The sequence below is a fragment of the Microbacterium sp. 2FI genome (assembly GCF_005502885.1).
Taxonomy (GTDB): Bacteria; Actinomycetota; Actinomycetes; order Actinomycetales; family Microbacteriaceae; genus Microbacterium.
In genome coordinates, this window is sequence record NZ_SCMR01000015.1 from 1 (window position 1) to 57671 (window position 57671).

Consider the following 57671-nt stretch of genomic DNA (forward strand, 5'->3'; position numbering starts at 1 on the left):
CCTCCGCAGCCAACCTCCGGATCAGCGCCCAGTCCTCCAAAGTGATCACTCTCCAATCGTCGAGTGTTCACTTTTCACCGCCGAAACTGACCAGTTTTCGAGCGTCGTCGACATGCGGGAGGGCGCCGCTGGTTCAGAGGTCTCCCTCTCGACCGTTACGCAGTTCGGCGAGGAGATGGGCCAGACGGCGATCGACCTGCTCATGGAGCGGATTCGATCAGGACGCACAGCGGCCCGTCACCGCCAGCTGCAGCCCGAGTTGCGCGTCCGCTCGTCGTCGCGACGAGCGAGGCCGGAAAGGTCGTAGCGGGGCCGCGGGGCTGAGAGGGACCATGAGCCGGACCTCGGCGAGCAAGCGCCGCGTGCCATGCGCGTCGTCAGGACGCCGATTCGCTCGGGCCTCGATTCGGATATGGTGCTCGACCCGTTTCGGGCTCGTCACCTTTGCCAGCTAGATAGCGCCAAGAGGGTCACCACCAGTGGAAGGGTGTGGTCCCCCAGCCGCCGTCGCCGATCAATACCGCGGAATCACACGGGTGGCGACGCGCCAACAGTCGAGCGTCGTGAGGGTGATGCACCACAACGGTCCCCCAGCGGTCCCCGCGGGGGACCCTTCGGCGGCGAAATCGCGCTCGATATGGGCGCAGGCGGCTGGGGGTCAAGGGGAGAAAAACCCGGCTTAACCAGGGCTTTATTTGCGGAGACGGAGGGATTTGAACCCGGGCTGGGCGAGGACACTCAGGTGGGTCGGAGCGCGTTCATGTGGATTTGACGCGGTTCGCGGTCGCTTTCGTGGAGGTTCGCTTGCGCGTGCGGTGATTCAGTTGTTCGCAAATTCTTCGCATGTGAACGGGGGCGGCTCAGCGCTCCAGTCGACCAGGCGGTTCAGCCCTCCGCGTGCGAGCGAAGCTCCGGTTCGAGTGTACTTAGGTTGATCTCTCGACAGCGTCTTCGGCCACATCGACGAGGTCGGGCTCCTCGCTGCGGAACGACTTGAGGCAACTGTCGATCCTCCCATTGCCGCGGCGCATCCACCCCTTACGCCGGAGGCCGCCGCCCGCTATCATTCGACCCAACATCTCCTTTCTTGGAACGGGGTGTGACGTGTCCGAGTTCGCGAACGGCCGAATTCCGGAGTCCAGACTGGTCGCGCTGGGTAGTGGTCGTGACGCAGACGGCACTTGGAAGCACCTAGCGCCGCCCGGCACTGCCGCGCGCTGGAACTGGCTCAGGGCAACCGGACGCGCCAAGTATGGCGTCACGCTCAGGGTCACACCTGGCTGGAATCTCTTCCGCCCGCTCGACATCCAATTCCTCTACCGTCGACGGCTAGGGATCATGGCTGCGCAGCCGGGATTCTCATCCCACGGCGGGGTCTTCCGCGGCCGAGACTGCATGGCGATCGATGTGCAGAACTGGGGCGACCTCGCCCCCGGAAACTCATTCACCGCGTGGGCGCGGTTCGTCGCCTTGTGTCGTCTCGCTGGGTTTCAAGTCGACTTCGTCAAGCCGCGAGAGACCTGGCACATTGGCGATTTCGACCCATGGAAAGTGCCGGCCGCGGCCAAGGACTTTCGCATCAACTCCATCAGAGTTCGAGGTCAGGAGGAAAGTGATATGCCGATCATCATCGTTCAACGAGCAGACGCGAAGCTTGCAAAAGGGCTCTTCGACACCACAACCGGGAAGCTCCGCCGCGAGATCTCGAAGTCTGAGAACAACCTCTATCGAGCCGCACAGAAGACCGACCCGGCCGCAGTAATCTACGCGACCGTCAGTGACAAGGACTACGCGGTCCTACGCGGATGAATCGCCGCGAAAGTTGAGAGCATTCTCGACCCTCCTCGGCTGAGTCACCCAGCCGAGCATCCCGTTCGAGCACCACCGGCTACACCCAACTGAGTGTGGCGACGACCGCTCGAGGCGGAGGTTCCCCGCCGTGGCGGAACATTCGGCGCGGTTGTCGGCAATCAGAGACGAGGGGCGTTATCCCTTCGCACACGAACTCGCGCGATCGGTCAGATTCGCCTTCTGACCTGGGGCTTGCACCGGTGCCCAGAGCGAGAAGTGCATGGCGCGTCACATCTTTTGCGAACAGATTCCGTTCTCAAAGTGTTCGCAGATCGCGCACTTCGCCAAAACAATTACGTCTTGATCAGGGCTATTTTTTGCGGAGACGGAGGGATTTGAACCCTCGGTCCCCGTGAGGGGACTCCACCTTAGCAGGGTGAGATCGATCACTTACGCGACGGCCAACTCAATCGGCCACCTGCCGCGGATCGCCGCGGTTTATGCACTTCATCTGGGTGTTTCTGGACTATAGGCGTTCGCACTCCTCGCACTCCTGGCACTTCACACTCGTCGAATCTCCGCGTCCTCGGGGTTCTCGGGGACCCCTGGGGGACTATTAGCTCGGATCGATACCCGCGCGCTTCCGCGCCGGAACATGTGTCACCGCGATCAACCTGCCGCAATTCTGGCGGTAACACAAGATCAGGACTTCGGGCCTCTTCGCGCTGCCACAGAATCGATCTGTTCTAGGCCGGTGCAGACGCACCGGCCAGGCCAGCGACGCCTGCACCGGGCACTCGTCTCAGCGACGCGCGAGCACCTCGACGAGTGCACGTGCAGTTGCGACGCTGGACTGCGGATTCTGACCGCTCACGAGTGAGCCATCGGTGACGACGGTTACCGACCAGGGCTCGCCAGGCTCGACGAGAACACCGAGCTCCCTCAGCCGGGACTCGACCAGGTAGGGCGAGGCATCGCCGAGTCCGCCCTGGCGCTCCTCATCATCGGTGAACACCGCCAGCCGGCGACCCGCGAACGCGAATGTACCGTCTTCGCGCACCGCGCTGAGAAGCCCAGCCGGCCCGTGGCACAGCACACCAACGACGGCGTCGCGATCAATGGCGTCGACGAGGAGGCGCCCGAGATCGGCGTCGACCGCGAGATCGACCATCGGGCCATGTCCGCCCGGCAGCGCGATCGCGTCGTACTCGCCCGAGCGGACGTCGGCAAGCGCACGCGGGTGCGCGAGAAGTTCGTCGATCGAGGAGAGGTAGGCGCGCAAGTCATCGGCGGGTTCGCCGGCGAGACTGCCAGGATCGACCGGAGGACGCACGCCGCCCGGCGTCGCAATGTCCACGTCGTGACCAGCAGCGACGAGGCCGCGGTGCAGTTCGACGAGCTCCTCTGCCCAGAATCCCGTCTGGTGCGCCGTGGAGTCCGCGAGCGCGATGGCGTCCGCTCCGGTGACTGCCAAAAGTACGTGTGCCATGTCTTCTCCTGTTCGGCGACTTGCTCAAGCCGCTGAAGTTCGAGAACGATGCACCCATCACTCGAATTTCCTATGCTGTTCCTGAGTCATCACTTTTCTGATGGGAGCGGCTTGTGCAGAACCTCGATCTGCTTCACACGTTCGTCGAGGTGCACCGGGCAGGATCTGTCACTGCTGCCGCGACACGACTCGGCATCAGCCAGCCAGCCGTGAGTGACCGGATCACGCGACTGGAGGAAGACCTCGGCACGGCGCTCTTCACACGGACCCCTCGCGGCTCGGTGGCGACCTCGGCCGGCGACGCACTTCTGCTGCGGGTGGCGGGTTCAGTCGACCGCCTGCGCGATGTCTGGTCGGCACCGCCGTCAGGACCAGGCGCAACGGTGCGCGTGGGCGGGGCGAGCGACGTTGTCGCTGCCCGAGTGATCCCCGCGCTCGCGCCGCTCACGGCCGAGAGCATACAGCTCGAGTTCACCCTGGGCTTGGCGCCGGACCTGCTCACCCAACTCACTGACGGTGCTCTCGATGTCGTGGTGTCGTCAGTGCGGAAACCGCTGAAAGGCATCCGGTATCGCGGACTCGTCGACGAGGAGTTCGTTCTGGTCGGCGCTCCGTCTCTCGCCCGCACGATCGATCGCGGCCGCCTGGCGACCGATCCGGCGACCGCCCTGCAGCACCTTCCCCTGGTCGCGTACGACGCCGATCTGTCGATCGTGCGCCGATACTGGCGCAGTCAGTTCGGCGATCGACCCGCAAATCCCGTGGCACTGACGGTCCCCGATCTGCGCGGCGTTCTCGCCGCAGTCGCGGCGGGTGCGGGCATCTCCGCGTTGCCGCGCTACCTGGCCGACGCCGCGATCGGCGCCGGCACCGTGGAAGTTCTACACCGACCAGGGGAGGCACCGATCAACACCCTCCACCTCGCGATCTCGGCCGACACACGAATGACGGCCTCGACGAAGAGGGTGATCGACACTCTGGCTGAGCGCGCACGTGACTGGGACGTCTTCTGATCGCCCGCCCTCATGACGTGGCCCAGTTCAGTCCGGGCTCGTCTGGATCCGTCCTGCAGTCTGGCGGTCGTCATCGCTTGGCGCGTCTGGTCCGAGGTCGTCCGCCGCTCAGCTCGTAGCGCGCACGATCGCGAGCTCGAGCGCAGCCGTGACGATGTCGAGCGACGCGAGGGAGACCCACTCGGATGCCGCATGGGCGCCCCCTCCATCGACCCCGAAGAGCACCGTGTCGATCCCGGCCGCACTCAACAGCGCGCAATCGGTCCAGAACGCCTCACCCCGTTGCAGGGGCGACTCGCCGGTGAAATCTTCGATCGATGAGGCGAGGACGCCCGCGATCACCGAGTCGTTCGCCGCGGCGAACGGGGGCCGGTGCGCTGTCACTTGTACGTCGAACCGGAACTCAGAGTCGGTTGACGAGATCTGCTCGAGCAACCCGCGAAGCTCACGTTCCGTCGTGAGATCATCCTCACCAGGGATGGTGCGGCGTTCGATGACCATGCTGCACTCGGCAGGGTAGGTGGATGCTTCTGTGCCGCCGCTGATGGTGGATACGTGGATGCTGCCGGTGCCGAGCATCGGGTGTGGCGCGCTGGTCGCGAGTTGGCGTCCGTGGTGGTCGATGGCGGTGAGGAATCGGCCCGCCTTCGCGATCGCGTCGACCCCCAGGTCGGGTCGCGAGCCGTGGGCGGACGTGCCGTGGATGGTGACATTCGCCCAAACGAATCCGCGGTGGGCTATGACGAGGTCGAGGCCGCTCGGCTCGACGACGATCGCGCAGTCTGTGACGATGTGTCGCAAGACCTCCGCCGTGCCCCCGCTCGCCCACTCCTCATCGGCGACGAGCGCGACGACGATGTCGCCGGCGTGCGGACGGGATGCCGCGGCCGCAGCTGCGATCATGATCGCGGCGACGCCCGACTTCATGTCGTACGCGCCGCGGCCATACAGCTTGCCGTCGCGCTCGACAGGTTCCAGCCCCTTCCCCTCGTAGCTGGAGAGCGCCACGGTGTCTAGGTGTCCGTTGAGCATGATGCTCGTCCCCTGACCAGTTCCGTCCGCGATGGCGAGGATCGAGGGGCGTCCCGGGGTCTGCTCCAGAAGCCGGCAGGCGAATCCGCGCACGCTGAGCCACTCGGCCGCGAACTGCGCGATCGCGGCCTCCCCGGCACCGCCGGGCACCAGCTCCGGGTTCACGGAATCGATCTCGATCAGCTGCTTCGCGAGCGCGATCGTCGCGTCCTGGTCGACCATCACATGCCCTTCGGCAAGGGATTGGCCGTGCGGCTCTCGGTGCTCAGAAGCAGCACGTGCGCGTTGGCCGGAAGGGGCTCGGTTGCGATGAGAGCGCGGAGACCGGCGAGGGATGCCGCGCCGCACGAGCCCGCGTCGATGCCGAGTGACTCGAGATCGTGCACGGCGCGCGCGGCCGCAGTATCCGTCACAACAACCGCTGCGTCGATACCTGCTTTCAGGGTCGGCCACCCGAGGTCGGTGACGGTGCCGCAGTTGAGTCCAGCCATGATCGTCTTGCGCGTCGGCACGACGAGGGGTCGACCGGCGTGGAGCGACGCGATGAGGGCGGGAGCAGCCTCCGGTTCGACACTGAGCACAGTGGGCGCAGAGTCGGTGGATCGGTAGTGACGCACGACGGCTTGCGCGAGCGACCCCACCCCTACCGGAACTGCGACCGCGTCGATTCGATTGACGCCGACAGCGCGAAGTTGCTGGTCCGCCTCCAAGAGGAGGGTGGAGTAGCCGTCGACGATCCACTCGGGTATCTGCCGGTAGTCGTCCCACGATGTGTCCTGAATCAGCATTGTGGCCTGCTCGGCGCTTCGAGCGAGGCCCGCCGCCCTCGTCACTACGTCGTCGTACGACTCATCGAGTTCGATGAGCGCCGCTCCTTCCGACGCGATGCCCTCCTTCGACGCGCGAGTGATGCCAGAGGGGACGAAGATCCGCGAGTCAAGGCCGAGGAGCCGGGCGATCCGCGCGACAGCGCGCCCGTGATTGCCGTCGGTCGCCGCGACAAGCTCTATCGCGTCATGTCGGGCGATCAAAGCCCGAAGATCGGCGATGGGGAGAGCCGCTTCAGGCGCGCCGTAACGTGCACCCAATGCCCGCGAGATCGCATACGAAGCGCCGAGGATCTTGAAGGCGGGCAGCCCGAGCCGGGATGACTCCTCCTTGACATGCACGGTGGCCACACCGAGTTCGCGGGCTAGGTCGGGTGACGGCACGAGCCGCGTCGGCACATATCCAGGGAGCGAGCGGTGGAACTCGAGCACGTCGGGAGCTGGCGTCGTGCGCCACTCGCGCGCAGCGGGATTCCGATAGACCGTGGTGCCGATGTCATCCATGAGACGACACTATGTACAGCTAAGTAACGCATCAATGGCATCATTCAGATGAGTATCGATGAAGAGAGTTGACGGATTGCGGCATGTACGACCTTCACCGACTGCGACTTCTACGTGAGGTCAGCCAGCGCGGCACACTGGCGGCGGTGGCCACAGCGCTGGGGTTCAGCCCCTCGGCGGTTTCGCACCAGCTCACCGTCCTGGAACGCGAAGTCGGCGTGCCACTCCTGGAACCGGCCGGCCGCGGGGTGCGTCTCACACCAGCGGCGGCATCCCTCGTGGAGCACACCGAGGTCATCCTCCTCGAAATGGAACGGGCAGCCGCGTCCATCGCGGCAAGTCGCTCCGATGTGACCGGGGCGGTACGCGTCGCCACCTTCCAGACCGCAGCGCACGCAGTCATCCCCGCCGTGCTGCAGGGGCTTTCATTGCGCCATCCGAATCTCACCCTGTCGTTCGCGCAGGTGAGCGCGGATGCCGCGATTCCTGCGCTTGCAGCCCGCGAATTCGACGTCGTCCTGTCCGAGCGGTATCCCGGAGGCCGGTCGCACGCCCACCCCGGGGTCCACTCCGAAGAGGTGATCTCCGATCCGCTCTCGCTCGCGACGCCTGCTTCTTGGGGCGAGGTCCGCTTGAACGACCTCGCCGACGCATCGTGGGTGATGGAGCACGCAGCGAGCCACCCGCGAGAATGGTCGACCACGCTATGTCGATCCGCCGGATACGAGCCGCGCGTCGCATTCGAGTCAGCCGACCTCTACCTGCACGCCCTGCTCGTGGCCCACGGCCAGGCGGCTGCACTCCTTCCATGGCTGGGATTCCGACCTCACGACGAAATTCGGCTTACACCGACGGGCCGTCGCCGATCAGTGGTGCTCTCCCTGCGGGCCGGAAGCGAGTCCAATCCTGCGATCGCCGCAGTGCGGAGTGCGCTCCGCCAAGGGCTCAAGGAGCAACTCCTCGCGGAGCCATCACCGGCGCCCGGGACGGACTAGTGCACCCACGTGCTCTTGCGCGGCCGACGCCACTAGCCTTCAAAGGTCCCGTCGATGGTGATACCGCCGTCGACCTTGAGGACGGCACCGTGTACGAAACTGGCGTCCTCTGACAAAAGAAATGCGATCACGTTCGCGATCTCCTCAGGCTCGGCGAGACGTCGCAGTGGGGTGCGTCTCACAAGCGCCGCCTCGCTGAGCGCGCCGCTGCGCAATCCGCTTCTGACCATCTCGGTCGCGACGTAGCCGGGTGCGATCGCGTTCACGCGGATGCCGTACCCACCCCATTCGACCGCCAGGGTGCGGGTGAGTCCGAGCACACCGCTCTTCGCCGTGGCGTAGGCAATCCTGCCCGGAAGTCCGAAGGTCGCCCCGACCGATGCGATGTTGACGATGGCGGCCCCGCCTGCATCGCGGAGGCCAGGGAACGCCGCACGACTGCAGAGCATCGCTCCCGTCAGATGGATGCCGAGCTGCAATTGCCAGAGCGCGAGATCGGTCTCTTCGGCAGGCGAGCGGAAGAGGACACCTGCTCCATTCACCAGGCCGTGGATCCTTCCGTGACGCTCGAGAATCTCTGCAAAGGCGTCGCCGACAGCTCGCTCATCTGTGACATCGAAAGCCAGCGGCTCGTGTCCGCCTTCGACCGGATAGGCGGCGTTTAGCTCAGCCACGCGCTCAGCGACGTGGTCGCCGGACTTGTCGGCGACGCCGACTCGCCATCCTCGAGACGCCAGCAGCATCGCGGTTGCCGCGCCGATGCCTTGCCCAGCACCGGTCACTACACCGAATCGGGTCATTTCCATGCTCCGTTCTGGTTGGAGTCTCGAAGCGGGGCAGGGGGTTCTCAGCGCACGTCAGGCACGAAGGCGTATGCGGTATCGAGATACTCGTGGATGCCCTCACTTCCACCCTCACGCCCCATTCCGGAGTGCTTCGTCCCCCCGAACGGGGCGGCAGGATTGGAGATGACGCCGGCATTCACCCCGAGCATTCCCGCGTTGATGGTCGCCATGAGCCTGTTGGCGCGAGCAAAGTCAGCGGTGAACGCGTACGCAGCCAAGCCATACTCGGTCCCGTTGGCGAGCGCGATGCCCTCGTCCTCCGTGCGGAACTTGGTGACGGCGACGACTGGCCCGAATATCTCCTCCTGGAAGAGGCGGGCGTCGGGGGGTACGTCGGTGAGGAGCGTAGGCGGGAAGTACGCGCTACCCTCAGCACTCTCTCCCCCGACGATCTCGTAGGCACCGTCCTCGATCGCCGCGTCCACGAGCGCACGAATGCGGCGACCCGCCCCCGCGTTGATGAGCGGTCCGACGTCGACACCGTCCTCGAGGCCGTGGCCGACCCGCAGGGCGTTGACCCGGGCTGCGAGCCGCTCCACGAACGCGTCATGGATGCCAGCCTGCACGAGGAACCGGTTGGCGGCGGTGCACGCCTGACCGACATTCCGGAACTTCGCCAGCATCGCCCCGTCAACGGCCGCGTCAAGGTCCGCGTCATCGAAGACGAGAAATGGTGCATTGCCGCCGAGCTCCATCGATGTTCGCAGGACGTTGTCGGCCGCTTGCTTGAGTAGCGTCTGCCCGACCTGGGTGGATCCGGTGAAGCTGACCTTACGCAGTCGACCGTCCCGCATGAGGACCTCTGAAATGGCCGCGGATTGAGTACTGGGAATGACGTTGACCACTCCGGCCGGTACCCCGGCCTGCTCGAGCAGCGACACGACGTACAGGGTCGTCAGCGGGGTGAGGGCCGCCGGCTTGATGATCGCGGTGCATCCGGCGGCGAGTGCGGGGCCGATCTTGCGGGTCGCCATCGCCAGTGGGAAGTTCCATGGCGTGATCAAGTAGCAGGGACCGACGGGTCGGTGGGTCACGATCATGGCGCCCGACCCCTCTGGGGTCGTTCCGGTGCGTCCGCCGATACGGACGGCTTCTTCTGCGAACCAGCGAAGGAACTCGCCGCCGTATCGCACCTCTGCGGCAGATTCGCTGAGCGGTTTGCCCATCTCGAGCGTGATGAGCCTTGCCAAGTCTTCAGCGTGTTCGTTGACGAGGTCGAAAGCACGCAGCAGGATCTCGCCGCGGACTCGTGGCGCGGTCCGCGCCCACTGCTCGCCCGCCGATGCTGCGGCGTCGAGCGCCGCGAGCGCATCGGCAGGAGTGGCATCAGCCACCTCGGCTATCACTTCCCCGGTAGCCGGGTCGTGCACCGGGAAGGTGGAACCGTCGGTGGCGTCTCGCCACTTTCCGGCGATGTACAGACTGCTGGGGAGCCGGTCCACACCGTTGCTCATGCGTTGCCTCCAACGATCTGGCGCGTCGTTGCTTCTGGTGCATTGAGGTATTCGCGCACGAGCTGCGCGACACGCTTTGGGGACAGGCCGTACTTGTCGAGGAGAAAGTCGTTGGGTCCGGATTCGGACCACGCATCCTGCAGTCCCATCCGCGCGACCCGCGGTGAGTGGAACCGTTCGGCGAGCGTCTCGCTCACGAGGCCTCCCAGGCCTCCGATGATGCTGTGCTCCTCCACTGTGATCACGATTCGGGCGCCGTCGACCGCCTCCATCAACGATGGGACGTGCAGCGGCTTGATGGTGGGCACGTGGATGACGCGGGCGTGGATCCCGATCTCGTCCAGGATCTCCGCGGCCTCGTAGACGCGTGAGCTTTGCGCCCCCGTGGATACCAGTGCGATGACGCCACCCGGGCGCAGAGTGATCACCTCGCCGAGCTTGAATGTGTAGTCATCGGGAAGCACCTGGCGGACCGCGTCGCGTGCCAACCTCACGTACACGGGACCGTCATGCTGAGACGCCCACCGGGTGACCTCTGCGGTTTCGATCTCGTCGACGGGAGCGAGGACGGTCATGTTCGGCATCGCCCGCATGATGGCCAGATCCTCGATGTCTTGATGCGTTTTGCCACTGCTGCCGTTGAGGAGGCCGCTGTAGGCCCCGGCGACCCGCACAGGTGCCTGGGTCTGTGAGACCAGCATCCGGATGGGATCCAGTGCTCGGTGCGTAAGGAAGACACCGAATGTCGACAGCCAGGGGCGGAAGCCGGCAGTGGTCAGTCCGAACGCGATCCCCACCATGTTCTGTTCCGCGATCCCGACTTCAACGAACCTGTCCGGGTAGGCCGCCGCGAACTTGTCCGCCTTGGTGGAGTTGGCCAGGTCCCCATCGACGATGACGATGCTGGGGTCCACAGCACCGATCTCGACGAGGGTGTCACCCCACACGTCGCGTTGAGCCCTCACAGCGTCGTCTCCTCGATTGCGAGTTCGCGTCGCGCGATCTCGAGTTGCTCCGGCGTGGCAACGCCGTTGTGCCACTTGTATGTACCGCTGGTAAACGAGAGGCCGTGGCCCTTGGTGGTGCGCGCGAGGATCACCGTGGGCTTGTCGCTGGTGGAGGCGTTCTCCACCGCAGCTTCGTATGCGCCGAGGATGTCGCCGAAGTCGTGCCCGTCGACACTGAGGACATTCCACCCGAAACCGGTCAGGATGGCGTGCAGGTCCACGTGCGACCACGGGTCACTGCGGTCGAATCTGTCGCGGGTGGCAACGGCCGGCCAGCCGAACTGCTGGAGTCCGTTCAGGTCGACGATGGCGACCAGATTGTTCAATCGGTACCGGCTGGCCGAGTTGAACGCCTCCCAGATCATGCCCTCCTGGAGCTCACCGTCGCCGAGCATCACCCAGGTGCGGTAGCCGGCGCCGAGCTTTTTCGCTCCCAGTGCGATTCCCACACCCGCAGACAGCCCCTGACCCAGCGACCCGGTGGACACATCCACTCCGGGGGTGAGCTTCATGTCGGGGTGTCCCTGAAGCCGCGAGTTCCCGTGGTCGAAGGTGGCGAGTTCTTCGACGGGGAAGTATCCGCGTAGCGCGAGCACGCTGTACAGGCCGATCGCCGAGTGCCCTTTTGACAGCACGAAGCGGTCGCGGTCCGGGCTATGCGGGTTGCTCGGGTCGATGCGGAGCGTCTCGAAGTAGAGCGCCACCAGGAGGTCAGTCATGGACATGGGTCCACCAATGTGGCCGGCCTTACTTTGCGTGACCGTGTTCACGATGTGCCAGCGAACAAGCTGGGACAAGCGCGCGAGTTCCGGGTACTGCGTGGGCGCGTCCGGATCGACAGTCAATCCTCGTCTGGCGTCTTCGCTCATGTCGCTATCCTACCTGTTTACGGACACTGCGTCCATTTTTTATCTGGTCTTGGCAAGAGGTGGCGCCTGGAAGAAGAATGGGCCCCCGAGCGCTGGCAGCGGTCAGCTAATGAATCGGTCGTCTCGCAGGGCGGAAAGATGGTCGAGGAAGCTCTGGTGGCTATCGATGCAGTCAGCGAACCCGGCCTGACGAATCTTGATGGTGCTCTGCACCATGTCGAACTCGGTGCGCCACCATCCTTCGACGAAAGGCCAGGCCACAAAGTCGGGGAACGTCGTCTCCCGCAGACCTTGCCGAGTGGTGAGTTCGACCCAATCCGCGTCACGGCCGATCATGTGAGCTTCCAGGTCCAACGGCTGCGGCTCCGCGCAGGGCATGTCGAAGAACTCTGCGATCGTCGGCCACAGGTGGCACCATCGGAAGTGGTCGCCGTTGGTGACGTTGAAGGTTTCGTTCCGCGCCGTACCGGCGGTGAAGGCCCACTCCACGGCGCGGGCCAGTATGCGCGCGTCGGTGGCCTGATGCAGAGCCCGCCATGCGCTCCAGGAGCCCGGGAATCGGAGGGGGACTCCCTCGCTCTTGCTCAGCATCGCGAAGGCGGCCACGCCGGACAGGATGTTCATCGGTGAGCGCGCCCCGAATCCGATCACTCCATCCGGTCGTAGCACGGTGAACGTCGCGCCGCGCCGCCCCACCCATTCCCGCATGGCATCTTCCTGCGGGTTGTAGAGGATCGGGCCGAGGATTCGCGGATCGGTCTCTTTCGCAGGCGTTCGGTAGGGTCCGAGGTGTTCGCCATAGGACTTGCCACCCCCGATGAGCTGGATGTGCGCGACGTCCGCGCCGTCACGATCCAAGCCGGTGAGCAGGTTGCGGAACATTTCGGCGTTCAGGTTCGTCGTCGCCGCGTGGTTCGCCCCTTCGACGTACGCTGCGTAGACGACGTGGGTGATGGGAGTGAGCGACCCCGGCGGGACACCGTCGGGAACCGAAAGATCGCCGAGAAGGATGAGTTGGCCCGATCCAGAGTCCGTTGTTCGCGGACCCGAACGCGACAGCGCCGTGACCATCCGCCCAGACTGGCTCAACTGCCGGGCGATCGCTCCCCCAGTGACCCCGCTGGCGCCGACGACAAGGTAGTTCTCGTTGCTCATGCACACGTTTCCATCGGTGACTCGCGATGCCGCTGCGCGGTGGGCAACCCCAATGGAACCGGACCGTCGGAACGCACGCCCAGCCGCCGACGGATGCTCGCGAGCACCGCCGGTGAGGCGTGGATCTGAGGAGCGCTCACTGAGCGCACACCGGGCACGGCCTGCACGTAGGTCTGCACCAGACCCGCGTATGTGACAGCCATGGAGGGGCAGCTCTCGCACGCCCCGTAGAACTCGATGAGCACGTCACCTTCGTCGCTGACAGTCGCGGTCATGTCACCGGCGTGTCCCCGAAGTCTGGGTCGGACGAACTGCAATGCCTCTTGCAGTTGGTCTGGATCGACCGTCATCAGTCGCCGGCTTTCTTATACTTCTCGGGGATCTCGTAGCCGAGCCCGCGCGCGAAGCTGAGCCCGAACACCTTCTCCTTGATCTCGCGCGTCAGCTCGGGGTAACCGTAGCGATCCTGCAGTTCCTCAGGCATTTCGAGATTGGCCCACATGTCGATGTAGGACTGAATGTCGGGCCAGATGAAGCCCTCGGAACCGTACGCCAGTCGGTCGGGCCCCACGAAGAGCAACGCCTGGCCGATGCGGTGCAGCATTGCGTACGGCTGGAGGAAATACTGGTTGAACCAGAGCGGCAGCAGCAGGTGCATGTTGGGGAATCGTCCAGCAATCGAGATCATCTCGTCGACGTAGGGATCGCCCATGTGGTGGATGCCGAAGTTGAGGTCTGGGAAGTCGTACGCCGCCATCTGCAGGTCGTTCGGCTTGAAAGCCTCGACCGGATGCATGCCCAGTGGGTACCCCTTGTGGAACTGCACCATTTTGATGCCCAACTCGAGCGCCTTCTCATACAGCGGGTATGCGACCTCGGGGTCGTCAGCTCTCCAGTAATGGTCACGGTCCTGGTACGTGTAGAACTTGAAGCTGATCGCGCCCATCTCGTGGACCTGACGCTCCATCTCGTGCAGGGCGAAGTCCAGCCCTTGCCAGCTCGGGTCGACGCCGCCCGTGAAGAGCAACCGCTCGGGGTTGCGGAGGGTGAGGTCATAGCACTGCTGGGCGGGGCCGAGCGAGTCCTTCCACGGGCCGAACAGCGGCACAGTCTGCACCATCGCAACGTCCGTGTCAGAGCGCTTGAAAAGCTGATCATTCGCCCAGTCCGGATCAACTGGGTCGTAGAAGTCCGGCTTGGGCGCAGGACCCCCCTTGCTGGCCATCAGCTCATTGAACCCGGCCTGGTTCACGCGGTGGGCGACGACGTTTCGACCATCCGTGCCAGGAGCGATCTGACGATCCGTGAAGTCCTGGCTGTGCACCGCACAGTCGAAAACGAACATTCCGTCTTTCATATTGGTCTCCTCTGTGAGTTGTAGCCACTAAACGAAGTCGCCGTTGGGCTGACCATTCCAAGCTGTCACGCCGCCGTCAACCGGCAGGATCGCGCCGTTGATGAACGACGCACCGGTCGACGCCAAGAACACCACGGCATCAGCGATCTCACGGGGGTCCGCAATCCTGGCCAAGGGGATGAACTTGCCGAACGCCGCTTCGAGACCGGACAACGACTCCAGGTTCTTCACCAGCAACGGCGTGCGCACCGGGCCAGGAGCGACTGCGTTGGTGCGGACACCGGCCTTGCCGTAGTCGATCGCCATGCTGCGGGTGAGGTTCACGATCGCCCCCTTGGCCGCGTTGTACGCCGCATAGTTGAAGTCCGCGCCCACTCCCGAGACCGACGCGATATTGACGATGCAGCCGGCGTAGCGCTCCAGGTGCGGCAGCGCCGCTCGCGACAGGTAGAACACCCCATCCACGTCGACGGCCATGACCCTTCGCCACATCTCATCGGTGGTTTCGGTGACGGACCCAACGGGGGCGATCCCCGCGTTGTTGACGAGCACATCCAGCCGACTGAGTTTGGATATGACGGCACGAATGAAGTCGTCTGCCAGGTGCGGGTTGGAGACGTCCAGCGTCAGCGGCACCAGACGGCGGCTGAGTTCGGGCCCCAGCTCCTCTTGCAGAACCGTGAAGAGGGATGTCTGAAGATCTCCCGCCGCGACCGTAGCGCCCGCTTCGAGGAACCGGCGCGTAATTGCTGCGCCGATCCCGGAGGCGGCGCCGCTGACCGCGACGACCTTGCCGGCGAACAGATCCGAGTTCCACATTCGACTGTGTCCCCTCATCTGAGATCGTTCAGTGGGCACCGGCGCCACGTCCCCTGCGCATCATCGCGAAAAGCCGTCCGTCGCTGAGCACCGCAAGAATGATGACGGCGCCGATGACGACGGGTTGCAGGTGGGGCGAGACGTCCAGCAGCGTGAGGCCGTTGTTCAGGACACCGATGATCAGGAGTCCGACAAACGTGCCCCACATCGACCCCACGCCTCCAGCAAGACTCGCACCGCCGATGACGACGGCCGCGATGACAGCGAGCAGGTCGCTGGAGTTGCCCGCTCCGGGCTGAGCCGCATTCAAGCGCGCACCGACGACGAGGCCAGCGATCGCCGCGAGGAGACCAGCAAGTGCGTATACCCGGAGCTGCATCGCCTTCACCCGGATACCCGACAGACGCGCGACCTCTTCATTGCTGCCGATCGCGTACAGCGAGCGCCCCGCGGGGCGGAAGCGAAGCCACAGACCGGCGATCACGAAGACGGCGATCATGAGGTAGACCTGCAGCGAGATGCCGAGCCAGCGGGTTTGGGACAGACCCTGGAACCAGTCCGGCAGACCAAGGATCGGGGTGCCGTTGGTCAGGTAGAGCGAAAGACCGGTCGCCGCGAACATCGTTGCCAGGGTGGCGATGAACGGCTGGATGTTCCCGTACGCGACCAGGATGCCGTTGAGCAATCCGATCCCTGCGCCGACGGCGAGGCCGACGATGATGGAGAACCAGAACGGCCATCCCAGCTTCTGGTAGGTGACCGCGACCACCATGAAGCTGAATCCCAGCACCGCCGCCACGGACAGATCGATCCCTCCGAGGATGATGACCATCGTCGCCCCGGCAGCCATGATCCCGATATAGGACACCTGGACCAGGATGTTGACGAGGTTGTTCGGGGTCAGGAAGACCGGCGACAGGAATGACATGACCACGATCAGCAGGATGAGGCCGATGAGCGGGCCGGAGAGGATCTTGAGTTTGGTCTTGACCTGCGCGATGCGGATCGCTGTGGTTGTCGCGAGCGTGCCGGTGTTGGTGGCTGAGCCATCCTTGACTGGGGTTGCCATGAGAACTCCTAGAAGTTGGTGAATGGGGCGGGTCAGGAGACAGACAGCTGCATGACGCGCTCGGGGGTTGCTTCGGCACGGGACAGCAGTGCCTTCTGGCGTCCGCCCGCGACCACCATCACGCGGTGGGACAGCATCAGGACCTCTTCCAGTTCGGACGAGACGACGATCACGGATACGCCTTGGGCAGCCAGGCCGCGGATGATCTCGTAGATCGCTTCCTTGGCGCCGACGTCGACGCCGCGGGTGGGTTCGTCCAGGATCAGCACCTTGGGGATGCGAACGAGCCATTTCGCCAGCAGAACCTTCTGCTGGTTCCCACCCGAGAGGAGGCCGACCGGCTTGTCGAGGTTGCCGCGAATGTCCAGCTCTTGGGTCATCCGCTTCTTGAGCCGGTTGAGGAAGCGCGTGGTGACGAAACCGCGCGGAACAAGGCGGGACTCCCAGGGGAGCGACATGTTCTCGGCGCTCGTGCGGTTGAGATTGAGTCCTTGAGTCTTGCGGTCCTCGGGCACCATGTAGATGCCAGCGCCAACAGCGTCGGACACCGATCGGATGCGCACCGGGCGGCCGTCTACGGAGACCTTGCCGGATGAGAATCTGTCAGCGCCGGCGAGGGAGCGGACGATCTCCGTGCGTCCAGCGCCCACCAGGCCGGAGACCCCAAGGATCTCACCTCGCCGAAGTTCGAATGAGATGTCATCGAACCGGCCCGACGAGAGTCCTTCGACGGTGGCGACGATGTGATCGTCATGTGCCGGGGGCTCGATCTTGCGTAGTCCCAGTTCCCGCCCGACCATGGCGCGGATCATTCCTTGGCGATCGATTTCCGCTGCCGGCCATTCGCCGACCTTGCGGCCGTCACGGAGGCAGAAGACGCGGTCGGCGATGGCGGAGATCTCGTCCAGTCGATGACTGATGTAGACGACACCGGTTCCACGAGATCGCAGCACTTCGATCTGTTCGAGCACGCGCTTCGTCTCGTCTTGACCGAGCGACGCCGATGGTTCGTCGAAGATGACAAATGACGGGCGGCGCAGGATGGCGCGGGCGATCTCGATCTCCTGCTGCGTCGCCGTAGACAATCCGGCGACCGGGCGGCGCGGGTCGAGGGTGACGCCGAGGTCTTTGAGCGCGGCTCGCGCCTCCGTCACCATCTGACGGGTCGCAACGCGGCCGCGGTGGGTGGGGAGCCGTCCAAGGAACATGTTCTCCGCGACGGACAGCTCAGGGATCATCTTGATCTCCTGGTGGATGATCGCCACCCCGGAGTTGAGCGCGTCGAGTGGGCCGGTCGGCGCATACTCGACGCCGTCGATGGTCATCGTTCCCTCATCGGGGCGCTTGATCCCGGCGATGATGGAGCTGAGCGTCGACTTGCCGGCCCCGTTCTCCCCGATCAGGCCAACGACCGAACCTGCTTCGATGGAAAAGTCGATTCCGTGCAGGACGGTGTTGCCGCCGTACTGCTTGATGATCCCGGTTGCTGCGAGTATCCGGTTGGTGGTCGCTTCAGTCATGAGCTCTACTCCTGGTGGCCTGCCGGCCCCGATGCTGCATCGGGGCCGGCAAGCAGCTGTGGCGGTGAGGAGGGGCGTCAGCCCTGCGTGCCGTAATACTTGGCGGCGCGTGCTTCCTCGAGGTTGTCCTTGGTCACCAGGATCGACTCCTGGATCTGCTCCTTCGGGATCTCGGAGCCATCGCCCCCCATCGCGGAGATGGCGTTCTCCACGGCGAGCCGGCCCATGTTGTAGGGCTGCTGGCTCATCGTGCCCGACACCTGTCCCTTTTCGATCGCGTCGTACACGGCCGGGAAGCCGTCGATCGTGACGATGCTCAGACCACTGCGGCCTGCCGTCTCGGCCGCGCTGGCTACGCCGAGGGCCATGTCGTCGTTCTGAGCGAACACACCCTGCAAGTCCTCATTGGCGGTGAGGACGTTGGCGAACACACTGACAGCCTTGTTCTGGTCCCAATCCGCGCTGGTGGTGCTGACCACGGCGATGTCGGGGTTCGCGTCCAGCGAGGTCTGGCAGCCCTCCGTCCGCTGCATCTGAGTGGAGGATGCCGGAATTCCTTCGACGATCGCGATGTTGCCCTGGCCGTCGAGAAGCTCCGCGAGGTAGGCACAAGCCTGCTCGGCCATGGCCACACTGTCGCTGCCGATGTAGGTGACGTAGTCACCGCTGGCGGGGAGCTGGTCGACCGAGATCACAGGGATGTCGGCGTCGTTCGCCTGGCTGACCGAGGCGCCGCCCGACGCGGCGTCGAGCTGGATGAAGATGAGCGATCCCACACCCTGACTGATCAGGTTCTGCACTTGATTGACCTGGGTGGAGCTGTTGCCCTGGGCGTTCAGGACGACCAGCTCGTAGCCTTGCTCTGCCGCCGCGTCCTCCATGCCTTCCTGCGCTGCCGCGTAGAACTGATTGACGAACGACATCGAAACGCCGATCTTCGGCTTGCCGCCGTCTCCGCCGCCTGTGCCGGATCCGCCGCCATCGCTGCTGGAGCAGCCGGCGAGCATGAGTGCGCTGGCAGCGACGAGCGCGCCGATAGCGACGGCGGTCGGGCGGCGCCGGTTGAGTCTGTTCTGAATCGACATCGACTCTCTACCTTCCTTGGTAAGGGACCCCACCATGACGGTGAGCTTGTGGCGCCTCGAGGGGCGCGGTCAAAGGAGTGTGAATCCGCCGTCGACGACGAGGTCCACACCGGTGCAGTAAGACGCGGCGTTCGAGAGGAGGAAGACGGCAGGACCGATCATTTCCTCCGGTTCGGCGAAGCGCTCGAGCGGGATGTGACGACTGATGTCAGCGCGCATCGAGGCGACCTCGTCACGCGTGTTCATCGGGGTGAGGGTGAAGCCCGGGGCGAGTGAGTTCACGCGGATCGCGTGTGGCGCCCACTCAGTCGCGAGCGATCGGGTGAGATGTGCAACGGCCGCCTTGGCACTGTTGTAGTGGACCTGCAGCATCTCCCGGTGAGAGACCATGCCGCTGATCGAGGCGAGGTTGAGGATGGACCCACGTCCGGTGCGGAGCATCGCGCGGGCTTCGGCCTGGCAGCTTCGGAACACTCCGGTCACGTTGATCCGGTACATCTGCTCGAACTGCTCGGTGGTGAGATCCAGTGCAGGCACCGCGTTGGCGATCCCAGCAGAGTTCACCGCCAGTGACAGCGGCCCAAGCTCGCGCTCGACAACAGCGACAGCTCCTCCGATCCCGTCCTCGGAGGTGACATCGGTCCGAACGGCGACACTCACGCCGCCGGCGCGGGTGATCTCACCTGCGGTCTTGATCGCACTCTCTTCGGACATATCGGCGATACCCACCCGCGCACCCGCCGCTGCGAGTCCCAATCCGATGGCCCGCCCGATGCCGGAGCCGCCCCCGGTCACTATTGCGACCTCGTCCTTCAACGAGAACATCGAGCCCTCACGAAGTGATGACGCGAGTGCGCCTCGTGGGTGTTGAGTCATCACCTTCTCGCTTCCTTGCGATGCGCCATCCGGCGTCAAACTGCGACCGCGGCGGGATATTGTGGGTTGTTCCTCTCGCAGATTACGCCAACTACCCGTCTGTGTCCAGCAATGTGGACAGATTGTTCGTTTAATGCGAGTACATCGCGTAAGGCGGGGGGTGGCGAGCGCTTGCCGAGTTCTGTAGAGTCTGTCCAGAAAACGGAAGGAACACCGTGGCTCAACCAACGACGGAAAGCGACAGCACAGGGATGAGCGCTGTCACCAAAGCCACGCGTGTTCTCGACCACCTCGCGACCCGTGGCGAGCTAACCGCCGGCGAACTCGCCAGCGAGCTGAACGAGCCGATCACGACCATCTACCGCATGCTCGGGAATCTGGAGTCAATCGGCTGGATCGAACGAGGCGACCGGAAGGGCGCTCCTGTCCGACTGGGCATCGATTTGGTAGCGATCGGCCAAGCGGTGGAGTCTGCGCTCGATCTGCGCGCCGCAGCGAGGCTCTCTCTGGCGCGATTGGCGAAGGAGACCGCCGAGACGGTCTACCTCTGTGTTCCCGATGGTCAACGCGGCGTGTGCATAGAGCGCGTCGACGGAAAGTACACCCGGACCGCTGAGCTGAGCATCGGCGGATCACTTCCGCTCCATCAGGGTGCAGGGCCGCGGGCAATCTTGGCTTTCTCGGCCCGCGACGTCAGGGAGAACTACATTCGCACCCTTCGGGTCTCCCAATCCAACCCCATCACCGAACCCCAGGCGACTGGGCTCGAACGCGAACTTGCCGCGATCCGCGCCGTAGGAATCGTCGAGTCCGACGGGGACATCACGCCGGGAGTATTCAGCACGGCAGCGCCCGTCATGGATCACCGCGGCGAAGTCATCGCGTCCATCACCCTCAGCGCGCTGAAGGCGAAGAGCGGGCGCCATCTCGACTTCGGGAAACTCGTACGTGAAGAAGCAGCCGCCGTCTCGACCACACTGGGATACCACAATGGCAACCGTTGACAGGCCGAGCAGGGTCCTCACCTCGTTGCGCGCCGCCGTCGAGAGCCTCGCCGAGTCCGGAGCGCTTACGCCTCCCGATCTGGCCAAGAACATCGGCATCCCGCGGCCCAGCGCATACCGCCTGATCGGTGCACTGATGCAGGACGGGCTGGCCATCCAGCAGCCGGATGGAACGGTCACACTCAGCACGAGATGGCTGGAGTTCGGAGACCAGGCGCTGGCCACCTCAACCCCGTGGTTCCACCGGGATGACCTGTTGCGCGACCTCCGGGATTCCACGCGCCTCACCGTGTATCTGGGCGTCCCTCGCCCGCATCGCGTGGTCTGCGTCCGACGCTTGCATGGGCAGGGCGTGCAGGTCCTTGTCTTGCGACCCGGCGGGAGTCTGCCGCTTCATGTGGGTGGTGTCGGACGGATTACGTTGGCGTTCGGTCCGGAGGATCCGCAGACGTATCTCGCCGCGCATGACCCGGAACGGTTCACGCCTCGGTCGCTAGAGACCCGCCAGTCGATCCTTGCGGACGTCGCGTGGAGCCGAGAGCACCATTACTGCGTCTCCGACGAGGACGTGACGGTCGGCGTCGGCGCCGTCGCGGCGCCCGTGCTGACGCCATCCGGCGAGTTCTTGGCGGCACTGTCAGTAGCTGGCCGTCGCGACGACATCGTGGGGCATGAAGAGGAACTTGCCCGCGACGTTCTCGCCATAGCCGAACAGATCGGCAAGGCTGCGCAGCTCAGCTAACCCGCTGCAAGCGGTCGACATGGGCGAAGATGCCTAGGGCAATATTCCGTCGACGTATCCGCCGTCAACCCGCAGAGCGCCTCCGGTCGTCGCGGACGACAGTTCGGAGCACAGGTAGACCACCATGTTGGCGACCTCCTCGGGCCGGATGAGCCGCTGAATGATCGACAGCGGCCGATGGACGCGCATGTATTCAGCCTGCGCTTCTGCCCACGGCAGCTCGGTCCCGACAACCTCTGAGACGAACTCTTTCACACGGTCGGTCTCGGAGGGCCCGACAATCACGGAGTTGACCGTGACTCCAGAACCGGCCGCGGCCTTCGCGAAGCCGCGTGCTGCCGCGAGGACCGCCGTTTTTGAGGCGGCGTAGTGCACCATGTCGATCGGAATCGCCACGGCGGCGTCACTGGCGATGAACACCACACGACCCCATCGCCGTGCGATCATGGCGGGAAGAACCTGGCGTGTGATGCGGACACCGGTGAGGACGTTCGCATCGAAGTGGTCCGCCCAGACAAAGGCGGGCGTGTCGAAGACGTCGCCTGCCTGGTAGACGCCGATGTTGTTGACCAGGATGTCGACGTCGGGGAACTGCTCGACGGCCGCGGCAGCTCCCTCTTCGCCCGTCAGGTCGGCGACAACACCGACGAAGAGCCCGTCGGGGACGGCGTCGCGCAGGTCACGGAGTGCGGTCGCCACGGAGTCGGGCGACCTTCCGTTCACGCCGACGACCGCCCCCGCCTGCGCGAGTCGCGTCGCCATCGCGAACCCGAGACCTCGGGTGGCTCCGGTGACGAGGGCGCGTTTCTCGCGCAGGTCCAGGGGGATCATTGATCAGTGCTTGGCGACGTGGTCATGGGGGTCGCCTTTACTGGCCCACACACGCTTGTAGGAACCGCGGACCAGATCCTCGAGCAGGCTCGGTCCTGCAGGGTTCCATCCGAGCTCTTCTCGCGCTCGGGTCGAGTCAACCCGGCTGTTGCTCGCCAGAGCCACATCCACCCAGCGAGCACCGAGCGTCTCGCGCGCGGTGTCAAGGGGCACACTCACGCCGTCGCCCTGGCCGAGCATCCTAGCGATGCCGTCAGCGATCTGCCGCATCTCGCACTCGCCGGAGGCGATGTTGTAGACGGACCCAGCATCGGCTTTCTCCAGAGCGAGCAGATACAGCTCGGCAAGGTCGTACAGGTAAACGTTGCCCCACCGGTTCTCGCCGCTTTCGGCAAAGATCGAACGGCCGGAGCCGAGCGCATGGCGAAGGAGCAGGGGAAGCTGCTCGGAGGCGCCGTCGCCGTACACCATCGCCGGTCGGATCACGATGGGTCGGATCCCGTCCTGCGCGGAAGCGAGCACTCGCTCGTCTGAGCTGTAGCGCTCGGCGACGATGGGGGCCGGCGTAAAGACATCGGCCTCCCTGTATACGACGTCGGAGGCTGCACCACCAGCGAGATCCGTGTAGACGCCGGTGCCACTCGTACGAATGAACGTGCGTCCGGTGTCAGCCAGCGCCGCGAGGAACGCCTGCGTAGAAGGGGCGTGGTCGGCCGTCGCGGTGTCGACGACCCCGTCATACGCGGAAAGGTCGAGGCCCGGGACGTCGTCCAGACCACCCAGCACGGGGGTGACCCCCTGCGCGGCAACCGACTTGGCGGCCGCATCCGACCGCACCAAGCCAGATACGCGATGCCCCGCGCGAAGCAGGCGTTGGGCGACTGCCTGGCCGAGGTAGCCGGAAGCGCCAGTGATGAATAGGTGCTGACCCATGTCAGTTCTCCTTGCTCGTCTGCTCGGTCGCCGTGTTCTGCAGTTGCGTGTACTCCACGGCGGAGAGCACATCGACCCCTAGGCGCTCGAGATCACTGAGCAGGGAAGCCACCGCAGCGGATTCGTCATGCCGGTCAACAGCCTCTCGGTCAGCAAATACCTCAACCAGCGTTCGCTCGCCCGCCTCGCCCAGGTCATACACATCCCAGTGGACAGTGCCGTCCTCGAACTGGAACGCAGCCCGCGCCCGGCTGAGTGCCCCGTCGAGCGAGCGCACGTTACCCGCCTCGACGCGAAGATGCACGATCTTGGCGATATGCACGTTGACTCCAGTCTGCGGATCTCCGGGGTGGATTTGGAAGCATTATTGAGGGCTTCCGAATGGGGCAAGCCAAAGCTACACTGTTTTCGGACACCGTGTCCAGTTTTCGGTTGGAGTCGTCATGCCGCGTTTTGGAATCCTCACAAGTGGAGGGGACTGCCCCGGCCTGAACGCCGTCATCCGCAGTGCACAAATCCGCGTCGACCGGGAGTACGGCGGAACGCTCGCCGGGTTCCGCAACGGGTGGCGAGGTGTAATAGACAACGACGTCGTCGAGATCACCGAAGAGATGACTCGCGGTATTGCGGGGATGGGGGGCACCATCCTGGGCACCTCTCGCACGAATCCCACTGAGGGCGTAGATGCCATCAGTGGGATCGAGCATGCGTTGGAGGCCAACCGCCTCGATGGACTGATTGCTGTCGGCGGAGAAGGCTCACTGTCCGCCGCCCACGCGCTCAGCTGCGCCGGAGTGAATGTGGTCGGGGTTCCGAAGACGATCGACAACGACCTGAACGGCACGGACTACAGCTTCGGTTTCGATACCGCCGTGCAGATTGCGACCGATGCTATGGACCGGCTCTTGACTACCGGTGCCTCACACGCGCGTTGCATGATCGCGGAAGTCATGGGCCGCAACTCCGGCTGGATTGCACTTCACGCAGGGATCGCAACCGGGGCCCACGCAGTCCTCATTCCCGAACACCCGGTCCCATTGGACCAGGTCGTCTCCTGGGTGGAGGCCGCCCGCGATAGGGGCCAGGCCCCGCTGGTCGTTGTAGCTGAAGGCTTTCCGTTCGAGGGGAATGGGGTTCTCCACCCTCGAGGGGCTGAGGAATCCGGGCGCCCCCGCCTGGGGGGAATCGGTGAGCAGCTTGCCCCACTCATTGAGGCTCGAACTGGAATTGAAACCCGTGCGACGACCCTGGGACACATCCAGCGCGGCGGTACTCCGACGGCGTACGACCGGGTGCTCGCCGCTCGGTTCGGGGCGGCCGCAGTCGACGCCGCTGTCGACGGACAGTGGGGTCGGATGGTCGCGCTGTCCGGCGAGAGCATCGTCACCGCCAACCTCGCCGCAGCGATCGGGTCGATCAAACGCATTTCCGTCGAAAGATATGAGCGCGCAGCGGTGTGCTTCGGCTGAAGACCCGGGCGATTGCTGGGGACGCGCCTACAACTGCGGCATGGCCGACGTGATGGCCACGCCACGGTCCGACAGAGCTGTACGGATCAGCGATGTGACGCCGGGCCCACCGAAGCGCCTTGTCTCCGACACGCCGAAGGCCCGCGCCCGCAACAGTCGACCGCGACATGCCTGCTCACCTCGGTGACCGCGATGCGAATTACCGCCGGTTCGAGACGGACCCTTAGCTGCCCCGCCTGAACCCGCGCTGGTCTCGTCGAACTCGGTGAACCATCCAGCGGTCACGCTGACCCGACTGCGGTCTATCGCGATGGTGGGATCGCGACGGGGAGTTGCGTGAGACCAGTTAGGACTCCCCCAGCACCTGCTCCAGCCGCATGACCATCTCCGTCACCCGCGCATCGTCCACGGTGTACCTCACCCGCTGCCCGCGCACCGCAACGTCCCTCGGTGGGTCCGCGATGATGAGCCCGACCTCCATCAGCTTTTCCAGCCCATTCGCGACGGTCATCTTGGGGATCTCGAGCGCCTCGCCGATCTCGGCACGCGTCAGGCCAGGGTTCTTCCGCAGGTGGCCGATGATGGTCGCCTGCATGATGTTCCCGAAAGCCTTGATGGGGTCCTCCGCGTAATCACTGATCGCGAGGCGGGCGTACCGCCTGGGCACAACAGCAAAGCAGGGCGCCACCTCGGTAAGGGTGTTGCACCTCAACATGCGTGCGACGAACGTCCCCGCGGAATTTCGGGCCAGTACGCCCGCCGTCAGGCACGCGTGATGACGAGACCGTACTCCGGGCGTCCTCCAGAGGTCCCCGAGGGGTCCCCCTGGGACCCTTGGTAGCCAGAATGCCTACCATGCGTCATGATGCGAGGGGGACGAAAAACCCCGGCTGACCGGGGGTTTTTTCTGCGGAGACGGAGGGATTTGAACCCTCGGTCCCCGTGAGGGGACTCCACCTTAGCAGGGTGAAATTAGCCAAACGGGGCCGGGCAAGCCGTGCGCCGCTCTGCCGCGAGATTCTACGGATTTCAGTGTTGATCTGGCCATTATTGGAGAGATCGTCCCCGCTCGTGACGCACACTATCCACAGGAGGAACGCGAAGATCGGCATTCACCGGATGCTCGGGGACCCCTGGGGGACCCCTGTCGCGACACGGATCCACTGGCGACGACCTACAGCCGGAGTCACGACGCGGACACCTCAAGCCAGCTGGTAGGAACTACCCGTCAGCGATAGTCGCGTCGGTCAAGGGAAGCCTCGTGGCAGTCGCGACCGAGGTTGGTGTTCCAGATCCGACGAGGCGCCGTCGGGCGCAGCGACGCCTTGCCTGCCCCGAAATTGTCGGCCTGCTCCACCAGAGGCGGGACAGGTATGCGAGGAATCCCAGGGGGTCCTGTCAGATGGCCGTCATCCCGCCATCCACCGCGAACAGAGAGCCGGTCGCGAAGGTGGCGTCATCGCTCGCGAGGAACACCATGATGCCCTCGACGTCCGCAGGTGATCCAGCTCGCCCCAGCGGGATTCGCCCAATGATGGCGGCGCGCGCGTCGGGGTCGGCGGAGATAGAGGTGACGAGGGAGGTCTCGGTGTACCCAGGCACGACGGAGTTCACTCGGATGCCGCGATCGGCGTACGCGGCGGCGACCGTGCGGGCAAGACCGTGGATTCCGGCCTTCGAGGCGCTGTATGCAGTGAAGTCGCGGCCCTCACCGTTCAGACCCGTCGGACTTCCGGTCAGAATGATCGATCCGCCGCCATGGGCCAACATCGATCGAACGGCGTGCTTGACGGTAAGGAAGGTGCCCGTCAGGTTGATATCGATCGTGCGCTTCCATGCCTCGAGGTCGAGGTCGGCGGCTGCAGCGTCCTGCCCGAACAGCTGCACACCGGCGTTCGCGACCACGACATCAGGCGACCAGCCGTCGGCAGCCAGTAGCGCGAACGCCGCCTCGACTGACCCTTCGTCGGAGATATCCATGATCGCCGGGCGCGCGGCATCACCAATCACGGCGACGGCATCCGATGCTGCTACAGCGTCTCGGTCGGCGATGACGACACGCGCGCCTTCCCGTGCGAAGCGCTCCGCGACCGCTCGGCCGATACCGGTTCCAGCGCCCGTAACGAGCGTGGTCTTTCCTGCGAGCCTGCTCATCCGTTCGTCCTACCGTTCGATGTGGTCGAGGTGCGGCATCAGGTCGAATTTCTTGCTCTCGTTCGTCATCACGGAGGATCTTCTTCGGCGTCCTGACGATGCTCCCGCGCCCGTAGTCGCGATGAGGCACGCGTCGTCGGCGCGAGCAGAGCCGCAACCCACAGTGTGGCATGGGTCAACGCAGCGGCTACGCCGTGCGCGTTGTAATGCTCTACGCCGCCAAGTTCGGCAGGCCGATGAATCCCTCGGCGTGGATCCGATCACGCGCAACACCAGCAGATCTCAGACTGAATTGGACGGCCTTTGAGAAGCCTGAGCTGCCGGCAACGACATAGTCGGCCCCTGCCTCAGCCGCGACGGTTCGCGGAATCGCGGCGTTGAATTCGTCGCGTGTCCCCGGGTAGATCGCCGACTCAACGAGTGGAGCGAGTTCGACGCCGAAGTACGGCGCTCCAACCTGCACGAGGGTATGCCTGCGGGACGGCCATTGCCTGATGAGAGACCGTGCCAGAGTGGCGCCAATGCCTTGGATGAGGTGGACGATCGGTCTACTGTCATCGGCCAGCGTGATTCCCCCGAATGGACCTAAGAGTCGTACTTCATCGCCGGGTCTCAACGCCTTCAATCCTCGCTTGATTCTCGAACCGCTGTGCAGTCGGGTTCCCAATTGGAGGAGCTCGTCATCTGGCGCCGATGCGATGGTGAAAGGCCGCACAGCACCGCCCACGAACCACACGCCAAACTGCCCGGTGCTGCGGCGGATCGAGTCCCGCGGCCGGAACGAGAGGAGCGATGCCCCGGAGTTATCGGCGCAGGTATCCAGGTACGTAAGAGTAGCGAAGCGCATCCGGATCTCCTCGAGGTGTCTGACGTCGTGCGGTCGGTCAGATAGATAGCATACTATCTATCGGATCGACCGCATTTCGACGATTAGGCTTCACCTGCAGGCAGGCGCGGCGGGTCGGGGTTTCACCGCATCGGGCGACCGATCGGCCGCAGGAGAGGTCCGATGAGTTTCAACAGGTTCGACTCGACCGGCTATCTCGTGAACCTGTGTGCCCGACTGCTGACCCAGACGATGGCGCGCGCACTGCGACCCCTTGGCATCGCCCCAGCCCAGCTACCTGTGCTCTTCACGCTGTCCGCCCTTGGGCAAAGCACGCAGACCGAGTTGGCGAAGCAATGCGACATTGAGCAGCCGACAATGGCACTCACGCTCCGCCGAATGCAACGGGACGGCCTCATCGAACGGATGAGCGATCCCTCCGACGGACGTCGCTCGATTGTCCGGCTCACGCCGCTTGCTCGCGGCCTCATGCCGGAGGTTCAGTCGATCGCGAACGCGATCAATTCAGGTGCGCTCGGGCTCACACCTGAGCGCCAACAGCTGCTCATTGAGTTGCTCGGCGAACTGGCGGCGAGCATCCGAGACGCGCGGACAACCGACGGCGCGATCGCTCGTGCGCGATCGCTCCATCCCGAAATCTGACCGCCGGTCCCCGCAAACGACTCGATGCGGCCGACCCCTACCCACTTCGCACCCGACACCTCCGCGCCGGGCCGCATCCTCGAAGGGATGCGACCCGGGCGCAGTCGTGGCGCTGTCGCCTAGTCGGCGAGCCGCTGTTCGAGTTCGGCGATCACCCCTTCAGCAGCCTGGATCAGAACCGATCGTGCGTCCTTATCCTTCACAACACTCGGCACGTGCTTGACGAAGTCACGCAGGTGCCCGAGGGCTGCCGCGTCGTCTCCCGCCGCCAACGCGGTGGCCGCGCGGTCGAGCCGGATCTGCAGCGATGTCTTCGCACCGTTGGTGATGTCACCGGCGGCCCGCAGCTCAGCGAGCGGATCCGCGATGCTGCCGATCAGGCTGTACTCCACCTCGACGAACGGGACGATCTTCGCCTGCTGCGGCCCGAAGGCGAGGTACTTCTGGTCGTTGCCGAACCACCCGTTCAGATTCAGCTGCTCCCGGATGACGCCGCGATCGAGCTGCACGTTCGAGAGAACGGAGTTGTATTCGATGACGATCTTGTTCTCACCGTCGACGAGGTAGTCGCTGACGTCTGTGATCGGAGTGCTCCAGTTCACGCCGCCGGTGTGGAGGTCCTGTCCGACCAACGGAACCTGGTTACCCGTGCCGTCGTCGATCGTGGGCTTCCCGAGGCCACCGACGTCCCTCTTCACCTTGGTGGGGTTCGTCGAGACGTCACCTCCGACCTTCTCACCGTTGATCCAGACCTTCATGCTCGACTCGAAGTCCTTGCCGAAGTCGAGGTAGGCGCCCGATGCGACGTCAGCATCCCAAGTGAACGACGCCTCATAGTGGCCCGTTCCAGACACTGCTTTGCCGACCTCGGGAATCTGGTCCCACGTCGTCAGAGTTTCGAGCTGCACGTTGACGGGCGTCTTGATCGTCGAAGTTGCCCGGTTGACAGTGGTGAGCCCATCGCCCTCCTCCGTCAGCACGAGGTCACCCTGGACGGCGTTGGGTCGCCACGACTGCACAGTCAGATCCCAGTCGGTGATGTCATAGGCCAGAGGAACGGTGACCGCCTCAACGTAGTCGGTACCGTTGCTCAGTTCCGTCGTCACGTTCCCGGTCTCGGTGGCGCGGACGGCGACACCGTTGACGACGGCGTGCGCCGACTCTGCGTCGGTGGAGACGATGTGCACGTTCTGCCCGCTCACCTTCTCGAATGCCAGCAGCGAGATATCGCCGTGGTCCAGCGCGATCGGGAGGACCGTTTTGCCGTCTTCCCAGCGATAGTTGGCCAGCTCGGTGACTTCACCGGTCCAGGCATCGATCTTGTACGGCACGAACAGCCCGTCCTGGACGACCTCGGTCGCGATCGAGTCACCGATCACAGCGTTCCGCACGCTCTCACGCACGGAGTTGCTCGCGTAAGAACCGTCGTCGTAGTTGTAGAGGTAGACATACTCGTTGCCGGCCTCGTCGCTGCGCGTCTGGCTGAGCAGCTGGAGGTTCGGTTCGGAGAAACCGCTGTACGGTTCCACGCCCAGATCCTGCAGCTGCTCGAGGACGTTGTCGTCGTAGCCGCCGGGGTCAGAACTGAAGTACCCTCCTGCCGGCGGGTCGGCGACGGTCGCCGTGCGAACAGTCGGCTGCGCCTTCAGCTCGCTGATCACCTGCTGCAACTCGGCGTTCTTACCATCGTTGAACGGAGTGCGGGCTGCAGCATCGCCGAGGATGACGACCTTCAGTCCCTTTTTGGCCCAGTCGAGGAGGCGTTCGGCGCCTTCGAGCTCAAGCCAGTCCTGGTACAGCACGACGGCCTTGTAGCCGGCCTGCTCGATCGTCTTCGTCTCTTCGTTGAAGGAAACGTCCTCATCGAACAGGAAGCGCGGGCTGAAGTAGTCGTACGTGTAGCCGTTGTCCTGCAGTTCCGTCGAACGGTAGTGGACGCCCTGGTGAGCGAGCTGCCAGTTCATGCCCTGATTGACGTTGCCCGTGCCGCCCCTGAACTTGACTCCATGAATCCACTTCTGGTTGATGAAGCCGACATCGGTGCGCGACTGACCGGTCTGCAGGAGCTGCTGCACGCGTCCGAGGTGAGCATTGAACTCGTCGTAATCGGCAGAAGAGGGGGTACGGGTTCCGAGCTGACGATAGTTCGTCGCGTTATGCCCGGGCCACGTGGCTTCCCCATACGTGTACTCGGATCCCCAAACGTGCCAGATAATGCGCTGGAAGCCCGCCGCGTACTGCGAGTACGCGTCCTCGAGATCACGCTGCGCGGTGCCACTGAACAAGGGCACCGCGGCACCGGTCTCAGTCGAGAGCACCTTGTTCTCGAGCTTGGCAGCGCCCGTCCAGGTGCGGAAGAGGTCCACCTGGTTGGCCTGAGCGTAGTTCTCCGCCTCCGGGTAGTCGACAGCCATGGCCAGTTCAGAGTTCTCGAACGGGCGGCCGTATGCCATCTGAGCGCGCGTCTTGATGCCGTTGGAGTTCATCCAGTCCGTCATCGGCTGGATCAGACGCTCCATGTAGAGCTGCGTGAGCACATCCTGGTAGTCGTTGATGATCGACTGCCGGCGAGCCTCGTCCTCCGCCAGACGGTACGTGCCCGTCCACCCGACCTGCTGATAGGGCGTGATGAACTCCGACTTCACACCGGCGATCAAGAACAGGTGAGGCGTGATGTCGTAGCCCTTACGCAGCTTGAATTCCTCGACCATGTCGTCGGTCCACCAGGTGAACTGCGGCGACGAGAGGATGGGACCACGCAGGTGCTCGTTACCTCCACCCGCGTGGATCTCGATCGAGTCCATGAACAGCTGCACGTCACCGTGCTTGATCTTCTCGACAAGCGTCGGGTCATCGAGGTAGAAGTCCTCCCAGAACACCTTCAGCGCGTCCAGACCACGCTTGTCGAAGTAGTTGACTGCATACGCCGGGGCGACGGACGGCTCGGACGTCTGGAACGTTCCCTGCGTCCACAGACCGAACACGCGATAGGTGCCATCGCTGGGCGCCGTCCAGGTCGAATTCTGCTCCCAGACACTCGCACCCTGGGTGAGGGTCTGCGACAGGTCGACGTAGCTGTCGGGGTCGACGGTGTTTCCCTCAACCACTCGGTAGGCGTAAGCGGTGACGAACTCAGCTCCGACGCGTCGTTGATTCGCCGCGGGGGCGGTCAGAGCGGGCAGTGCGGCACCCGCGTTCACGGTGGCGGTCCCCAACGTGAGGTTCTGCATCGCAGCCTGGCTGGTCGGGTCGAGCCCCGGCACATTGTGCGTGGCCCAGTTCGCCCCCGACGTCAGATAGACCCCCATGCCGAGATCGAGGAGCTTGTGCATCATCAAGTTCCACTTGTGCTTGGCTGCGGGTGACCCGTAGCCGTAGTTCGCATTCGGAGCCTTGCGGTCGTCCTGCATCTCGAGTTCGACGCCGCGGAAGCCTGCGTCGTAGAGCGCCTGGATCTCGGCGAGCAGAGACTCATCAGTGTGAGCGGCGTCGCCGAGCCACCAACGGACGTCGGTGCTGTATACGCGGTCCGGATCGATGTACTTGCTCTCAAGCTGGTCGGCGAAGTTCGAGCTCGCTGGAGTCGCGAGCGTCTTCGAGAATGCCGACGTGGACAATTCTGCCGCGTGGGTCGGCGGCGCGACCGCGAGGGTGATCGCGAGGGCTGCCACCGGCAACATTGCGAGCGGGCGGAAAATCCGTCCACCTGGTGGTCTCATCGTCCCCGGGGACGGGTTTCGGGTGCTTGTCAACATCTGAAGATCTGTTCCTCTCGGTTGCTCGCCCGGAAGAGGCGCCCACTCGACCATCAACGGAGATGGAGGGCGGACTCAACACGGCGTTGTGGTGAATCGATTCAGATTCGCTCAGGTGTCAACAGTACGTGAACCTCACAGTTTGTCAACCGCTCTACGCGACTTCGTTCATCTGGCGCCTGCGACCTCGCAGTTGGCACAGCTGATTGACAAATGCTTGTGATTCAGGCCATTCCGCCCCGCTCGACGTTCATCTTGCTTTGGGAGGCGTGGTAACACCGCGCGGTCGATGAATCGACGGAGGTGGTGCAACGGGGGGCATTGGAGCATGATCAGGTAGAACGGTCCACACCGCTGAGTAGATGAACGTTCAAATGACTCATCTGAACGTTCAATAGCGATCACTGCGGTCGAGACGTCGCTGCGCTCGACGAACGCGGCGCGTCATCCGTTCACCCGCCAGGTTGGAGCGAAGCTCCCCCGATCGACCGCGGAGTGCGGTTACCTACTTGAAGCGCCGAAGACCGGTTCGAGGACGTTCGCGGTCGCTCGACGCTAGACGCCAACTAGCGTTCGCCGCGGCCGACGCGATCGGCGCGAAATGAGGACCAGTGCGATGAGCGCAGCGGCATATGGGAGCATCTGGGTGAGTTCGTGAGGTACGACGTTCTTGTCGAACTGGAACGACACAGCCGTGGCGATCCCGAAGCATGCGCTGACGAGCACAGCGAAACCTACGCTTCCCCGTGCGAAGATCACGACCGCGAGCGCCACGAAGCCGACTCCTCCGACCATTCCGACGGTGAAGAGCCCCAGTTGGCCGGTGCTGATCTCGATGCCCGCGAGCGCGGCGAGTGCGAAGCACCACACCTGTGCGATGACGCGCGTGGTGACGACCGACACGCCGGCGGCGGAGAGCGCTTCGGGGCGGGATCCTGCTGCCCGAAAATGAACCCCGATAACCGTGCGGCGATCTGCCACAGCGAGAACCACGGCGAGGATGACGGCAAGCCAGCTGAGAATGGAATGGCCCGACACGATCCCCCCGACGAGCGGCACGTCCTCGAGGAGCGGCACGTCGATCGAGCCGAGCACCGGAATGCCCGGATTCGACAGGTTGCCCTTCACCCCGAACAGGATGTCAAGCAGATATGCGGTCGCGGCGCCGGCGAAGACGAACAGCACAATGCCTCCGACGAAGACGTCGACCTTCAGCTTCGTGACGAACAGTCCGAAGCAGAGGCCAGCCGCCGCGGCAAGAACCAGTGTGAGCAGTACCGCGGTCAGCGCAGAACCCGTGGCGATACCGAGCGCGATGCCGAAGAATGCACCGAAGATCATCACTCCTTCGAGGCCGATGTTGATGTCGCGCGTCCACAGCGTCGGGAGGCAAGCGAGCGCGGCCAGCAGGATCGGTGTCGTCATGCGCACCCCAGAGCTCAGCAATGCGTCAAGCCATTCCACGGCGTCTCCTCCATGTCGAGACCACAAGGTCGACTGCCCCGGGTGCAGCCGCAGCGGCGATGAGGATCGTGCAGATCACAAGAACGGCAAGGTCCGAGGGGACCTCCGCGACCTGCTCGATCTTGCGGCTGGCTGCCTGCATCACGCTGTAAACGCCCACCCACAGGATCGCCAGCACCGGCTTCGCGCGGCCCATCAACGCGAGCATGACGGCGATCCATCCCAGTCCGATTGCAATCTCGGAAGCGAACCGACCCTGGCTCGCAAGGACGAGCAGGGCGCCGGCGACTCCGCAGCACGCACCGGACACTGTCAGCGACAACACTTGCCAGCGCGGTACATCCATCCCCGACGATGTGGCGAATCGAGGGGACTCTCCGATCATTCGCCACCGGTAGCCGACGACGGATCGCTCGAGGATCCACCATGCCCCTATGCACAGCACCGCAACAAGGAACACCGCAACGGTCAGTTGCGTGCGCGGAATGAGCCTCAGGAACTCCGCCGAAGGCTGTATCGGAAGAGTTGCGCCAGGGGCCTCGGCGGCCGGGTCGTTGAAGACACCGCTGGCGAAGTAGATGCACAGTCCGAGGAGGACGTAGTTGCTGAGCAGCGAGGACAGGACGATGTCCACGTTCCAGTGCGCGGCCAACCAGCCGAGTCCGGCCGACACCGCCCCTGCTGCGAGTGCGGCGAGTGCGATCGAGAGTGCCTGGTGAGCCACCGGGACCAGCCCACCCACGTAGGCGCCGGTCACCGCGCTCACCAACGCGCCCACGTAGATCTGCCCTTCGGCACCGACGGTGAACATCCCTGTCCGGTACGCGACGACGACGCCGAGGGTTGCGACGCACAACGGCAGGCCCCATGCCACTGTTCGCGCGATCGCCTCGACGCTGCCGAGGGAGTACTCGAGGCCGACGAGGATCGTCGGCAGCGGCTGGAATCCGCCGGCCTGGATAAGGATGATCGCCACGAGGAGCCCTGCTACGGGCGCGACGAGGGCTTTCATCGCCGGAATCAATGCACGACCGACCCCGTGCGGCGCCGGCGCTTCGACAGCGACTTCAACCAGGTTACTCACGCCGCCTCCTGGTGGATGCCCGCCATCGCGAGCCCGAGTTCGTCCCGTGAGGTCGTCGCAGCGACGAACTCGGCGACGATCGCGCCGCGATAGACCACGAGGATGCGGTCGGTGAGGCGGAGCAACTCGTCGAGATCGGCGGAGACGACGATGATCGCCGCTCCCTTCGACGCCAGGTCGAGGATCGACGTGTAGATGCCTTCGGATGCGCCGAGATCCACGCCGCGGGTCGGTTGCGCCATGACCAGTAGCCGCGGTTGCGCGTCCAACTCTCGGGCGAGAACGATCTTCTGCTGATTGCCCCCGGACAGACTGTTGGGCGCTGTCTCCAGGGAAGTGACCTTGATACCGAAGCGACTGATCACGTCGCGCGCCCACGCCTTCATGGGACGCGTGATGGCGGGCCCGAACAGGGATAGGCCCCGTACCGACAACAGTCGCCCCATTGCCAGCGCTTCCACCACAGGTGCGTGCAACGGAAGACCGTCTGTGCGCCGATCTTCGGGAACGTAGCCCAGCCCGCGCCGACGGTGCGCGGCGATTGACGTTCCGGGGAGTCTCACATCGTCCAGATGGATGCTGCCCGCAGAAGGACGCGCGCCTCCGGTCAGGAGCGCGACCAGGCTGTTCTGCCCGTTGCCATCGACGCCGGCAATGCCGACGATCTCGCCCTCGCGGACGTGGAGAGTCGCATCTGACAGTTCGCAGTCGGGTAACTGACGCCCGCTCAGCCCCTCAACGCGAAGCCGGGGGGCGTGTCCGGGAGGTACGCGTGGCAGGCGCCCGAGTTCGACGTCGCTGCGCCCGGTCATCAGCGACACCAGCGTCGGAATGTCAACCTCCGCGAGCGGGAACGTGCCGTGGGTTCGACCCTGGCGCAGCACGGTCACCCGATCCGCGATCTCCATCACCTCGCGCAGTTTGTGGGTGATGAAGATGACGGATACCCCGCTTCGAGAAAGCGACCGGAGCGTGCGGAACAGTTCGGCGGTCTCCTGAGGGGTGAGGACTGCGGTGGGTTCGTCGAGGATCAGTATTCGTGCGCCCCGGTACAGCACTTTGAGGATCTCCACCTGCTGCTGCTGCGCGACACTCAGCTCGCGTGCCTTCCGACGGATGTCGAACTGGACACCCAGGAGTGCCATCGGTGCCGCCAGTGCCCGCGCGCTCGCCTTCGCGTTGATGAAGCCGAGCCGTCGGGGTTCGGCGCCGAGCGTGACGTTCCTCGTCACCGAGAACTCGGGCACGAGCATGAAGTGCTGATGGACCATGCCGATCCCCGCGTGTATTGCGTCGGCGGCGTTGTGGAGTTCCGTGGGCACCCCGTCGATCTCGATGCTTCCCGCATCGGGGCGTTCCATCCCGAACAGAATGTTCATCAGCGTGCTCTTGCCCGCACCGTTCTCACCGACCACGGCGTGGATCTCACCCGGCTCTACCTCGAAGTCGACGCGGTCGTTGGCGAGAAGGTCGCCGAACCGTTTGGTGATGGCCGTGGCGCGGAGGACGGTCGTCATCCCCGGGGTGCACCTTCGGGCACGATGTCGCCGGCGATGATCTGCGTGATGACGTCTTCCACAAGAGTCTGCTGGTCGTCGCTGAGGAACGCGTCGTTGTATAGGACGGTGAATGCGCCCTCCTTGAACCCGTATGTCCGCACATCCCCCTTGGTGAGCGTGCCGTCGACGTATGAATCTGCCGCATCGAGGACGAGCACGCTGGTGTCGTCGGTGACCACGGCCGGGCTGACATCGGGAACGGTGGGGTAGGCAGCCATGATCGGCGCGATCGCCGTGCCGCCCTCAGCGGCCTTCACGGCCCCTTGACCAGAGAGGCCGGCAGTCGAGTAGATGACGTACGCGCCCTGTTGCCCGATCGCCGTCGCGGTCTCGAGCCCCTTCACGGGATCGCTGAAGGATCCGACGTAACTGGAGATCACGGAGAGCGACGGATCCTGCGCCTGCGCGCCCTGGGTGTATCCCGCTTCGCAATCCGCGATGCTCGGAGCCTCGAAGCCTCCCATGAACCCGACGGCGGACCTTCCTTCATCCTCGCTCACCAGGGCCGCGACAGTACCGCCCGCGTAGCAGGACTCGGCGTAGCGGTAAGCCACCGAAACGACGTCCTCGCTCGGGACGACACCGTTCACAAAAACGAACGTGGTATCTGGGTTCTGCGACGCAGCTTCGACGGTGGCATCGATGGCCTGGTTGCCCACTACGTATACGAGTTCGTTGGCGTCCGCAGCATCCTGAAGCAGCGGTCCATAGTTCTGAGTCTCAAGCTTGCCTTCGTAGGTGGTGACTGTCGCACCGTGCTCAGCCTCGAGGGCATCGATCGTCTCGAATGCTGCGTCGTAGTAGCTGTGATCGCCGAATGCATTGGCGACAAACAGTCCGACCGCGATCGACTCTTCGCCGGCCTCGCTTGTCGCGTCGGCGGTGGGAGCTTGCCCGCCGCATCCGGCGAGTACGAGCGCTCCGACGAGAGCCATTGTGACGACACCAGTAGTTGCTGAACGCTTCATGATTCTCCCTCGAATCGTAATGTCCTGCTAGTCAATACTGACGTCCTGAAAAAGGCAACACCTGTTTCCTAACAAACGCGCAACGTGCCCTATTATTCAGGACTTCCTCCGTTTCGTTCAGTCCCGCGACTCACGGGAAGCTAGCTTGTCTCGCCGCTAGCCAGAACTGCCGCGTGCAGCGAGCTGGTCTGTGGATTGCCGAACCACGCGAATCAGGCGGCGAAGGGGCGTGCGGTTCCGGTCACCGAGCTAGATGCCTTGTCGAACGACTTCCGCTTTCCGATCTCACTGCACACCGAACTGGTCCGCGTCACCGTCCTGGTGTCGTCCGACGGCCGCACGGGGTCTTGCAGTGGATGCGTGCGAGGGGACGCTGAGCAGATCGAGGCGAGCGAGGCCGTTTCGTCCGGATCCCACCGTCACCGTGATCGGACCGGGCTCGGCGGTGCCACGCACGACCGCCAGTGCGCGTCCGCGGTATGTGGAATGCACGCTGTCGGTGTATGACTCTGTGGTCGATGGCGCGGCGTTGCCCATCGCAAGCAATGTCCCGGCGCCGACGACGCTGATGGTGACGGTGTCATCGACGGTAAGGTCCACGATGCCTTCGTCGTCAGCGAACTCGACCCAGATGTAGGCAAGGTCGTCCGGGCCGTTCAGCTCGCCTTTCTCGGCGACGAGTCGCAGATTCGGATTCCGAGCGGTGCGCAGATTGCTGCGGCCGGTCTCCGCGCCGTTTCGGTAGCCGACCGCGACGATCTCCCCGGGCTCGTACTGCGCTCGGAAGCGAGTGACGAAGTCCGCGCGGCGGCCCGCACGCTTGCGGCCGAGCGAACGACCGTTGATGAGCAGTTCGACCTGATCGTCAGGTGAATAGACCTCGACTTCCGCCTCGCCCGTGAGGCCACCCCACGACCAGCTGGGAACGGCGTCACTGGTGCGCCACGGCGTCTCATTGGCACGCATCCCGGCCTTGTCGAGTGGTCGGACGGCGATGCCGGGTGCGGACGTCGAATCCCACACGGCCTTCGCGAGGAAGGCGGGCGCACCGGGCAGCCCAGTGATGTCGAACGCGCCGGATCCGGCGACGAGTGCGGGGTAGGGTTTGCTGATCCCGCCCGGATCGTCGCCGTAGCTCCAGGCACCGATGCCTGCTTCGCCGAGATAGTCCCATCCCGTCCACATGAAGTCGCCGATCACACCGGGGACCCTGGTGACGCGCCTCCAGATCGCGGGCAGGTAGCCGGGCATGGATTCGCTCCCGACCATGACCCGCTCGGGGTACCGCCTGCGATCGGCGGAGTAGCGGCCGTGGGCGTAGTTGTAGCCCGCGATATCGACTCCGGCAAATGCATAACGGCTGGCTCTGTCCGCCGCCGGGAGGCGGGACGCCAGGTCGATGACGCGTCCGAGCTTCGCGATGAGCATGTTCGCGACGGTGCTGGTCGCCATGTTGGACTTCTTAGCGTCGTGCCCATCCGCATGAGGGTTCTCGAATGGCGACCATCCTCGGCTGGCCATCATATTCAGCAGCAGATTGACAGCGATCGTCGTGGGCCGGGTCGGATCGACCTCTGCGAGGTAGCGGTGGATGGCGCGGGTCGTGTGCACCCCTTTGTCGGAGGACGTTTCGGCGATCTCATTGCCGATCGAGTACATGATGACCGAGGCACGATTGCGGTCCTTCGCGATCATCGCGTCCGCGTCGTCCTTCCAGGTCTCCTCGAAGCGGTCAGCGTGGTCGTGAGGGGTCTTGTGCTGGAACCAGACGTCCGTGAGCTCGTCCATGACGTAGAGGCCGAGTTCGTCGCACGCGTCCAGGAAGGCCCGCGACAGCGGGTTGTGCGCGCTGCGGATCGCGTTGTACCCGGCTTCCTTGAGCAGTCGGGCCCGACGATGCTCGGCAGCGGCGAAAGTGGCGGCGCCGAGAATCCCGTTGTCGTGATGAACGCACGCGCCGCGCAGGAGCACCGGTGTGCCGTTGATGCGAAGGCCGCGGTGCGCGTCGACTTGGACCGTGCGCAGGCCGGTTCGGATCTGCTGCTCGTCAACTACATCACCATCCACCTCGAGCGTGATTCGCACGTCGTACAGATGCGGGGATTCGGCAGACCATGGCCGGACCGCCGGAACCCGGATCGTGAGCTCGGCTTCGCCGTGAGAGGGCACTGCCACGACCTCGCGGGCAACCTCGGTGCCGTGATGTTCGAACCTCGCGGTGATGACACCACCGCGGGTCGGTGCGCCCTCGACACTGACGGCGACGTCGACGGTGCCATCGACGCTCAGAGACCGGGTGACGATGCTGATGCCGTCGCGGGCGATTCTCGCCCTGCCGACGCTCTCGAGCCACACGGGGCGGTAGATTCCCGAACCGGTGTACCAGCGACTGTTGGGGACCGCAGTGTTGTCGACGTGCACTTCGACGTTGACCACAGCACCGGGAGTCACGCCGCTGAGGGGCGCGGTGAACTCGCGGTAGCCGCTGTCGCACCGCGCGACTTCGTTCCCGTCGAGCAGGACACGCGTGTCGCCGTAGACGCCCTCGAAGAACAGGCTGTAGGTCCGCTCGGCTGCCTCCGCCGGCACCGTCCACTGTCTGGCGTACACGTAGGCGCCACCGGGGAAGAAGCCGCCATGGTTGCCGGTTTCGGCATCCGCTGAGCGGATCTCCCCGATCATGGCGTCGTGAGGCAGCCGGAGGGAAACCGATGCCGCCTCCCCCGCGCGACGGAAGATCCAGCCGTCGGTGAAAAGTGTCGTCCTCATGACGTCCGTTCCTCTCTTCCGTGGCGATGGAGCAGCCGACCCCGTCAGCGTTTCGCTGCTTCGCCGATGTCGTCGACCGCTTCATCGGTGACCAGGACCGCCGGCGCTTCCAGCGCCGCTGCCCGCGGCAGGCGCGGAATCCAGACGAGTGAGATCACGATGGAGATCAGTCCTGCTCCGGTCAGGATCGCGAAGAGAACGCGTGGCTGAGTGGTTATCAGCGCCGGGGTGACGAGGGCGAAGAGGGCCGTCACGACACGCTGGATCGTCAGGGTTGCGCCCTGAGCAGTGCTGCGAAGCAAGGTCGGCACCGTCTCCTGCACCCACAGCTTGTAGATGGACTCACCGAAGAATGCCGCACTCGTCCCGAAGAGGATCCACGATGCGATGAGCGTCGGTCCGTTCACTCCCGCGATCGTCGGAATCAGGAACGCGAGACCGAAGAGCAGACCGGCGATGTTGACGAAGTACTTTCGCACGGAGGCGTCGGCGATCTTCATCATCACCAGTCCCCCGGCGATGCCGATGGGCAGCGCGATCAAGATGACGACCGACCACTGCTGCGCCGTCCCATCCGCAGCCTCAGTGAAGGCGAGAGTGCCGAAGGCGGAGAGCGTGTTCGCCCCGAGGCCCCACATCGAGTAGTAGATGCCCAGGGCCGCGATGGTGAGCACCAGCGGTCGGGTGAAGAGCTGACCCATATGACTGAATCGGATCCGTTCGGGATCATCGACCTCGAGCTGGCGCGCTGCCGCCCACTCGACGGATTCACGGATCGTCGTGCGCAGCAGGAGGACGAGGATGCCCACCACGAAGAGATGCAGGAACAGGATCCGGCCCGCGATGGTCCCCATCCCGCCGAGTGCTGCCGTGAGGATGTTCGGAACGATGATGCCGATGAACCACAACAGCACGGAGAAGGCGACCATGCGTCCCTTCTTGCCGACAGGGGCCTCCTCGTTGATGAGCGCGAGGGACACCGGCAGGTCTGCGCCGATTGCCAGGCCGAGCACGAGGGCCGCCGGGAACAGCACCCACGCGACGGGTGTGAGCGCGAGCACCCCGACCGCCAGGATGTACATCACGATGGTGACCGTGATGATGCGACGTCGCCCGAAGCGATCACCGAGCCGACCGCCGACCAATGCTCCGACGGCAAGCGCCAAGGTCAGCGTGGCCTGTAATGCGCCCTGCATGTTGGGGTCGACCGACAGCTCGTCCTGGTAGAGCACCATGGCGATGCCGATGGTGATCAGGGCTCCGGCATCCAGATACGAGACCATGCCTGCGGCCCACGCCGTACGCCATGCGTGACTGGGTTGAACGGATGTGACTGACATGAGCTCCTCGTTGAACTAAGACCAGACGGCAGCGGCAGCAAGCACGACCAGGGACAGGATCGCCGGCGGCGTTCGCGTGTAGTGCAGGCGACGCCACCGGGTGCGCAGCTGTTCGATCTGAGGCGGCGCCTCACCCTCCGCACGGCGTCGGAAGAGCGAGTTGATGCGCTCCGGGAAGGCGATCGACATGACGATCACGAACAGGATGAGTGCGGCGCCCACCCAAGCGAGCACCGCCGCCGTCGCCGGCGCATTGAGTGCGAAGACGACGGCCGCGATCATGGCGACACCGCCCATGATCGGCTGCAGCGGATCGGCGCGGTAGAGCGAACGCCGGAAGTCCACGACGAACTGATCGATTGGCATCCGTCGCCAGAGATTCACTCGTTCGACCGCGTAGAAGAAGATGACGCCTGCCCAGAGTCCGTCGGCGACGAGCATGATGATCGCCGAGATGTGAAGGACCTCGCCCATTGATGTGAACCTTTCTTTCGCGCAGGTCCGTCCCCGCGTGTGTGGATCGTCCGACGGCGCGCGCCGGCCCCGGCGCGCCCTCGCCTCAGTGCCTGTCAGACCGCGTCGGGCAAATCGATCTGCTCGCCGACGGCGGGTCGCAGCACCGTCGTCCCTTCGGGAGCGAACTTCTGCATGAGCGTGCGATGCATCTCGCGGTGAGGCGCGGCCAGCCCGCCGTCGTGGACGGGCACAGCGACCCGGGGGGCGAGCGCCCTCAGGTAGTCGATCGCCTCTGAGATCTTCATCCAGGGGGCCCCGGTGGGCAGCAGCAGTACTTCGATGGGATGTCCGGGCTCGGCGAAGGCGTCCCCGGGGGCGAAGATCCGCCCAGCCAGGAGGTACGCGTAGTCGACCGGCACGGGAACTCCGGGATAGATCTGCTCGTGCGCCCACGCCGAGACATCCACCTGGACGCCCGCGATCTGCAGCGACCCCTGCTCGATGACGGTGACGTCGTCAATTCCTGCGCGGGCCATCAGGTCGGCGGTGCCGGCATCTCCGTACACGGGCACCGCGGCGTCCGTCCGGAGGCGTCGGATCTGCTCAGCGTCGACGTGATCCTGGTGCGCGTGCGTGATCAGGATCGCGTCGAGGCCCTCGATCGTAGAGAGCGGAGGTGTCAGGCTTCCGGGATCCAGCAGGATCCTGCCGGTGGCGCCGCTGTCGGTGGTCGCCTCGATGAGCACGCACGAGTGTCCGAGCGGTGTCAGTCGAATGGGGTGGGTCATGGGATCGTGCCTTCTGGTCTTGCGCGTGCGCTATCCGTGGAGATAGAAGGTGCGCTGTTCGGTGTAGAAACGGACAGAGTCTCGGCCTCCGAGGCGCCCCATGCCCGATGCGCCGAGTCCGCCGAACGGCACGTGCGGTTCATCCCCCACGGACGGGCCGTTGACATGGACAGCACCGGCGCGGACCCGTCGGGCAAGGCGGTAGGCACGATCGGCGTCATCCGAGATGACGGCTGCGATGAGTCCGAGCTCGCCCTCGTTCGCTTTGGCGAGGGCGTCGTCATCGTCGTCGTAGGGGACGACGTTGACGATCGGGGCGAATCCCTCCTCCGCGAAGAACCGGCACCGATCGTTGACATTGGTGAGCACCGTGGGACGCGCGGAGAGACCGTCGAGCGACCCGCCGGCGGCGACCACCGCGCCGTTGGCTCGCGCGTCTTCGATCAGGTCGCTGAAGTGAGCGGCCGCGCTGGAGTTGATGAGCGGCCCGAGCTGGACTGCGGGATCGCGCGGATCGCCCACGTTCATCGATTCGGCGATGGCGACGAGCCGGTCCACGGCTTCGGCATAGCGGCTGCGGTGCACGAGCAGCTTGTCGGTGCACATGCACACCTGACCGGTGTTCGCGAAGGCGGAGAAGGCCAGCAGGGGCGCCCAGCGCTCAAGGTCCACGTCTTCGCGGACGATCGTCACGTTCTTGCCGCCCAGTTCCATCACCGAAGGCGTCAATGCGGCACCGGCCTGTGAAGCGATGGATCGTCCGACGGGTGTGGACCCGATGAAGGCGATGCGGCGGACTTCGGGCGATGCGATCAGCTCGTTGATGAGGTGGCGTCCCTCCCCCGCGGCACTCGTCACCACGGGGATCACCTCGGCGGGCACGCCGGCGCGGACGAGCGCGTCAGCGAGCAGGTGACCCGCCGATATCGGCGCCTCTTCGCTCGGACGGATGACCACCGCGTTCCCCACCGCCAGCGAGATGGCGCTGGACCGCGCGGCGAGGATCACCGGCGCGTTCCACGGCACGATGGACAGGCTCACACCGGCCGGTTCCCGCAGGGATTGATTGACCGTATCGGGATCGAACGAGGGAAGGATCTCCCCGATCGCGCCGCTGGTCAGGGATGCCGCCTCTCGCAGGGTCGCTGCCGACTCGTGGATGTTCATCTCGGCCCACGGCCGAGTCGCGCCGACTTCGAGCGCCATCGTCGCGACGTGCTCTTCGAGCTCGGATTCGAGCAGGTCAGCCGCCGAGAGCAGGATCCGCCGCCGTTCCGTGTACGGGACGGCGGCCCACTCTCGCTGCGCGTGCGCCGCGTAGCGGAGGATGTCGGCCACGTCGTCAGGCTGGAGCGCCGGGAACTCGGCCAGCGTCTCGCCGGTGACGGGAGAGACGTCGGCGAACGTGCGACCTCCGGACCCGCGCAGCACGCGGGATGTGAAGACGGACTGTGTGCTCATCAGTCGGCTCCTACGATCAGGACGGGTTTGATGGTGTCACCGGATGCCGCGTCCGCCGCCGCCCGGTCGATGTCGGTGAACGCATAGCGGCGCTGCAGGCGCTCGATGGGGAACCGTCCGGCGCGATGGAGGGCGATCAGCTGGGGGATGAAGCGCTCGGGCTCGCTGTCGCCCAGCGTGACTCCGACGATGCGGCGACCGGGGAGGTGCGCGTTGACATCGAACCGCGCTCGCGATCCCGCGCGGGGGGCGCCGATGACGGCGCAGGTCCCACCGACCGCGAGGGAGCCGATCATGGTCTCGAGTACGCCGACGTTGCCCGTCGTCTCGATCGCATAGTCCACCCCACGTGCGTCGGTGAGCGAGGCGATAGCGTCGGCGGTGTCGACGGCCGACGCGTCGATGACATGCGTCGCGCCGAGCTCGCGGGCGAGGTCCAGGCGTGACGCGATCCGGTCGATGACGATGATCGTCTGCACCGAGACGGCGGCGGCCGCCATGACTGCGGCGAGTCCGACTGCTCCGGCGCCGCTGACGGCGAGAACCGAGTCCGGCCGGGGTGCGAGCACGTTGAGTACGGCGCCGGCGCCGGTCTGGAGCCCGCAGCCCAGGGGGGCGTAGAGCGCGAGTTCGTCGTCGGTCGTCGTCGGTGCGAGCGCGATGACGCTGCGCTCATCGACGATGGCGTGCCGCGCGAAGGACGACTGCCCGAAGAAGTGGGCATGGAGCACACCCTCCCCGTCCCAGGCCAGCGGAATGCTGCCGTCGGCGCGGGTACCGCCGAGCAGGTTCCACGGCAGATGGTGATCGCAGTACGCGGGGTGTCCCCCGCGGCACTGCCGGCACCGACCGCAGGACGTGAACGTCATCAGCACGGGGTCGCCCGGCTTGACCCGGGTCACCGCGGAGCCCACCGCGCGGATCCGGCCCGCGCCTTCGTGGCCGAGCACGCCGGGGAGCGGGAACGGGATGGAGCCGGATGCCGCGCTGAGATCGGTGTGGCACATGCCCACGGCCACGACATCGACCAGCACCTCGTCGTCGCGCAGCTCGTCGAGCACGACATCGGCCAGCTGGAATCCGGATCCGCTCGCTGTGGCGATCGCGGCAGTCGTCCTCATGTCTGCGGTCCTCGGTTGTCTTCAGGCATGGGTCATCGCCTTGAGTCGGGCCACCGGCATCCGATGGTTGATCGCCACTGCGACGATGCGATCGTCACGACGCCACTGGAGCAGCGCGCTCAGTTCATCGGGGTCGCCCGCCATGACTTCCGGCGCGCCTTCCAAGGGCAGCTCGCCCGCGATCTTGATGTCGAGGCCGAACTGCTCCGTCCAGAAGTAGTGGTCGGGTTCGTAGGGTGCGGTGTCGCTGTCGAGCATCGCCCGCGCCGCAGCCTGCCCCTGCACGATGGCGTTGGTCCAGTGGGGCGTGCGGCGGAACAGTCCCGGCAGCACTTCGCGTACCGCGACGTCGCCGGCAGCCACGATGCCCGGGGCGACCACGCATCGGTCGTCGACGACGAGTCCTCCGGCAAGCGGGAGCCCGGAGGACTCCAGCCACTCGACGTTCGGGAGATCGCCCGCGGCGGTGACGACGAGGTCGGCGAAGTGCTCCTCCCCCGGTCCGGTGATCACTCCGCGCACCGGGTCGCCGATCAGTTCGACGCCGTTCGGCGCGAGGATGAACCGCACGCCGTCTGCTGTCGCTCGGCCGACGATGAGGTCGGCCAGCCAGGGCCCCAGCAGCCGCAGGAGAGGAGGATCCCGGTCGATCACGGTGACGTCCAGGCCGTGGTGGCGGAGGGTGGACGCCACCTCCATGCCGAGGAACCCCGCCCCGACGACGATCGCTGTCCGCGCGCCGACGACTGCAGAGGCAATATTCTCAGCGTCTGATAGCGTGCGCACGACGTGCTCGCCGGTCTGGCCCACCTCTGCGAGTCGCCGAGGGCGCGCACCGGTCGCGACGATCAGGCCGTCGTAGGGCACGAGCTCCCCGTTGTCGAGCTCCACGGTCTTGCCCTCGGTGTGCAGGCGGACCGCACGCACTCCGGTCCGCACCCGGACGTCGTCCGGCAGGGCCGGGAGCACCGCCGACTCGGCGGGTTCGGTGCCGGCCAGGATGCCCTTCGACAGCGGCACCCGCGAGTAGGGCGGATCGTGCTCGTCGGAGAGCACCGTGATCTCCCCGGTCCAGCCGAGTGCACGCAACGAGCCGGCGGCGGTCACGCCGGCGATGGAGCCGCCGACGATCACGACATTGTTCATCGACGCACAGCGAGCGCGGCGACGGGGCAGACTCGCGCCCCGGCCTCGGCCGCCGCCTCCAGGTCCGGCGTGATCTCGTCAACGACGAGACGCACGTACCCTTCGTCGTCCAGCTCATAGATGCCCGGCGCGGTCTGGGCACACAGCCCATGTCCTTCGCACGCGGGCAGCTTGATGTCGATCTTCACGCATCTCTCCGGGGGGTCACTCGAAGGGGGACGGACTCGTAGCCGCGGACGATCGGGTTGCGTCCGCGCACGGGCTCACCGGCCAGCTCGATGGTGTCGATCTGCGCGGCGAATGCCTCAAGCAGCGTGACCGCTTCCATCCGGGCGAGGCCCTGGCCTGCGCAGGCGTGAACGCCATAGCCGAAAGCGACGTGGTCGAGCGGATTGCGCCCGATGTCGAAGGTGTCGGGATTCGGGTACTTCTCGGGGTCCCGGTTCGCGGCCGCCCAGTGCAGCAGTACCTTGGAGCCCTCGGGCACGGTCACTTCACCGAACTCGACGTCCTTCGTGGCGACGCGCCAGAAGCCGACGACCGGCGACTCCAGTCGCAGGATCTCCTCGAAAATCGGCGCCGCGAGCTTGGGGTCTGCCTTGAGGGCGTTCCAGACATCGGGACGATCCGCGAAGAGCCGCATCAGCGCGGCGATCGCGTTGACCGTGGTGTCCATGCCTGCCGTGAGGTAGGCGCTGACTGTCCGGATGGCACCGAGCTGAGTGAGACGGCCGTCGTCGACCGCGTCCATGATCGCTTCGCCCCAACCGCCGGGCGTCAGCTTCGAACGGTCCGCCATGGTGCCCATCCAGGCCTGGTAGTCCTGCAGCTGGGGCAGGTGCTCCATGACGTAGGGAACGAACGGCCCGAACCCCGAGAAGGTGGCGTCGGCGCCGGGGTGCATCTTCTCCCGGCCTTCCATCGGGAGTCCGACCAGGTCGCCGACGACATTGATCGGGAAGACGCGAGCGATGTCGACCACGCCGTCGAAGGTGCCTTTCGCGACGCACTCGGCGACAAGGGAGTTGGCATACTCGCTGATCTGCTGGCGGATCTGCGCGAGGCCGCGCGGTGCCAGCTTGTCCGACAGAACTTCGCGGAGGGCATCGTGCTCGGGCGGGTCTGTCGCGAGAACCGAGCCCACGAGCTGCTTGTTGAACTGTTCGGTGAGCCCGACACCCTTCGACGAGGTGAAGGACTCCCAGTCGCCGGCGGTTGCGCGGACATCTTCGTAGCGCGTCAGAACGTAGAAGTCGTACTTCGTCGAGTAGACCGCGGGAGCCTGCTCGCGCAGTGCGGTCAGCGTCGGAAACGGGTCGGCCACGACTTCGGGAGCGAACAGATCCGCATCGGTGCTGGGAGTCGCGGTGGTTGTGTCACTCATGATTGCCTCCTTTGGCAGGTCGGGTAGGGGTGGCCGAAGAACGACCGCCGGAGTGGGCCCGTTCATGATGGGTCCACCGTCGCGATCCCTTTCTCAAGGTCACCCTGTCCTGTTATTCAATACCCACGTCCTGAAAATGGCAACATGAGATTTCGATTCTCAGATTTAATGTCCTCCTATTCAGGACCGTGCGGGGAAAATGAGCCTGTGGTCTGGTTAGATGACTCGCATGGCTCAGACCAGCGGGTACCGCGAGCGCAACAGCACGGCAGACCGCGCCCTGAACGTGCTCCAGATGTTCACGGAGGAGCGGCCGGAGCTCTCGGCCATCGACGTCGCCGAGAGTCTCGGCGTGGCTCGCTCGACGGCGTATCGCTACCTTCAGACACTGGTGCAGTCGGGCTTTCTGGCGGAGTCCGGCCGCGGGAGCTTCCGTCTCGGTCTCTATGTGCTCGAACTCGCCAGGATCGCCCGCAAGGGATTCGGCCTCACCGAACTGTGCGTCCCGGTCATGCGCGAGCTCGCCGAGCAGTTCCACCAGACCGTTCTCCTCACCAAGCTCATGGGCAACGCAGTCGTGTGCCTCGAGCGCGAGGAGGCGCGCGAGCAGTACGTTCGCCTTTCCTATGAGCGCGGCTCGGTCCTCGACATCAACGCCGGCGCGTCGGCGCTTGTGCTCCTCTCGGCGATGGAGGACGACCAGGCACGCGGCCTCCTGGCTTCGACGCCCCTGAAGCAGTTCACCCCGAACACGCTCACCGACGCCGAGCGGATCGTCGCCCGGCTGGCGCAGATTCGCTCAGACGGGTTTGCGATCTCGTCGGGCGAAGTCGATCCGACCGCGATGGGCGTCGCAGCGCCCATCAGGCGAGAAAACGGCGAAGTGATCGCCGCGATCAGCGTGGTGCTCATCCGCTCGCTGGTTTCCGAGTCCCAGATCGACTCCATCGTCGAAGCACTGGTGACCGCGGCTGCAGCCCTGAGCACGCAGGCCGCCCTCCTCGAACTCTGATGACCTCGGCGAGCATCTGAAGTTCGCCTCGACACCGCGCACCGACCGGCCGCCCAGCGGACGCCCGCTGTTCCCACGCCCTTTCGGCGGCATCAAATGCGCCCGACACCGGGCGTGGAATCACCCGTCCTCCGCCGCTCCAGCGCGCGCGGGCACTTTCGTGACAGACGCTCTTGCACGAATGTTCTGATAGTCAGATATAGTGGCTCACAAGTTAGGACATCGCGAGGATGTGATCAGTGGAGTCGACCATACGAACCCAGGTGCTTGTCGTAGGCGCCGGACCTGTCGGGATGACCGCGACGATCCTCCTCGCCTCGCACGGCGTGCAGGTGACCGTCGTCGAGAAGAACGCCCGCACTGCGGACGACCCGAAGGCCATCAGCCTCGATGATGAGTCGCTGCGCGTCTATCAGCGCGCGGGCATCGCAGACGAGGTACTCCGGGTCATCGTCCCCGGGACGGGCACCACGTACTACGGCGCAGACGGTACGGAGATCTTCCACGGCGGAGCGACGATCCCCTTCCGCTTCGGCTTTCCCTTCAAGAACCCGTTCGCGCAGCCGGATCTCGAGCGTGTTCTCCGCGCGGCCCTAGAAGACCATCCCCTCGTCGACCTTCGATTCTCCACCGAACTGGTGGCCTTCGAAGAGTCGCCAGATGGCATCACGGCGTCCGTCACCGATCCGGACGGGCCGTTCACAGTCGACGCGGACTTCGTTCTCGGAGCGGACGGCGGTCGTTCGCGCGTGCGCACCCACCTCGGGATCTCGATGACAGGCCGCAGCCACGATGACGTGTGGCTGGTCATCGACACGACGGGGGACGACCATCACGAGCGGTATGGAATGCATCACGGCGACCCGCGGCGCCCGCACGTCATCGTGCCCGGGCTGACCGGGCGATGCCGGTACGAGTTCTACCTCTACCCCGACGAGGTCGGCAGGTGGGCGACTCCTCCGTTCGATCTGATGGAGCGGCTGCTCGCCCCGTATCGCGCGATTCGCGAGGACGAGGTCGAGCGTGCGGTGGCCTACCGTTTCCACGGATTGATCGCCGACGACTGGCGTCGCGGTCGCGCACTCCTCCTCGGAGACGCTGCGCACATGATGCCGCCGTTCGCGGGGCAGGGTCTGAACTCAGGCATCCGGGATGCCGCGAACCTCACCTGGAAGATCGCGTCCGTGTTGCGCGGAGATGCCTCGCCGGACCTGCTCGACACATACCAGCTCGAGCGACGCCCCCACGCCGCCGCAGTCGTCAGGAGCTCGGAACGGCTCGGCCGCGTGGTCATGACCACCAACGCACGATTGGCAGAATTCCGGGACCGAGTCGTTCGGGGTGCGATGGCCACAGAGGACGGCCGGGCCTACTTCGAGGCCATGAAGTACCGCCCGAGTACGCGCCTTCAGGAAGGAGCGGTGGTCGATCCCGAATCCCATCCGCTCGTCGGCTGGGCACTCGGCCAGCCGCGTGTCTTCGATTTCGCGGCGCACCGCGTCGTCCCACTGGATGAGCTGACGGGAACCGGTTGGGCCGTGATCGGCGTCGGCATCGGCGATGACAGCGGCCACGGGACGTGGCGGAGCGTGATCTCGGCCTTCGGCCACCTCAATCCGGCCTACGTCGACGTGCCCGTCGACGATCTCGTCCACGAGAGACCCTCGGAAGTGCGCGTTGCGATCGATGTCGATACCCGTCTGTACGCCGAAGTCGACTCGGTCCGGGGCTGCTTCATCGTGCAGCGCCCCGACCGGGTCATCGCCGGGGTCGCTGCCGCCGATCCGGACGTCGTGACACGGCTCTCGATCCAGCTGCGCGACATGGTGGCCGGGCACCAGTCGGTTTCCGCCGCGGTGTGACCGCGACCCGAACGAGAAATGGAAGGAACACCATGGAAAGACCACAACGCATCACTCTGATCGAGGGCGAGCGCGCCGGCGCGCTCCGTCAGACCGCCGTCTCGCACATCGGGTTCAGCGTGCCCGACATCGCCGTGGCGGAGAAGTTCTACACGCGGGTGCTCGGGATGCATCGCCACTCCGCCCTCGCCGACGGCGCTGTTCGCCTGGGATGGGGCGCCGGTCACCACGTCATCGATCTGACCGAGGGCCCGCAGGGTCTCGTGCACATCGGCTTCGAGGTTCGCGACGAGAACGGGATCGACGGCATCCGCGAGCGGCTCGACGAAGCCGGAATCGCTCACAGTCCGATGGACGTGGGCGACGTCGACGACGCCATCGGCGAGGCGGACGGCATCGTCGTCACCGATCCTGATGGGAACACCGTGCACTTTCACAGCGAGGTCCGCCGCCACGGCGAGAACACCGCTGACACCGGCCGTCGTCCCATCAAGTTCCAGCACACGACTCTCGGGACGGTGGACGTCGCCCGGATGGCGGCGTTCTACGTCGATGTCGTCGGCTTCCGGATCTCCGACCAGCTTGCTGACGGTCGGTTCGCGTGGTTGCGCAGCGACCGCGACCACCACACCCTCGCGATCGTGAACATCGGCAGCGCCGGCGACATCGACCACTATTCCTACGACCTCGCCGAGTGGGAGGACTTCAAGTCCTGGTGCGACCGCCTCACCGAACTGGACGTCCCGGTCACGTGGGGTCCGGGCAGGCACGGGCCCGGAAACAACCTGTTCGTCTTCTTCGACGACCCGGCGGGCAACCACATCGAGCTCTCCGCCGAGATGGAGAAGTTCTATGACGACCGGGTGCAGTACGTCCCGCGCCGGTGGACGCCCGCGCCGCAGACCGTGAACCTCTGGGGCGGGCAGACACCCTCCTGGCGCCGCACGAGTGAGGACCACATCTGATGGTGTGGGTCAGCTACCGGCACAACGGCCAGGACCACGTCGGCATCGTCGACGGCGAGCAGTTCGTGCCTCTCGACGGCTTCGCGCGGATCGATGCCGACACCGACGTCGACGCGCTGCTGTCGGCCGAACCTCGTGAGTCCGGCCGGGTCGACCGCGCCGAGGTCGAGCTGCTCCCCCCGTCGTGGGCGCCGAGCAAGGTGTTCTGCGTCGGGCTGAACTACAAGGCGCACATCGAGGAGACCGGGCGAGACCTCCCCACCTATCCGGTGTTGTTCCCCAAGTACGCATCGAGTCTGATCGCCGCGGACCGTCCGATACCGGTCCCCAGCGAATCGGCCCAGGTCGACTACGAGGCCGAGCTGGCCGTGATCATCGGCCGGCCCGGGCGTCGCATCGCCATCGACGACGCGGCCGACCATGTGCTCGGCTACTCGGTCGCGAACGATGTGACCATGCGCGACTACCAGTACAAGACGCATCAGTGGCTGCAGGGCAAGGCCTGGGACGGCGTCACGCCGATCGGACCCTACCTGGTCCGCCCCGACGAGGTCGATCTCGCCACCGCGGGCGTGCGGACGACGGTCGACGGCGTGACGGTGCAGGACTCCGACCTGTCGATGCTGATCTTCGACATCCCGACGCTCATCAGCGTGATCTCGGAGTTCACCGAGCTCAAGACCGGTGACATCATCCTGACCGGCACGCCGGGTGGCGTCGGCTTCCGCCGTGATCCGCAGCTGTTCCTCACCCCGGGCACCACGGTGACCGTCGAGGTCGACGGTGTCGGACGGATCGAGAGCCGTGTGACGGCCGAGTAGCCCGAGGCCAACGAAGAGGGGCGCGACAGTCTTGTCGTGCCCCTCTTCGTTGAGCGTCAGGCGCGCCGGCCGGCCTTGCGGAGAAGGTAGTCGTACCCCGCGTCGAGCTGCGACTTGGGCCAGACGTGCGCCGTCTTCGCGATGATCTCCTCCGAATCGGAGTACGACCGGATATCGCCGGCGGCACGTGCGGCGAGATGAAGCGCGCAGGCCCGGTCCAGCAGCACCGCAGTCATGGTGGCTGCTGCGTCGTCCGCTCCGACGGCGACGAGACCGTGGCGCGGCATGAGACACGCCCGCGCCTGACCGAGAGCCGCGGCGAGCGCTGCGCCCCTCGAGGAGTCGGCGATGAGGTCCCCGGACAGCGGAGACCGCGGGATCTGCGGATCGACGAACAGCACGCCCTCGTGGGAGATGGCCCGCAACGGCTCATCCAGTGCGCTGAACGCGTTGACCGCCGCGGGGTGGCTGTGGATGGACGTCGTCACGTCGGGCCTGACGCGCATGATCTCGAGGTGGATGAACGACTCGATGTGCGGCCGCCCCTCCCCCTCGACGAGCGTTCCGTCCCATCCGACCAGGTGGACGTCAGCGGCGGTCAGCTCATCGAAGGCGACTCCGGAGCGTTTGATCCACACGCCCCGTCCGTCGGGATCGCGGACGCCGGCGTGGCCCCAGACCATGTCCTGCTGGTCTGCGGCGAGGAGAGCACCGCAGACGTCGAGCACCCGCTCGACAGAGATCGCGCTCACGGAACCGCGGCAGAGAAGGCCTTCGCGCGGTAGCCGTCGATCCTCTCGGCATCCCACTGCTCGCTCTCGTCAGCCCCCTCCCACACGCAGTCCAGCTTGCCCGTCGTCACCGTCGTGATGTGCTTGCTCGTGCCGTGCACGATGCTCGCATACGCGACGCCGACAGGAATGTGGGTGAACGTGCCCGGCGTCATCTCGACGACGCCGTTGGCACTGATCAGCAGCCGGGTTCCTTCGACCTGGTACTGCACCTCGTCGACGTTCCGCCGACGCGTGTACACCGTGCCGTCACTGTCGGTGATACCGATGATCCCGATCGCATGGTGCTCACCACGCCAGATCCACTGCGTCTCCTCCGACGTCACTTCAGACGAGAGGACCTTGAGTCGCTCGGTCTCGGTGTAGCCCTGCTCGAGGATGAGCTGCTCGTCCGACAGCTGCACCGCTCGGTCGCAATGCCGGCCGCCGAGACAGTCCGTGTGCACCTCGTTCACGATGTCCGGCTTCCACCCTTCGAAAGGAGGAATCAGCACCTCGCTGGTGCGCACCACCTCACCCACGTCGTCGAGCGGCGTCGGGAAGTACCAGAGGATGTGACTGGCTCGTCGCCCATAGTTGTCATGGGCGACGCCGACCGGGATGCGCACGAAGTCCCCGTCGGTCAGTTCGACCGTCCCGTACTCCGTCATCAGGGTGCGGCCGCCCCGAATCTGGTACGACATCTCGTCGACGTCGAGGTTGCGGTGATACATCGGCTGCCGGAAGTTCATCTGCATCCACTCGATCCGCCCCGTCTCTCCTTCCCACAGGATGCGGGGGGGGATGAAGGCGCCGTCCTGGTACGCCTGATCGAAGCGCACGATCTTGAGTGGCGGGATCGGGTCCCATGACACCCCCGGCATCTTCGGGACCGCGCGGGAGAGCAGCTCGCCCTCATCGCGTTTGAAGACCCGCGCCGGCCGGTCGAACGGAAAGACCTCGAAGTGCTCGGTAACGATGCCCATGGAATCGCCTCTCTGTCGTGTTGTCAGGAGTCGACGCCGAGGGCGTCGGCCGAAGTAAGCTCTGGACGGACGACGGCCATCCACATCGGTTCCGCGCGCGAGCTGAAGTTATCGCGCGCCACTGCCGCCTCATCGAGCGCGAGGCGGTGCGTGATCAGGCGCGAGTACCGCTGGGGGTCCGCGCTGAGCAGTCGGATAGCGTCGTGCGCATCCTTCCGTGTGCCGTTGCGGGTGCCGATGAATGAGATGCAGTTGACGGAGAACGCCGCCGGCGGGATCACGAGGGGCTCCGGGTTCACGCCCATGTGGACGATTCGTCCGCCCACACGCACTCCCCCGAAGATGAACGATGTTCCCCGACCACCCGGCAGATAGTCGATGGCCGCGTGCGCACCCTGCGGCGCGATGGCCCGGATGCGCCCGGCGACCGTCTGCGGACCGTCGTCATCCTGGAGCGCGACGGTTCGGATGAGATCGGGGTCCAGCTGCTCGACCTCAGCGAGGCGGTCCGCGTCACGCCCGACGGCGATGATCCGATGCACGCCGAACTCATGTGCGAGAGCGATGGTCGCCACGCCCATGGCGCCGGTTGCGGCGGTGACGATCAGGGTCGCGCCCTTGTCGAGGTCGGCAAGCTTGTACGCCCGGATGGCGTTCGCGAAGTCGTGCACCTTCGCCCCGAGCTCGAAATCGAGATTGTCGGGCAGGAGATCGAGGTTCGCCACTGGCACGACGACGAGTTCCGCCAGACCACCGTTGTGGAACCGCTGGTACCGCCCCATCGCCTCAGGTCCGAAGACGGCGTGGCCGATCATCGCGTTCTGAGCGCACATCATCTCGCGGTCGGTCGTGCAGTAGTCGCACGCGCCGCACGACAGCAGCGGATGCACGCGCACGCGATGGCCCAGCAGGCCCTCCCGCTCGGGGTCGCCCACCGACTCCACCGTGCCCGAGATCTCGTGGCCGAGGATGGTCGGCAGAATGGGAACTGCGCCCATGCGCAGCAGATTGAACGCGCCCGGGGCGAGCCCGGCGGCTGCCACACGCACGACTGCCTCACCGCGCTGCGCGACGGGGTCGGGCACGTTCCCGACTTTCAGCGTTCCTTGCTGATCGATTACCTCTGATGCCAACATCAGCTCACCTCCGCGTGAGTACTTGCGCTTTCATAGGCCCGCTCCACCGCCGGATGCAACGGGATGGATGTCATTCCGGCGACCCGATAGTCGATCGGGTATCGCAGTGGGGAGTAGTCGACGGGAAGATGCCGGTAGCCGCGAGCGAGCGCTTCGCCGCCGTGGATGAAGGCATCCGCCAAGAGTGCGGCGGTCTCGTCGTCGAGATCGGCCGTGGTCGCACAGATCCAATCCGAATAGTCGAGGCCGACGACGGGATAGTCCTGGCTGGGGAAGTACCCCGGCGGAATCTCGATCACCCCGAGCCCCCACCGGTCCTCGATACGACGCGCCTCGTCAGGCGTCAGCGAGATGAACCGGACATCCTGCTCGCGGGCAAGGGCCTGCCAGTCAGGAGTCATGATGGCTTCGGAGACCATGAGGTCCGCCCGGCCCTCGCGAAGGTCGTCGATGACGTCGAACGGCTGCTCGTGCCGCGTCACGGTGCCGCCGCGACGCACGATCTCATCGAGATCGACTCCACCGGCGTCGAGCACGAGGTCGCCGCCGAAGCCCATGAAACCGTCGGGGTCGTTCACACCCACAGACACCCTGAGCGGACCGGGATGCGCCGCAACGTCGGCGAGCGTCCGCAGGCCGCTGTCCGCCCGCGCCACCGGGAGCATCGCGTCGCGATGCGGCAGCGCACCGACGGCGACGAGATTCTCGATCGCTCTGCCCTCGAAGGGCCCGCGCCCGTCCCGCGCCAGGCGGGCGAAGGCGGCCGGAGTCGCGAATGCGACATCGACCTGGCCGGCACCGAGCGCGCTCAGGTTGTCGCCCATTCCGCGGCCCGTGTGGATCTCACTCAAGCGGTGGTCGGCGGTGTGGTCCCACACCCACTGCGAGAGCCATCCCGAAGCCCGGAGCAGATTCGCCCCACCCCAATCCGCGCGGAATTTCAGCGGTTCACGGCTTTCGATGCCCATGCAGTCTCCTTCGACAGTCCTACTATACACGCCTAGCGTCCTGATAAACGGGACGATGCGCACCACCAGTGCAACGCGAGCGCGCGGATCAGCCCGACCCGTCACCGAGTGGTGCGTGGGCGGGGAGCCGCGGGTCAGCGGCGGCACTCAGCTCGGCGCGGGCCGATCGAGCGCGGGAATCAGCACACGTTCGATGAAGGCCGCCTGGTCGGCCGCAGACAGGCGCCCCCGCTCGATGACATACCTCACGAGCACCTTCCCCATGACGAGCTCGAAGAGCTCCTCTCCCGAGGAGTCGGCCGCCGCCTCCCCGGCAGCGATCGCGCGCGCCACGATGTGGCTGCAGTCCTGGCGCCGCGGCTCCAGCGCCGTGCCGTGGAACGCCTCCGCGAGCACTGGCTCGTTCTCTGCCGCGATCAAGACGCTCATGAAGACCGTCAGGCTCTCGTTCTCCGCGAACTGCACGAAGAGGGCCACGAGACTCGCCAGATCCTCTCGCAGGTCGGAACCCGCCGGCAGCAGCCGCGGCAGATCGCCCGAGCGGGCATTCAGTGCCGCCGCCACGAGCGTGGCCTTGTCCGGCCATCGGGAGTAGATGGTGGCCTTGCTGGTGCGCGCACGCGCCGCGACCGCATCGATCGTCAGCCGTTCGTAGCCGTTCTCCCCGAGGAGTTCGAGGACGACGCGAAGGATCGACAGTTCGCGTTCTCGTCCGCGCGGCTGCACCATGGCGCTCCCATTCTGTCGCGGCCCTCACTGCCCGCGAACTACGAGGGAGACCGACTGAAGTCACGATACCTATTTGCTACGCCTGATCGCGCGGCACGCTCACCGTCAGGCCGTCGAGATCCGACTGCAGCGTGATCTGGCAGGAGAGGCGGCTGCGGTCGTCGGGATCGATGGCGATCTCGAGCATTCCCGCTTCCATGTCATCCATGGGTCGTAGCCGGTCCAGCCACTCGCGATCCACATAGCAGTGACACGTCGAACAGGCGGCCATTCCCCCGCACTCGGCGATGATTCCCGGCACATTGAGAATCTGCGCGGCGCGCATCAGAGAGTTGCCGATCTCGACTTCTCCCCTGATGGTCGCGCCGTCCGATTCCGTGAACGTGACGGTGATCGACTCGCCGCTCACCGCGGCGCCGTCGAGTAGGGGGTCACCTCTGCGACGTGCTCGTGGTCAGGGGTGAACACGACGTCCTGGCGCCACATCATCCGCACGCGATTGTCGTTCCACATTGCCGAGATCGGGTCGATCCGGAAGAAGACCTGACGCAGTTCGACGCCCTCGCGGCGGAAGTTGTCGAACATGGTCGAATCCTTGAGCCAGTCGAACTGCTCACCGCACAGCGCGATGGCCCGCTCGATCTCGGCCTGGTCCTCCAAGAAGGTCACGACGCCGCTCACCTGGATTGCCCGTAGCTTCATCCGGTCGTAGAAGCCACCCGGGGGCTGGTACGCCAGCGTGTAGCTCACTCGGGGATCGCTCTTCATCGCCTCGTACTTGCGGGTGTAGACGAAGGT

General features: G+C 65.3%; 54 protein-coding genes (1 of these 54 running past the window's edge). 12 read left to right on the forward strand and 42 right to left on the reverse strand.

What is annotated here, in order from left to right; translation table 11 throughout:
* Together FFS15_RS18760 and FFS15_RS12460 are read left to right on the forward strand one after the other, a co-directional pair.
* The coding region (locus FFS15_RS18760) for a substrate-binding domain-containing protein (protein ID WP_212743158.1) at positions 1 to 307 on the forward strand (307 nt) is incomplete at its 5' end.
* A gap of 797 nt (positions 308 to 1104) precedes the next feature.
* A complete protein-coding gene (locus tag FFS15_RS12460) occupies positions 1105 to 1809 on the forward strand; it encodes a hypothetical protein (protein WP_137845362.1) in 705 nt (234 codons plus the stop codon).
* Between the two features lie 784 nt (positions 1810 to 2593).
* Here FFS15_RS12460 and FFS15_RS12465 read toward each other — a convergent pair.
* A complete protein-coding gene (locus FFS15_RS12465) occupies positions 2594 to 3280 on the reverse strand; it encodes a type 1 glutamine amidotransferase domain-containing protein (protein WP_137845363.1) in 687 nt (228 codons plus the stop codon).
* Between the two features lie 113 nt (positions 3281 to 3393).
* On the opposite strand from FFS15_RS12465, the gene FFS15_RS12470 reads away from it, so the two are divergent.
* A complete protein-coding gene (locus FFS15_RS12470) occupies positions 3394 to 4293 on the forward strand; it encodes a LysR family transcriptional regulator (RefSeq protein WP_137845364.1) in 900 nt (299 codons plus the stop codon).
* 108 nt (positions 4294 to 4401) lie between these two features.
* On the opposite strand, the gene FFS15_RS12475 is transcribed toward FFS15_RS12470, so the two are convergent.
* Both FFS15_RS12475 and FFS15_RS12480 read right to left on the reverse strand, forming a co-directional pair.
* The gene (locus FFS15_RS12475; RefSeq protein ID WP_137845365.1) at positions 4402 to 5547 is read right to left on the reverse strand and encodes a M20/M25/M40 family metallo-hydrolase; all 1146 of its coding nucleotides are present in this window, start codon (positions 5545 to 5547) and stop codon (positions 4402 to 4404) included.
* On the reverse strand, positions 5547 to 6656 hold the full coding sequence (locus FFS15_RS12480; protein WP_137845366.1) for a pyridoxal-phosphate dependent enzyme: 1110 nt from the start codon (positions 6654 to 6656) through the stop codon (positions 5547 to 5549). The genes FFS15_RS12475 and FFS15_RS12480 overlap by 1 nt, the downstream gene beginning before the upstream one ends.
* 83 nt (positions 6657 to 6739) lie before the next feature.
* Here FFS15_RS12480 and FFS15_RS12485 point away from each other — a divergent pair, with 83 nt between their 5' ends.
* The gene (locus FFS15_RS12485) at positions 6740 to 7651 is read left to right on the forward strand and encodes a LysR family transcriptional regulator (protein ID WP_137845367.1); all 912 of its coding nucleotides are present in this window, start codon (positions 6740 to 6742) and stop codon (positions 7649 to 7651) included.
* A 32-nt stretch (positions 7652 to 7683) separates the two neighbouring features.
* Here FFS15_RS12485 and FFS15_RS12490 read toward each other — a convergent pair whose 3' ends face one another.
* The 12 genes from FFS15_RS12490 to FFS15_RS12545 form a co-directional block, all read right to left on the reverse strand.
* Positions 7684 to 8451, reverse strand: coding sequence for an SDR family oxidoreductase (locus FFS15_RS12490; RefSeq protein WP_249354032.1), 768 nt, complete (start codon positions 8449 to 8451; stop codon positions 7684 to 7686).
* A 47-nt stretch (positions 8452 to 8498) separates the two neighbouring features.
* Entirely contained in the window at positions 8499 to 9950 is a 1452-nt protein-coding gene (locus FFS15_RS12495; protein WP_137845369.1) for an NAD-dependent succinate-semialdehyde dehydrogenase, read from the reverse strand.
* Positions 9947 to 10915 (reverse strand): transketolase C-terminal domain-containing protein, encoded by a 969-nt coding sequence (locus tag FFS15_RS12500; RefSeq protein ID WP_137845370.1) that lies wholly within the window; start codon positions 10913 to 10915, stop codon positions 9947 to 9949. Before FFS15_RS12500 ends, FFS15_RS12495 begins: the two co-directional genes overlap by 4 nt.
* Entirely contained in the window at positions 10912 to 11826 is a 915-nt protein-coding gene (locus FFS15_RS12505; protein ID WP_137845371.1) for a transketolase, read from the reverse strand. The genes FFS15_RS12500 and FFS15_RS12505 overlap by 4 nt, the downstream gene beginning before the upstream one ends.
* A 102-nt stretch (positions 11827 to 11928) precedes the next feature.
* Positions 11929 to 12981, reverse strand: coding sequence for an SDR family oxidoreductase (locus tag FFS15_RS12510; protein ID WP_137845372.1), 1053 nt, complete (start codon positions 12979 to 12981; stop codon positions 11929 to 11931).
* Positions 12978 to 13331: a NifU family protein gene (locus FFS15_RS12515; RefSeq protein WP_137845373.1), complete on the reverse strand. Its 354-nt coding sequence runs from the start codon at positions 13329 to 13331 to the stop codon at positions 12978 to 12980. Before FFS15_RS12515 ends, FFS15_RS12510 begins: the two co-directional genes overlap by 4 nt.
* Positions 13331 to 14338: an amidohydrolase family protein gene (locus tag FFS15_RS12520; protein WP_137845374.1), complete on the reverse strand. Its 1008-nt coding sequence runs from the start codon at positions 14336 to 14338 to the stop codon at positions 13331 to 13333. The genes FFS15_RS12515 and FFS15_RS12520 overlap by 1 nt, the downstream gene beginning before the upstream one ends.
* Positions 14339 to 14365: 27 nt before the next feature.
* Positions 14366 to 15157 carry an SDR family oxidoreductase gene (locus FFS15_RS12525; protein ID WP_137845375.1) on the reverse strand — a complete coding sequence of 264 codons (792 nt, stop codon included), beginning with the start codon at positions 15155 to 15157 and terminating at the stop codon, positions 14366 to 14368.
* 28 nt (positions 15158 to 15185) lie between these two features.
* Positions 15186 to 16226: an ABC transporter permease gene (locus tag FFS15_RS12530; RefSeq protein ID WP_137845376.1), complete on the reverse strand. Its 1041-nt coding sequence runs from the start codon at positions 16224 to 16226 to the stop codon at positions 15186 to 15188.
* A gap of 32 nt (positions 16227 to 16258) precedes the next feature.
* Positions 16259 to 17746 carry a sugar ABC transporter ATP-binding protein gene (locus FFS15_RS12535; protein ID WP_137845377.1) on the reverse strand — a complete coding sequence of 496 codons (1488 nt, stop codon included), beginning with the start codon at positions 17744 to 17746 and terminating at the stop codon, positions 16259 to 16261.
* Positions 17747 to 17823: 77 nt separating this feature from the next.
* Positions 17824 to 18831: a sugar ABC transporter substrate-binding protein gene (locus FFS15_RS12540; protein WP_137845378.1), complete on the reverse strand. Its 1008-nt coding sequence runs from the start codon at positions 18829 to 18831 to the stop codon at positions 17824 to 17826.
* Positions 18832 to 18900: 69 nt separating this feature from the next.
* Positions 18901 to 19746, reverse strand: coding sequence for an SDR family oxidoreductase (locus FFS15_RS12545; RefSeq protein ID WP_249354034.1), 846 nt, complete (start codon positions 19744 to 19746; stop codon positions 18901 to 18903).
* A gap of 176 nt (positions 19747 to 19922) precedes the next feature.
* On the opposite strand from FFS15_RS12545, the gene FFS15_RS12550 reads away from it, so the two are divergent.
* Positions 19923 to 20711 (forward strand): IclR family transcriptional regulator, encoded by a 789-nt coding sequence (locus FFS15_RS12550; protein WP_137845379.1) that lies wholly within the window; start codon positions 19923 to 19925, stop codon positions 20709 to 20711.
* Positions 20698 to 21453 (forward strand): IclR family transcriptional regulator C-terminal domain-containing protein, encoded by a 756-nt coding sequence (locus tag FFS15_RS12555; protein ID WP_137845380.1) that lies wholly within the window; start codon positions 20698 to 20700, stop codon positions 21451 to 21453. The genes FFS15_RS12550 and FFS15_RS12555 overlap by 14 nt, the downstream gene beginning before the upstream one ends.
* A gap of 33 nt (positions 21454 to 21486) precedes the next feature.
* On the opposite strand, the gene FFS15_RS12560 is transcribed toward FFS15_RS12555, so the two are convergent.
* The 3 genes from FFS15_RS12560 to FFS15_RS12570 are packed head-to-tail and all read right to left on the reverse strand — an operon-like array spanning position 21487 to position 23539.
* Positions 21487 to 22284 carry an SDR family oxidoreductase gene (locus tag FFS15_RS12560; protein ID WP_349290463.1) on the reverse strand — a complete coding sequence of 266 codons (798 nt, stop codon included), beginning with the start codon at positions 22282 to 22284 and terminating at the stop codon, positions 21487 to 21489.
* Positions 22285 to 22287: 3 nt separating this feature from the next.
* Positions 22288 to 23217 carry an NAD-dependent epimerase/dehydratase family protein gene (locus FFS15_RS12565; RefSeq protein ID WP_137845381.1) on the reverse strand — a complete coding sequence of 310 codons (930 nt, stop codon included), beginning with the start codon at positions 23215 to 23217 and terminating at the stop codon, positions 22288 to 22290.
* A gap of 1 nt (position 23218) precedes the next feature.
* Positions 23219 to 23539, reverse strand: a complete 321-nt coding sequence (locus FFS15_RS12570; RefSeq protein ID WP_137845382.1) for a hypothetical protein — start codon at positions 23537 to 23539, stop codon at positions 23219 to 23221.
* 121 nt (positions 23540 to 23660) lie between these two features.
* Here FFS15_RS12570 and FFS15_RS12575 point away from each other — a divergent pair, with 121 nt between their 5' ends.
* Positions 23661 to 24686 (forward strand): ATP-dependent 6-phosphofructokinase, encoded by a 1026-nt coding sequence (locus FFS15_RS12575; protein WP_137845383.1) that lies wholly within the window; start codon positions 23661 to 23663, stop codon positions 24684 to 24686.
* 346 nt (positions 24687 to 25032) lie between these two features.
* Here the strand turns inward: FFS15_RS12575 and FFS15_RS12580 are convergent, their stop codons facing one another.
* The 3 genes from FFS15_RS12580 to FFS15_RS12590 all read right to left on the reverse strand — a co-directional run bounded on the left by FFS15_RS12580 (position 25033) and on the right by FFS15_RS12590 (position 27687).
* Positions 25033 to 25281: a helix-turn-helix domain-containing protein gene (locus FFS15_RS12580; protein ID WP_137845384.1), complete on the reverse strand. Its 249-nt coding sequence runs from the start codon at positions 25279 to 25281 to the stop codon at positions 25033 to 25035.
* A gap of 803 nt (positions 25282 to 26084) precedes the next feature.
* Entirely contained in the window at positions 26085 to 26840 is a 756-nt protein-coding gene (locus tag FFS15_RS12585) for an SDR family NAD(P)-dependent oxidoreductase (protein ID WP_137845385.1), read from the reverse strand.
* 211 nt (positions 26841 to 27051) lie between these two features.
* The gene (locus tag FFS15_RS12590) at positions 27052 to 27687 is read right to left on the reverse strand and encodes an FAD-dependent oxidoreductase (protein ID WP_137845386.1); all 636 of its coding nucleotides are present in this window, start codon (positions 27685 to 27687) and stop codon (positions 27052 to 27054) included.
* A 162-nt stretch (positions 27688 to 27849) separates the two neighbouring features.
* Here FFS15_RS12590 and FFS15_RS12595 point away from each other — a divergent pair, with 162 nt between their 5' ends.
* Complete coding sequence (locus FFS15_RS12595) at positions 27850 to 28329, forward strand: MarR family transcriptional regulator (protein ID WP_137845387.1); 480 nt, start codon at positions 27850 to 27852, stop codon at positions 28327 to 28329.
* A gap of 119 nt (positions 28330 to 28448) precedes the next feature.
* Here the strand turns inward: FFS15_RS12595 and FFS15_RS12600 are convergent, their stop codons facing one another.
* From FFS15_RS12600 to FFS15_RS12665, 14 genes are all read right to left on the reverse strand, one after another.
* Positions 28449 to 32000, reverse strand: coding sequence for a glycosyl hydrolase (locus tag FFS15_RS12600; protein WP_171013184.1), 3552 nt, complete (start codon positions 31998 to 32000; stop codon positions 28449 to 28451).
* A gap of 639 nt (positions 32001 to 32639) precedes the next feature.
* Positions 32640 to 33548: an ABC transporter permease gene (locus FFS15_RS12605; RefSeq protein ID WP_137845389.1), complete on the reverse strand. Its 909-nt coding sequence runs from the start codon at positions 33546 to 33548 to the stop codon at positions 32640 to 32642.
* Positions 33535 to 34560, reverse strand: coding sequence for an ABC transporter permease (locus FFS15_RS12610; RefSeq protein WP_137845390.1), 1026 nt, complete (start codon positions 34558 to 34560; stop codon positions 33535 to 33537). Before FFS15_RS12610 ends, FFS15_RS12605 begins: the two co-directional genes overlap by 14 nt.
* Before the next feature lie 68 nt (positions 34561 to 34628).
* On the reverse strand, positions 34629 to 36149 hold the full coding sequence (locus FFS15_RS12615) for an ABC transporter ATP-binding protein (protein ID WP_137845391.1): 1521 nt from the start codon (positions 36147 to 36149) through the stop codon (positions 34629 to 34631).
* The gene (locus tag FFS15_RS12620) at positions 36146 to 37159 is read right to left on the reverse strand and encodes a BMP family ABC transporter substrate-binding protein (RefSeq protein WP_137845392.1); all 1014 of its coding nucleotides are present in this window, start codon (positions 37157 to 37159) and stop codon (positions 36146 to 36148) included. Before FFS15_RS12620 ends, FFS15_RS12615 begins: the two co-directional genes overlap by 4 nt.
* Positions 37160 to 37444: 285 nt before the next feature.
* A complete protein-coding gene (locus FFS15_RS12625) occupies positions 37445 to 39928 on the reverse strand; it encodes a glycoside hydrolase family 2 TIM barrel-domain containing protein (protein ID WP_137845393.1) in 2484 nt (827 codons plus the stop codon).
* A 44-nt stretch (positions 39929 to 39972) separates the two neighbouring features.
* The gene (locus FFS15_RS12630) at positions 39973 to 41268 is read right to left on the reverse strand and encodes an MFS transporter (RefSeq protein ID WP_137845394.1); all 1296 of its coding nucleotides are present in this window, start codon (positions 41266 to 41268) and stop codon (positions 39973 to 39975) included.
* 15 nt (positions 41269 to 41283) lie between these two features.
* Positions 41284 to 41742, reverse strand: coding sequence for a DUF1772 domain-containing protein (locus tag FFS15_RS12635; RefSeq protein ID WP_137845395.1), 459 nt, complete (start codon positions 41740 to 41742; stop codon positions 41284 to 41286).
* A 95-nt stretch (positions 41743 to 41837) separates the two neighbouring features.
* Positions 41838 to 42512 (reverse strand): MBL fold metallo-hydrolase, encoded by a 675-nt coding sequence (locus FFS15_RS12640; protein WP_137845396.1) that lies wholly within the window; start codon positions 42510 to 42512, stop codon positions 41838 to 41840.
* Between the two features lie 30 nt (positions 42513 to 42542).
* Complete coding sequence (locus tag FFS15_RS12645; protein ID WP_137845397.1) at positions 42543 to 43973, reverse strand: aldehyde dehydrogenase family protein; 1431 nt, start codon at positions 43971 to 43973, stop codon at positions 42543 to 42545.
* Complete coding sequence (locus tag FFS15_RS12650) at positions 43973 to 45094, reverse strand: NAD(P)-dependent alcohol dehydrogenase (RefSeq protein WP_137845398.1); 1122 nt, start codon at positions 45092 to 45094, stop codon at positions 43973 to 43975. Before FFS15_RS12650 ends, FFS15_RS12645 begins: the two co-directional genes overlap by 1 nt.
* A 21-nt stretch (positions 45095 to 45115) precedes the next feature.
* Positions 45116 to 46240: an FAD-dependent oxidoreductase gene (locus FFS15_RS12655; RefSeq protein WP_137845399.1), complete on the reverse strand. Its 1125-nt coding sequence runs from the start codon at positions 46238 to 46240 to the stop codon at positions 45116 to 45118.
* Positions 46237 to 46428: a ferredoxin gene (locus FFS15_RS12660; protein WP_137845400.1), complete on the reverse strand. Its 192-nt coding sequence runs from the start codon at positions 46426 to 46428 to the stop codon at positions 46237 to 46239. The genes FFS15_RS12655 and FFS15_RS12660 overlap by 4 nt, the downstream gene beginning before the upstream one ends.
* Positions 46425 to 47624 (reverse strand): cytochrome P450, encoded by a 1200-nt coding sequence (locus tag FFS15_RS12665; RefSeq protein WP_171013185.1) that lies wholly within the window; start codon positions 47622 to 47624, stop codon positions 46425 to 46427. Before FFS15_RS12665 ends, FFS15_RS12660 begins: the two co-directional genes overlap by 4 nt.
* 229 nt (positions 47625 to 47853) lie before the next feature.
* Between FFS15_RS12665 and FFS15_RS12670 the strand changes: the two genes are divergently transcribed.
* The 4 genes from FFS15_RS12670 (at position 47854) to FFS15_RS12685 (ending at position 52284) form a co-directional block, all read left to right on the forward strand.
* Positions 47854 to 48636, forward strand: coding sequence for an IclR family transcriptional regulator (locus FFS15_RS12670; protein ID WP_212743159.1), 783 nt, complete (start codon positions 47854 to 47856; stop codon positions 48634 to 48636).
* Positions 48637 to 48899: 263 nt separating this feature from the next.
* A complete protein-coding gene (locus FFS15_RS12675) occupies positions 48900 to 50498 on the forward strand; it encodes an FAD-dependent monooxygenase (protein WP_283205754.1) in 1599 nt (532 codons plus the stop codon).
* Positions 50499 to 50530: 32 nt separating this feature from the next.
* Positions 50531 to 51463, forward strand: a complete 933-nt coding sequence (locus FFS15_RS12680) for a VOC family protein (protein WP_137845404.1) — start codon at positions 50531 to 50533, stop codon at positions 51461 to 51463.
* Entirely contained in the window at positions 51463 to 52284 is an 822-nt protein-coding gene (locus tag FFS15_RS12685) for a fumarylacetoacetate hydrolase family protein (protein ID WP_137845405.1), read from the forward strand. The genes FFS15_RS12680 and FFS15_RS12685 overlap by 1 nt, the downstream gene beginning before the upstream one ends.
* A 56-nt stretch (positions 52285 to 52340) precedes the next feature.
* On the opposite strand, the gene FFS15_RS12690 is transcribed toward FFS15_RS12685, so the two are convergent.
* From FFS15_RS12690 to FFS15_RS12720, 7 genes are all read right to left on the reverse strand, one after another.
* Entirely contained in the window at positions 52341 to 53036 is a 696-nt protein-coding gene (locus FFS15_RS12690) for a class II aldolase/adducin family protein (RefSeq protein WP_212743160.1), read from the reverse strand.
* Positions 53033 to 54040, reverse strand: a complete 1008-nt coding sequence (locus FFS15_RS12695; protein ID WP_137845406.1) for a hypothetical protein — start codon at positions 54038 to 54040, stop codon at positions 53033 to 53035. Before FFS15_RS12695 ends, FFS15_RS12690 begins: the two co-directional genes overlap by 4 nt.
* Before the next feature lie 23 nt (positions 54041 to 54063).
* Positions 54064 to 55125, reverse strand: a complete 1062-nt coding sequence (locus FFS15_RS12700) for an alcohol dehydrogenase catalytic domain-containing protein (RefSeq protein WP_171013186.1) — start codon at positions 55123 to 55125, stop codon at positions 54064 to 54066.
* A 50-nt stretch (positions 55126 to 55175) separates the two neighbouring features.
* Positions 55176 to 56144: a TAXI family TRAP transporter solute-binding subunit gene (locus FFS15_RS12705; protein WP_137845408.1), complete on the reverse strand. Its 969-nt coding sequence runs from the start codon at positions 56142 to 56144 to the stop codon at positions 55176 to 55178.
* A 147-nt stretch (positions 56145 to 56291) separates the two neighbouring features.
* Positions 56292 to 56873 (reverse strand): TetR/AcrR family transcriptional regulator, encoded by a 582-nt coding sequence (locus tag FFS15_RS12710; protein ID WP_137845409.1) that lies wholly within the window; start codon positions 56871 to 56873, stop codon positions 56292 to 56294.
* Between the two features lie 76 nt (positions 56874 to 56949).
* Entirely contained in the window at positions 56950 to 57282 is a 333-nt protein-coding gene (locus FFS15_RS12715) for a 2Fe-2S iron-sulfur cluster-binding protein (protein ID WP_249354036.1), read from the reverse strand.
* A protein-coding gene (locus FFS15_RS12720; protein WP_137845410.1) for a pyridoxamine 5'-phosphate oxidase family protein crosses the window boundary here: on the reverse strand, positions 57279 to 57671 show its 3' portion. It continues 159 nt past the right edge of the window; the window shows 393 of its 552 coding nt (coding positions 160–552); its start codon lies beyond the right edge, outside the window; its stop codon occupies positions 57279 to 57281. Before FFS15_RS12720 ends, FFS15_RS12715 begins: the two co-directional genes overlap by 4 nt.

Coding starts and splice junctions, on each gene's coding strand:
- FFS15_RS12465 (WP_137845363.1), bottom strand. CDS start 3,280: ATGGCACACGTACTTTTGGCAGTCACCGGAGCGGACGCCATCGCGCTC.
- FFS15_RS12475 (WP_137845365.1), bottom strand. CDS start 5,547: ATGGTCGACCAGGACGCGACGATCGCGCTCGCGAAGCAGCTGATCGAG.
- FFS15_RS12480 (WP_137845366.1), bottom strand. CDS start 6,656: ATGGATGACATCGGCACCACGGTCTATCGGAATCCCGCTGCGCGCGAG.
- FFS15_RS12485 (WP_137845367.1), top strand. CDS start 6,740: ATGTACGACCTTCACCGACTGCGACTTCTACGTGAGGTCAGCCAGCGC.
- FFS15_RS12490 (WP_249354032.1), bottom strand. CDS start 8,451: ATGACCCGATTCGGTGTAGTGACCGGTGCTGGGCAAGGCATCGGCGCG.
- FFS15_RS12495 (WP_137845369.1), bottom strand. CDS start 9,950: ATGAGCAACGGTGTGGACCGGCTCCCCAGCAGTCTGTACATCGCCGGA.
- FFS15_RS12505 (WP_137845371.1), bottom strand. CDS start 11,826: ATGAGCGAAGACGCCAGACGAGGATTGACTGTCGATCCGGACGCGCCC.
- FFS15_RS12510 (WP_137845372.1), bottom strand. CDS start 12,981: ATGAGCAACGAGAACTACCTTGTCGTCGGCGCCAGCGGGGTCACTGGG.
- FFS15_RS12515 (WP_137845373.1), bottom strand. CDS start 13,331: ATGACGGTCGATCCAGACCAACTGCAAGAGGCATTGCAGTTCGTCCGA.
- FFS15_RS12520 (WP_137845374.1), bottom strand. CDS start 14,338: ATGAAAGACGGAATGTTCGTTTTCGACTGTGCGGTGCACAGCCAGGAC.
- FFS15_RS12525 (WP_137845375.1), bottom strand. CDS start 15,157: ATGTGGAACTCGGATCTGTTCGCCGGCAAGGTCGTCGCGGTCAGCGGC.
- FFS15_RS12530 (WP_137845376.1), bottom strand. CDS start 16,226: ATGGCAACCCCAGTCAAGGATGGCTCAGCCACCAACACCGGCACGCTC.
- FFS15_RS12535 (WP_137845377.1), bottom strand. CDS start 17,746: ATGACTGAAGCGACCACCAACCGGATACTCGCAGCAACCGGGATCATC.
- FFS15_RS12540 (WP_137845378.1), bottom strand. CDS start 18,831: ATGTCGATTCAGAACAGACTCAACCGGCGCCGCCCGACCGCCGTCGCT.
- FFS15_RS12555 (WP_137845380.1), top strand. CDS start 20,698: ATGGCAACCGTTGACAGGCCGAGCAGGGTCCTCACCTCGTTGCGCGCC.
- FFS15_RS12560 (WP_349290463.1), bottom strand. CDS start 22,284: ATGATCCCCCTGGACCTGCGCGAGAAACGCGCCCTCGTCACCGGAGCC.
- FFS15_RS12565 (WP_137845381.1), bottom strand. CDS start 23,217: ATGGGTCAGCACCTATTCATCACTGGCGCTTCCGGCTACCTCGGCCAG.
- FFS15_RS12575 (WP_137845383.1), top strand. CDS start 23,661: ATGCCGCGTTTTGGAATCCTCACAAGTGGAGGGGACTGCCCCGGCCTG.
- FFS15_RS12580 (WP_137845384.1), bottom strand. CDS start 25,281: ATGCAGGCGACCATCATCGGCCACCTGCGGAAGAACCCTGGCCTGACG.
- FFS15_RS12585 (WP_137845385.1), bottom strand. CDS start 26,840: ATGAGCAGGCTCGCAGGAAAGACCACGCTCGTTACGGGCGCTGGAACC.
- FFS15_RS12590 (WP_137845386.1), bottom strand. CDS start 27,687: ATGCGCTTCGCTACTCTTACGTACCTGGATACCTGCGCCGATAACTCC.
- FFS15_RS12595 (WP_137845387.1), top strand. CDS start 27,850: ATGAGTTTCAACAGGTTCGACTCGACCGGCTATCTCGTGAACCTGTGT.
- FFS15_RS12610 (WP_137845390.1), bottom strand. CDS start 34,560: ATGAAAGCCCTCGTCGCGCCCGTAGCAGGGCTCCTCGTGGCGATCATC.
- FFS15_RS12615 (WP_137845391.1), bottom strand. CDS start 36,149: ATGACGACCGTCCTCCGCGCCACGGCCATCACCAAACGGTTCGGCGAC.
- FFS15_RS12620 (WP_137845392.1), bottom strand. CDS start 37,159: ATGAAGCGTTCAGCAACTACTGGTGTCGTCACAATGGCTCTCGTCGGA.
- FFS15_RS12625 (WP_137845393.1), bottom strand. CDS start 39,928: ATGAGGACGACACTTTTCACCGACGGCTGGATCTTCCGTCGCGCGGGG.
- FFS15_RS12630 (WP_137845394.1), bottom strand. CDS start 41,268: ATGTCAGTCACATCCGTTCAACCCAGTCACGCATGGCGTACGGCGTGG.
- FFS15_RS12635 (WP_137845395.1), bottom strand. CDS start 41,742: ATGGGCGAGGTCCTTCACATCTCGGCGATCATCATGCTCGTCGCCGAC.
- FFS15_RS12640 (WP_137845396.1), bottom strand. CDS start 42,512: ATGACCCACCCCATTCGACTGACACCGCTCGGACACTCGTGCGTGCTC.
- FFS15_RS12645 (WP_137845397.1), bottom strand. CDS start 43,973: ATGAGCACACAGTCCGTCTTCACATCCCGCGTGCTGCGCGGGTCCGGA.
- FFS15_RS12650 (WP_137845398.1), bottom strand. CDS start 45,094: ATGAGGACGACTGCCGCGATCGCCACAGCGAGCGGATCCGGATTCCAG.
- FFS15_RS12655 (WP_137845399.1), bottom strand. CDS start 46,240: ATGAACAATGTCGTGATCGTCGGCGGCTCCATCGCCGGCGTGACCGCC.
- FFS15_RS12665 (WP_171013185.1), bottom strand. CDS start 47,624: ATGAGTGACACAACCACCGCGACTCCCAGCACCGATGCGGATCTGTTC.
- FFS15_RS12670 (WP_212743159.1), top strand. CDS start 47,854: ATGGCTCAGACCAGCGGGTACCGCGAGCGCAACAGCACGGCAGACCGC.
- FFS15_RS12680 (WP_137845404.1), top strand. CDS start 50,531: ATGGAAAGACCACAACGCATCACTCTGATCGAGGGCGAGCGCGCCGGC.
- FFS15_RS12685 (WP_137845405.1), top strand. CDS start 51,463: ATGGTGTGGGTCAGCTACCGGCACAACGGCCAGGACCACGTCGGCATC.
- FFS15_RS12695 (WP_137845406.1), bottom strand. CDS start 54,040: ATGGGCATCGTTACCGAGCACTTCGAGGTCTTTCCGTTCGACCGGCCG.
- FFS15_RS12705 (WP_137845408.1), bottom strand. CDS start 56,144: ATGGGCATCGAAAGCCGTGAACCGCTGAAATTCCGCGCGGATTGGGGT.
- FFS15_RS12710 (WP_137845409.1), bottom strand. CDS start 56,873: ATGGTGCAGCCGCGCGGACGAGAACGCGAACTGTCGATCCTTCGCGTC.